This is a genomic window from Acidovorax sp. NN32 (assembly GCF_057597245.1).
Map to the genome: position 1 here is coordinate 3,438,690 of NZ_CP199679.1, position 57,671 is coordinate 3,496,360.

The window sequence follows — 57,671 nt, forward strand, 5'->3', positions numbered from 1 at the left end:
TGAGCGAGAACGACCTGCGCAGCATCAACAACATTCCTCCCCGCATGCTGATCAAGGCAGGCTCGGCGTTGATGGTCCCGCGTTCATCCGCCATCCGGCAGGACGTCTCTTCGCACCTGGCAGACAACGGCCAGGTCGCTTTCTCGCCAGAGATCGTGACCCGCCGCACCACGGTGCGAGCCCGCAAGGGTGAAACCGTGGCCAGCATTGCCCGGCGCTACAAGCTCAGCGCTGCCAGCGTGGCCGACTGGAACGACGTGCGCGCCAGTGCGGCCTTCAAGCTGGGCGAGCAGGTGGTCGTGTACCTGCCCGTGCGACAGGCCACGCAGGCGCGTGGCACGGTGGCCCGCTCCGGTTCTGGCAAGCGCACGGCTGCTGCACCTGTACGCCGAGGGGGAACCCCGTCCAAGGTCAAGCGCCGCTAAAACGCCATTGGAACGCCGCGGGCAACGCGCAAGAAGGCGTCACCAGGCGCCTCAGAACTTCAGCGAGTGCATGCCCAGCAGCCCCAGAATGCCCATGATGATGAGGTACAGCGCCACGATGGTGCTGAGCAGACGGGGCATGACGAGGATGAGAATGCCCGCGATCAAAGAGACAAGCGGGCCGATGCTGAGGGTAAAAGACATGGAGCAATCCTGGTGAGGTAGATGACTGGTAGGCCGAGGCTACGGCAAACCGAACGCCGACGAATGTAAGCCATCTTCCCGACCCGGATGCCGACGCATTGCGACAGTGCGCGGCATCCACTGATCAATCTGGGTCCTGCACTGCCACTGCTCCCCTGCGGTCACCCCCAAAGTGGCCCAGCGAGTATCCGGTGCGCGAGCTCAGACGTTGAATTTCTGCCGCGCCTTGCGCACGAAATCGTTGGTGTAGGTGCGTGCCAGCTCCACCTTGAAATCCGCCAACTCGGGGTGCACGCGCGAGAGCACGCGCAAGGCCGTGGCTGCGCCATCATCGGGCATCATCCCATGGGTCGAATAGGTCTCGCGCACCCGGCTGAAGGCCGCCAGGTAAAGCCCCCGGTCTCCCATCAGGTAGCCCGGAGGCACCGCCTTGACAAGGTCTGCCGGGGCAGCGGTCTGCAGCCATTTGAGGGCATGCACGATGCCGTTGGCCAGTGCCTGGGCCTGGGCGGCATGTTTTTGCAGGAAGGGCTGCGGCGCATAAAGACAGCTGGCTGGCAGGGCGCCGCCAAACATCTCCTGCGCGGCCTTGAGTGAGCGCATGTCGCCCGCAATGCGTGTGTCTGCCTTTTGCTCCAGCAGCGTCATGATCGGGTCGGCATGGCACAGCGCATGCACCTGTCCAGAACGCAGCGCATTCATCGCGGCCATACCAGATCCCACGCCCACAAACGCCACATCACGCGGCCCCATGCCCGCTCGGGCCAGCACCACGCTGGCCGCCAGGTGCGTAGACGACCCCACCGATGACACGCCAATGCGCCGTCCCTGCAGATCCGCCAGATCCTTGTACGCAGGCAGCGAGCGTTGCGAAACCCCCAGCGCCAGTTGAGGCGCACGCCCCATCACCACCAGCGAGCGGTAGGACTGGCCACGCACCTGCTGCCGGATGGTGTGCTCGAAGGCTCCGGCACAGACATCGGCCCCACCCTCCTGCACCGCCTGCAGGGCCAGGGCGCCAGCCGAAAAATCGCGCACCGTCACGTCCAGACCTTCCGCCTTGAAGTAGCCCAGCTGGTCGGCCAGCGCCAGCGGCAGGTGGTAGAGCACGCCCTGTCCGCCCACGGCAATGGTGACGTTGCCCAACGCTGCTGCCCCCTCTGCCTGCGCCCGCACAATGGCAGGCGCAAACACCCCCGCCGCCGACAGGGCGGAGACGGCGCCAAAGGCGCGGCGGGTGAGCAAGGGGCGGGTCATGACAATCCGTGAGAATCAGTGGAAACAGCAATGCTGCATTGCAACAATCGTGCCCCAGAGCCCACAAACCCGCATCAGGGGGAATCCCTGCGGGTTTCTACGTACCAGGGTTAAAAGAAACTGGAGCCCGACCGGCAGCCCCCGAAAGAGTGGCGCCAGCCCTTCTTCAAAGGCCGGGCTGGCAAAGATCAGCGGTAGCCGACGAACAGGATGCCGATATTGACCAAAAACGCTGCGGCCCAGACCACACTGCGCACGGTGGGCATGTCGGACACGTACATCATGATGTAGAAGATGCGCAGCATGACGTACAGCAGCGCCAACATGTCCAGCAACGTCTGCCCCGCCCCGAGCAGGTGCGCGATGATCACGGCACCGATGAAGAACGGCAAGCCTTCGAAACTGTTGGCCTGCGCCGCATTGGCGCGGGCCCGCCAGTCGGTCTGCCGAGCCATCCAGGCGCGGGGGTCACGGTTGTCAAAGCCACCGTCCTTGCGCGACTTGCCGAAGCTGCCACTCTTGGCCAGCCAGGCGCACCCCATGGGAAGCAGGGCTGCGATCAGCACGCACCAGTAGGCCACTGTGAACCGTGCGACATGCATGGTGGTATTCATTTTTAAGCCTTTTTGGGCTCTAGCGCTTGATACACAAGCGCTAGCAGCTATTAAATTGTGAGTATCCTAGCCGCCGCAGGCACAAGTTTCGCGAACAAACACCTAGCGACGATCCACCAGCGCATGCGCAATCGTGCCCAGGTCCACGTACTCCAGCTCGCTGCCCACGGGCACGCCGCGCGCCAGCCGCGTCACGTGCAGCCCCCGGCTCCTGAGCGCCTCGGTGATCACATGGGCCGTGGCCTCGCCTTCGGCATTGAAGTTGGTCGCCAAAATGACCTCTTGCACCGTGCCATCGGTGGCCCGGTCCATGAGCTTTTGCAGGCCTATTTCCTTGGGGCCAATGCCATCGAGGGGGCTCAGCCGCCCCATCAGCACAAAGTAAAGCCCCTTGAACGCCGCCGTGCGCTCCAGCGCCGACTGATCGGCCGGTGTCTCGACCACGCAAAGCCGCGTCGCATCGCGCTCAGGGTCCAGGCAGGTACTGCACACCTCGGCCTCGGTGAACGTGTGGCAGCGCGCGCAATGGTGCACGGTGCCCACCGCATCGCCGAGCGCCCGCGACAAGGCCAGCGCCCCCTCCCGATCATGCTGCAGCAAATGAAACGCCATGCGCTGCGCAGACTTCACCCCCACCCCCGGCAAGCGGCGCAGCGCCTGGATCAGAACGTCGAGGGAGTTGGTGGTGGACATGGACAGACTAGAGGCGATGCGCGTGACGTTGTAGGGAGCGGCGGAGCCAGGCTTCGACAAGCTCAGCCCAAACGGATGTAGGGAAGAAAACAGGTGCTCGCCCTCTGCCTTCACACCCCACCCTCAAGGGCGTAGCGAGCGGGATGAGCTGCTAGGCGGACGGAGCACAGGAACCGGAACGTACTTCCTGTACGTGAGGATTCCGAGCACCGCCCAACGACGCAGATCGCCCGCTCGGTAGCCAACCCTCAGAAAGGGAATTTCATGCCGCCGGGGAGGCCTGGCATGCCTTGGGTGAGCTTGCCCATCTTCTCCGAAGAAGTCTCTTCCGCCTTGCGCACCGCAGCATTGAACGCCGCCGCAACGAGGTCTTCCAGCATGTCCTTGTCTTCGGCCAGCAGGCTCGGGTCGATGGTGATGCGCTTGACGTCGTGCTTGCACGTCATCACCACTTTCACCAGGCCCGCGCCCGATTCACCCTCCACCTCGATGAAGGCCAGCTCGTCCTGCGCCTTCTTGAGGTTGTCCTGCATCGCCTGGGCTTGCTTCATGAGGCCTGCAAGTTGTCCTTTGTTGAACATAGTGTGATTTCCTTTGCTTTCTTTCTGGTTGATCGATTCCCACGAAGGGACAGAGATTCGGTATCCGAGATGCACGGTATTGTGCTGTGCAATGTCAGCGGCCGTCGAAACTGGCACACGCCAATCCGGTGCACTCGTGGAGCTGGCTTTGCCAGGCCCCCGAGTGCGTCCCCCTCCCGCGAAGCGAGAGAGGGGGAAGGCGCCGCAGGCGACTCAGGGGGCGCTTCATCTCACGCAGGCTTGATGCTGCCCGGCACGATTCTCGCGCCATAGTCGCGCACCAGCGACTGCACATAGGGGTCGTCGTTCACAATCTCCTCAGCACGGCGCTGGCGCTCGGCAGCGGCAGCGGCATTGCGGCGGGCGGGGCTGTCGATGACATGGCCCACCTCCACACTGATCTGGGTGGCGTGGCCCGCAGCCTCCAGCGCGGCGCGCAGGCGCTCGCGTGCAGTAGGCTGGTTCAGCGATTCACGCTCCACACGCAGCAGCCAGTGGCCTCCGTCGCGCGCCACCAGTTGTGACTGCAGGGCCAGTTCGCGCACCAGGGCGGTAATCGATTCTGCCGCCACCATCTGCTGCACGGTGGCATGCCAGACATCGCCCTCCTCGGTGGGCGTGTAGCGCGCAGAGACGGGCGTTGGCGCAGAAAGCGGCAACGGTTGCACACGCTCCCCTGGTTCGGGCGATTCACGCACCGGGATTGCTACATATTCAGGAGCGCCTTGCGCATGCTGAGGTTGCGCTGGGTGCTTATTTTGTCCAAATCTCTCGGGCGTACGCACCGGCAGTGCCGTGGCGGCGGAGTTTGCAGGTGATGCAGCACCCGGCTCTTCCGAGCCTGGCCAGGGTGGTGGCTCCGCAGAGTCCACGGATTCGCCGGGTTCTGCAGAAATCTCCGGTGGCAATGCTGGCGAAGCACCTGCTGCAGGCGCTGCGGGAGGCACCGCTGGTGGCACCTGAGAAGCAGGCGCGGGCGTCGGCGCCGTTCGCGCCACGGGGGTTGGCACCGCCACGGCTGCCGCTGCGGGAGCGGCAGAAACCGCAGCTGGTGGGCTGGAAGACGCCGCTTCAGCCCGCGTCAGAGTTTTTTTTTCAGCCGATTCGCCAGCGCCGCCAACACCGCTTACAGGCTTGAACGCCAGCAAGCGCAGCAGCACCATGGTCAGTGCAGCGTACTCATCGGGCGCCAGACCCAGTTCACCGCGCCCGTGCAGGCACAGGCTGTAGAGCAGCTGGGTTTCGTCAGCAGGCATCAGCGCGGCAAGACGGGCCGTTTCTGCGGCCTCGGGGTCGTCGGCATCCACGGTGCCTGCCATCTGGGGCACGGCCTGGAACACCGCCATGCGCTGCAGCACGGCGCTCATTTCTTCGAGCGTAGAGGCGGCCGACAGGCCATTGAGACGCAGCGTGTCCGAGGTTTCCACCACGGTCTTGCCGTCGCCCTCGGCCAACGCGCCGATGAGGCGGAACACGTAGGAGCGGTCCACCGCGCCCAGCATCTGGCGCACGGCGGCTTCCTGCAACTGGCCGCTGCCAAAAGCGATGGCCTGGTCGGTGAGCGACAGTGCATCGCGCATGGAGCCCCGCGCGGCGCGCGACAGCAGCCGAAGAGCCTGGGGCTCGGACGATACGTTTTCCGACGCCAGCACCTGCGTGAGGTGGCTCAGGACCGTCTCGGGCGCCATGGGCCGCAGGTTGAACTGCAGACAGCGGCTCAGCACCGTCACCGGCACCTTCTGCGGGTCGGTCGTGGCCAGCACGAACTTGAGGTATTCAGGAGGCTCTTCCAGCGTCTTGAGCATGGCATTGAACGCCGTGTTCGTGAGCATGTGCACTTCGTCGATCATGAAGACCTTGAAGCGGCCCTGCACCGGCTTGTAGACCGCCTGCTCCAGAAGGCTCTGCACCTCATCCACACCCCGATTCGATGCAGCATCCAGCTCGGTGTAATCCGGGAAGCGGCCACTGTCGATATCCGTACAGGCCGAGCACACGCCACACGGTGTGGCGGTGATGCCGCCCTGACCGTCGGGCCCCTGGCAGTTGAGCGATTTGGCCAGAATGCGCGACACCGTCGTCTTGCCCACACCCCGCGTGCCTGTGAACAGGTAGGCATGGTGCAGGCGCTGTGTGTTGAGCGCATTGGTGAGGGCCTGCACCACATGCTCCTGCCCCACCATTTCGGTGAAATTGCGGGGGCGGTACTTGCGGGCGAGCACGAGGTAGGACATCCGGCAGATTCTACGGGCTGTGCCGAGTGTCCTTCCAGCGCCCACGGCAACGGGGCTGTTCAGAAAAGTGCATCCGCATCCGTCGTACAATCGACGGTGACGGGCCTCCTCGCATGGTGAAGCGGCCAACCGGGTCAGGTGGGGAACCAAGCAGCCCTAACTGTGGAGTCAGTGCCGGGGGTAAGGCTCGTCAACTTCTTTTTTTGCGCTGTCGCGCAGCCCCCTCTCAGCGGCGACATCCTTTGCGATGTGCTCTTGGCTGGCGAGGCCGGGGCCGGTCGCCCCAGGCGCAAACCCCCTTTCGTTCAGCGTTCTCAAGCTCCGGCAGCTTGGCGCAGCCAGTGCAGCGCGCCCAACCCCGCCACGCGGCCACTGGCCAAGCTGGCCGTGAGCAGATAGCCCCCGGTGGGCGCCTCCCAATCGAGCATTTCGCCCGCGCAGAACACGCCCGGTAAGGCATGGGCCATGAGGTGCGTGTCCAGCGCCTCAAAAGCCACACCACCGGCGGTGCTGATGGCTTCGTCGATGGGCCGTGTGGCCACGACCGTGATGGGCAGTGCCTTGATGGCGTGTGCCAGAGCCACCGGGTCGTTCATGCCGTCCTTGCCCAGGTGTTCATACAGGATGCCCGCCTTGATGCCATCGAGCCCCAGACGGCTCTTGAGGTGGCTGGACAATGAACGTGATCCGCGTGGATGGCGCACTTCCACCAGCACACGTTCCGGCGTGTGGTCGGGCAGCAAATCCAGATGAAAAGTGGCATGGCCGTGGGCCTCGATCTCGTCGCGCAGCAGGTGCGACGCGGCGTAGACCAGGCTGCCCTCGACGCCTGTCGCTGTGGCCACGAATTCACCCCTGCGGCTGAACGTGCGGCCCTGGCTGTCGGTGAAAGCCAGCGCCACCGTCTTGAAGGGCTGGCCTGCAAAACGCTCGACAAAATGGGGCGTCCAGCCCACAGCGGGAACGGGGGTGCGGCCGATCAGCTCCTGCAAGAACGCGCGGCGCGTCTCACCCGCCGGCGCATCGGCGCGCAGCACGTCAAAACCACAGTTGGAGGGCCGCAGCGGCGCCACGGCCACACCGCGCTGCGCCAGCAGCGGCACCCAGGCACCATCCGACCCCAGGCGTGCCCAGCTGCCACCGCCCAGCGCCAACACCACCGACCTGGCGACCACTGGCACCTCGCCCGCAGGGGCTGCAAAACGCAGGGCACCATCGTCCGACCAGCCCAGCCAGCGGTGTCGCATGTGGAACACCACGCCCTGCCCGCGCAGGCGCTGCAACCAGGCGCGCAGCAAGGGCGCGGCCTTCATGTCAGCGGGGAACACGCGGCCGGAGGTGCCCACGAAGGTCTCTACACCCAGGCCTTGCGCCCAGGCCCGGACCTCGGGCCCACCAAATTCCTGCAGCAAAGGTTCGAGCTGAGGCTGGCGCTCTGCATAGCGGTTGACAAACGGAGCATGGGGCTCGGAATGTGTGAGGTTGAGCCCGCCCTTGCCCGCCAGCAGAAACTTGCGCCCCACCGAAGGCATGGCGTCGAACAGATGAACGGCCACCCCCGCCTGGGCCAGCACCTCGGCCGCCATCAGGCCCGCCGGGCCACCGCCGACGATGGCCACATCGCACGGCAAAGTCCCCGCAGGCAGGGCTGGTGCGACGGGTGAATCGGAAGGAGAAAGGGTGTGAGACACGGGAGAACCTTGCTAAAAGTGGGGGCGTTGCGCGGGTTGGAAGCCCTGGGTGCGGGTCAAAACAAAGAGCCTTGCGCAGAATCTGAAGGCCCCGGCGCGGGGCGCGGACGCTCGGGCTTTGCCGGAGCATCCGGCGCAGCGGGGGCGAGAGTATGCCCGACGGCGGCAAGGGTGGGCCCGCCCCCTGCCCGCACCAAACGCCCATCGCCTGTGAGAAAGGCCGCGTGCACGGCCTCGCCCGGCATCAGGGCCTGTACGGCTTCTTGGTAGCGCTGCAGTTGCGCCACCAGCGCTTGCTGGCGCTGAGGCTGGGCGGCGCTTTTGTAATCGAGCACCCACCAGCCTGCCACGGCATCATCTGCAGACAGGGCACGTCGCAGCACCAGCCGATCAATGCGCAGGCTTTGGCCCTGGTAATGCAGCGGGGCTTCGTTGATGGCGGTCTGCACCTGCTCCGGGTCCCACGCCCAGGCGCCCTCCCCGGCCAGGATGCCCTGTGCCATGCGGGCCGCCAACTCGGCCGCTGCAGGGGCAATGTCGTGGTCGCTGGCCAGCCTTGCAATGCGCGCAGCAGGCCAGCCGTGGGTGCGCAGGTCGGCCAGCGGGGCACCGGCCACACCGGCCTGCTCCAACAGTTGGTGCATGGCGTCGCCCTGGCGTGACAGGGGGGTGGACTCGGCGTCGCCAGGCATGGCCACGGGCGTAGCACTGGTGGGGTCGGCAGCTGCAGCACCAGGTTTGGTGCGGGCGCTTTGCAGGGCTTCGGGCAGGGGGTGCAGCGCGGCGATGGTGAAGGTGTCGGGGGTCGCACCGGCTCCAGCGGAAAGCGCAGGGGCCGTGCCCGTGTCCACCTCGGTCACCAGTGGTGCCAGTCGGTTCCACCAACTGCCCGGCGCCGAATTGCTGGGCAACACGGACGACAGCGCCAGGCAATGTTTGGCGCGCGTCATCGCCACGTAGAGCATGTTCAACTCCTCGCGGCTGCGGGCCTGCTGCTCGGCGGCCAGCGCGGCCTCTGCACTGGGCGGCGGGTTCGATTCGCTGGCCAGAAAGACGAAGGCCGATGGCACTGCCTGCTCGCCCGGCCAGTCCACCAGCACGCCCATGGTCTCGGCTTTTTGCGGGCGGGTGTCGGTGTCCAGCAGCAGCACGCAGTCGGCCTCCAGCCCCTTGGCGCCGTGCACCGTCAGCAGGCGAACGGCCTGCGCATCGGCCCGGCCGGGGGCGCGCACGCCGCCCTTCTTCATGGCCCGCACAAACGCATAGGGCGTGAGGTAGCGGCCGCCATCGTGCTGCAGCGATGCCGCCAGCAGCGCGCGCAGGTTGGCCTGCACTGCCTGGCGCTGGGTGACCGGGGCAGCAGCGGCGAAGCGGGCCAGCACGTCGCCGTGCTCGTAGATGGCATGCAGCGCATCGTGCGGCGGCAGGCCACTCACCCAGTCTTGGTATTGAATCAAAACAGGCCTCAGCGCTTTCAAATCAATCGCAAGCAGCTCACTTTTTAATAGCAAATCAAACCAACTGCAGCCCGCATGTTCCGGCTGGCGGCGCAGCACGGCCAAGGCCACCAGGGCGTCGTCGCCCAGGCTGAAAAGGGGCGACTTGAGCGCGCGGGCCAGCGACAGGTCGTGGGTGGGCGAGACCAGTACATCCAGCAGCGCCACCATGTCCTGCACCTCGGGTGCGTCGAACAGGTCGGCCTTTTCGGGCTGCACACAGGGCAGGTGCAGGGCACGCAGGGCGTCTTGCATGCTGGCCAGGCGATCGCGCTTGCGGGCCAGCACCAGCACCTCTTTGGGTAGAGTGCCGGCGGCAATCTGCGCAGCCACCCAGGCGGCGGCCTGCGTGCACTCGCGCATGCGCTGGGTTTCTTCGGCCTCGTGGCGGGGTTCGGTCAGGCTATCGCGCCAGGCCAGGGGGTTGCGGCCTGCGCCTTGGCTGTCTTCGTCCGCGTCGGTGATGGCAGGCAGGCGCAGCAACTGGCCGGGGTGTTTCGATTCGGTGGTGTGGTCGCGGAAGCCAGTGGTCTCGTTCTGCGCCTGGGCCTGGCCCATGACGGCGTTGACCGCGGCAATCACGCCCTGTGCGTTGCGGCGCGTGTGGTCGCAGCTGAGCAGGTCGCCGCGCAGCCCATCGCGCACAAACGCCTGCGCAGCGATGAACACCTGTGGTTCGGCGCGGCGAAAGCGGTAGATGCTCTGCTTGGGGTCGCCCACGATGAACACGCTGGGCGCGGCCGAACCACCGCCCGAGCCCGCATAGCCGGACAGCCACGCGTGCAGCGCCTGCCACTGCAGCGGGTTGGTGTCCTGAAACTCATCGACCAACAGGTGGCGGATGCGCGCGTCCAGCCGCTCCTGCACCCAGCCAGAGAGCACCGGGTCGGCCAGCATGACCAGGGCCGTGCGCTCCACATCGTTCATGTCCACCCAGCCGTGCTGCTGCTTGACGGCCACAAACTGCGCAATCAGGCAGCGCGCCAGCCGGGCCATGCGCTGCTGGTGCTGCCAGGCCTCGTGCTGGCGGCGAGCGGTGAGCAGGCGCTGCAACTCGGGCTCGGCCTCCTGCGCGGCGGGGAACTTCTCCAGGTTCTTGGAGAGGCGGTCTTCCTTGGCCACAAACATCGCTTTGCGCAGCATGTCCAGGCGCTGGTTCAGGTCGGTGCAGCCCAGCGCGTCGATGATGACGTCCGCCGCCTTCTGCGGGGTCTTGTTGGCCTCTGCGCCCAGGGCGCTGGCGCGGCTGCGCCAGCGTTGCAGGGCGGCATCGGTCTGCAGGGCCTCCGAGGGCTCGGCCAACGCGGCCAGCTCGGGGTATGCCTGCTGGAAGGGCGGCACGGATGCATCCACCACGCCTGCCGCGTCGGCCAGATCAAACTCCACCCGCTTGGCCAGCGCGGCCGCTAGGGCCTTGTGGGTTTGCGAGCGGCCGTGGCGAGCCACCACGGCTTCGTAGTCAGCGCGCAGGCTGGCGCTTTCGGCCACGGTCTGCAAGAACGGGGGCCAGACCTCGCGCACGGCCTCGGCATCGTCTTCGAGCAGCTCAAAGTGCGCGGGCAGGCCTTGTTGTTGCAGCAGCGCCAGCGGCGCCGTGCCCAGCAGCGCGGCAAACCAGCTGTGGAAGGTGCGGATCTGCACCGGGCGGCCAGCCCCCAGCAGCTGGCGGTATAAATTTTGTAGCGCCTCGCGCTTGTCCAGTGCGCCCTGGGGGCTGATTCCGCGTGCAACCAGCTCTGCCGTAAGCTCTTCCAGCGGCTTGTGGCTGAACTGCTCCAACCATTCTTGCAGGCGCTGGCGCATTTCGCCCGCCGCCTTTTTAGTGAAGGTGATGGCCAGGATCTCGTGCGGCGCGCAGCCGTCGAGCAGCGCTCGCAGCATGCGCGAGACCAGCATCCAGGTCTTGCCCGCGCCGGCGCAGGCCTCCACCGCCACGCTGCGCGCAGGGTCGCAGGCAATGGCGTAGAAGGCTTCGCGCGAGACGGGACGGCCGTTGTGTTCGTAGGCGGCCTGGGTGGGTTGTGGAATGCTGACGGTCATGGCGTCTCTTGCGCGGGCAACGCCTGTTCAGCGTCCGCCCAGTAGTCTTTGCGGCACAGGCCGCGCACGGCGCAGTAGTCACACACCGATCCCTCGCCCAGCGCGGGCAGCGGCGCACCGGCGGCGATGCGGGCCATGTCGTGCTGGATGCCTTCGATCAGCACATCGCGCAGGTGCACCACTTCGTCCTGTTCGTGTATCTGTGTCTCGCCGCGCTCGCCCACGTTGACGTAGGCAGCGCGCAGGGTGTCGTGGCTCAGCAGGGCGGCGTAGAAGGCCAGTTGCGTGTCCTCCGCTCCGCTCTTGATGCGCTGGCGGGTCACGCTGTCGCTTTCGGTTTTGTAGTCAATGACCAGTACCGTGGGCTCGCCGGTGGACGAGACACCATCGATGCGGTCGAGGGTGCCAACCAGCTCCAGGTCGCCCAGCGGCTGGCGGGCCTTGACCTCGGCCTGGCGGAAGGTGGCGCCCTGCTGCTCGTGCCCTGCCAGCCATTGCAGGTAGCCGTCGCGCAGTTGCGCCCAGCCTGCGGCAAAGGGCAGAAAGTCTCCGTCTTGCAACCGCTGCTCGCGGGTGACGGCCTCGGCGGCGGCGTCCATGCGGGTGCGGCGCTCCTCCGCGTGGTCGGTCGGGTCGGCCAGCAAGGCTTCATGAAAGTGCTGCAGCACGGCGTGCAGCCAGGTGCCAAAGTCGCGCTTGTCCACCTCGGCGTCCAGTTCGTCGGCCTCGCGCAGGCCCAGCTGGCGCTGTGCAAAGAAGCGGTACGGACAATGGCGCAGATCGGAATACGCGGTAGAGGACAGGTGCGCCACCGGCAACGCCTGGCCCACGGGCTGGGGACGCAGTGTGGGGGTGGCGGCCACTGCACGGGCCGCACGGTCGTCCGTGCCGGGTGTAGCGGCGCCATCCAGTTGCAGGGCCAGCACCAGGGCGCTGGCCAACAGGGGCTCGCCGCCCTCGTCGCCGGTGCGCCACAGCACATCCACCACGGGCGTGCGCAGGGCGTGGGCCCAGGCGGCACGCTGGGCGGCTTCTAGCGACTGGCGTGTGGGCAGGCCCCAGGCCTCGCGCTGGGCCTGCGACCAGTCGCCTGCGGGCTCAGGCGCAGCTTGCAGGCGCTTTTCGTCGCAGCCTGGCAGCACGGCGGCGGCAAAGGGGCGGGCCAGCAGCTGGGGCAAGGGCACCACCACCACAGGCGCATCGGCGGCCTGGGCGGCCACATAGCGTCCGGCTTCGAGCACGTCCTTGGCCCATCGGGTGAATTCGGCCAGCGTCATGCGACGGCCCGCGCTGTCACCCCAGGCGTCCAGCTCGGCCTGCTGGCCGTCTTGCAGGCGAAGGGCAACCAGCACACGCATGCCGGCCGGGTCGGCCGAGAGTCCTTGCCACTGGCCCGCCTGCTCCAGCACGGCGCGCAGGGCGGGCAGCCACTGCGCCAGCGGGCGAGCGGTGCGCAGGGTGTCGCGCCAGACCTCCACGGTGGCCACGGTGCGGGCCAGGTGGGGCTGCGCACTCAGATCCCGCGCGGTGGCGGCGCTCCAGTGCTGCACCACGCCCTTGCGCAGCCATTGCTCCAGGCGGTTGACCTCGCCCGGCATCAGCGCGGGGGTGTGTTTGACCCAGTCCAGCACCGCGTTGGATGAAGCGTTCCACGCCGCAGCCTGCAGCGCGGCCATGACCCGCGAAGCGGCGCGTGTGGTCGAGAGAATCCAGCCACTTTCATCGCGCACCAGCACGCCGCTGCTGTCCAGGTGGGCGAGCACGCGGCGGATCAGTGCGCGGTCGGTGGCGGCCAGCGCCACGGGCACCCGGCCATCTCGCACGTGGGCCAGCACGCAGGCTGCGGCGCGGTGGGCTTCGTCTTCTGCATCGGTGGCGGCATGCAGAGAGCGTTTTGGCGGCGCGGGAGCTTCATCGACCAATGCTGGCAGCGCAACACAAGCCCCCTGCTCGCCCCAATGGGCCAGCAGGGCCTGGGGGAGCGCGTCGGACTGAAAGCCTTCGAGCACCACCAGCGCATCCACCGCCGCACGCACACCGGGCTCAAACAGTACATCGGTGGCGTGGCGTGAGGCCAGCACCCATTCCAGCGCCAGGCGCGCCACCAGGGCCTCGTAATGCAGGCTGCTGCCCTCGTCGGCGGTGGCCAGCAGTTTGCGGGCCTCGTCGCCCCAGGCCGCGCGCTGCGCGGGGGGCACAGCGGCCACGGCGGTGGCCAGTTGGGCGGCGGCTTCTTGCAGGGGCGTGGCCAGCATCTCGCGCTGGGCGCCCTGCCCCACACGGTCGAGCAAGGCGCGGGCCGTGAGGGTGTCGCGCGCCACGTCGCCCGCAAAGTCGTCGGCCGAAGGCTCAAACACCTGCAACTGGCGAGCCCAGTTGCGGGTGGTTTCAAAGCGCGGCGCAAAGCCTTGCGGAAACTGCAGCGCCCAGTGGCGCTGGGCCCAGGGCATGAGCTGGGCATAGGGCACCAACACCACTGTGCGCGCCAAATGGGCGCCATGGGCCTGGGCATGTGCGGCAACCTGGGCCAGAGCACGTTGCCACAAGGCGGTGCTGGCGACAGCAAACCCACTGGTTTGATCGCTTTTCGCTATGACTGTCATAGCGTCGCAAGGCCCGGCCACACCGGTGAACGTGGGATTGGTTTCTGTCACAATGCCCAGACTTTAAACGTACACCGGTCACAACCCGCTCAAAATCAAGGAATCCGCCATGGCCAGCGAACTCATCAAACATGTCTCTGACGCCAGCTTTGAAGCCGACGTGCTGCAACCCGGCTCCGCCGTGCTGGTGGACTACTGGGCCGAATGGTGCGGCCCCTGCAAAATGATTGCCCCCATCCTGGACGAAGTGGCAGGCACCTACCAGGGCAAGCTGCAGATCGCCAAGATGAATGTGGACGAAAACCGCGAGATCCCCGCCAAGTTCGGCATTCGCGGCATTCCCACACTGATGCTGTTCAAGGACGGCCAGCTGGCCGCCACCAAGGTCGGCGCCATGAGCAAGGCACAACTGACCGCCTTCATCGATCAGCAACTGGCCTGATCCGCACCCACAACCCCGCGCCTGCCCATGCACGCGGGGTTGTTTGTTTTCACGACACCACTTGCAGCGCCAGACACAGACCGAATTCGGATCCCGTGAATCTCCCGCTTTTTTTCCTGTCATAATTCCTTCAGATCACCGGCCTGCACGCATTGGCAGCCGGACCGAGATCCTCGGCGAGCCAGACCTGCAAACAGCAGCCCATCTGGCACCAGCCCTCCTCCCCCAAGATTCATACCAGCTCCGCCAAGGAGTCATTCCATGCACTTAAACGAACTCAAGGCACTGCACGTGTCTGAAGTCCTGAAGCAAGCCGAAGAACTCGAAATCGAAAATACCGGCCGCATGCGCAAGCAGGAGCTGATGTTTGCGATCATCAAGAAGCGGGCCAAGACCGGGGAACAAATCATTGCCGACGGCGTGCTGGAAATTTTGCCCGACGGTTTCGGCTTCCTGCGCAGCCCGGACACGAGCTTTACCGCTAGCACGGACGATATCTACATCAGCCCGAGCCAGGTGCGCCGTTTCAATCTGCACACCGGCGACATGATCGAAGGTGAAGTCCGCACACCCAAAGACGGTGAGCGCTACTTCGCCCTGAACAAGCTCGACTCCGTCAACGGCGGCCCGCCGGAGCAGAACAAGCACAAGGTGATGTTCGAGAACCTGACGCCCCTGTTCCCCAAGGAACAGATGAAGCTGGAGCGCGACTTCAAGGGCGAAGAAAACATCACAGGCCGCATCATCGACATCATTGCGCCCATCGGCCGTGGCCAGCGCGCGCTGATCGTCGCCCCGCCCAAGAGCGGCAAGACGGTGATGATGCAGCACATCGCCCACGCCATCACGGCCAACAACCCCGACGTGCACCTGATGGTGCTGCTGGTGGACGAGCGCCCTGAAGAAGTGACCGAAATGCAGCGCACGGTGAAGGGCGAGATCATCGCCTCCACCTTCGACGAGCCCGCCGCCCGCCACGTGCACGTGGCCGAGATGGTGATCGAGCGCGCCAAGCGCCTGGTCGAGCTGAAGAAGGACGTGGTCATCCTGCTGGACTCCATCACCCGCCTGGCGCGCGCCTACAACAACGTCGTGCCCTCCAGCGGCAAGGTGCTTTCGGGCGGTGTGGACGCCGCCGCACTGCAGCGCCCCAAGCGCTTCTTCGGCGCCGCGCGCAAGGTCGAAGAAGGTGGCTCGCTCACCATCATCGCCACCGCGTTGGTCGACACCGGCAGCCGCATGGACGAAGTGATCTTTGAAGAGTTCAAGGGCACGGGCAACTGCGAAATCCACCTGAACCGCCGCCTGTACGAAAAGCGCGTGTTCCCAGCCATCGAGCTCAACAAGAGCGGCACGCGCCGCGAAGAGCTGCTGCTGGCGCCCGAGATCCTTCAAAAGACCCGCATCCTGCGCCAGTTCATGTACAACATGGACGAGATCGAGTCGATGGAGCTGATGATCAAGAACATGAAGGCCACCAAGACCAATGTGGACTTCTTTGACATGATGCGAAGAGGAGGGTGACAACCCTCTGAGGCGCTTTCGCGCCTTCCCCCTTCTCTCGAATTGCTACGCAATTCGGGAAGGGGGACACCGCCAGCGCGGCGGGGCGGCCCTTGCGCGGCGGTTCTGGCCAAGGCCTTGCCAGTTTCAGCCGTTACGGGCCGTCGCGAAAATGCCATCAGACCGCCTGTGCAATAATAGAGGGCTTTTTCTGCGGAAAGTACGTTGGATGTTCCACGGCGCAAAGGTTGCTCCGGGTTCAGCGCGGCTCCCGCACTTGACAAGGATTGATCATGAAAGAAGGCATTCACCCCAACTACCGCGAAGTCCTGTTCTCGGACCTGTCCAACGGCTTCAAGTTCGTGACCCGTTCCTGCGTGAACACGAAGGAAATGGAAACCTTCGAAGGCAAGGAATACCCGCTGTTCAAGCTGGATACGTCTTCTGAATCGCACCCCTTCTACACCGGTACGCAAAAGTCGGTGGACAACATGGGTGGCCGCGTGGAGCGCTTCCGCAACCGTTTCGGCAAGACCGCAGCGAAGTAATTCGCCCTTGCGTTCCCGCCAAAAAGGCAGCCCGGGCAACCGGGCTGCCTTTTTCCGTTGGTTTTGCCCTTATTCTCGGTGGCTTCGCTTTGCCGCCCTCTGACGCGTGAATCCACCGACCCCCGCCATCGTTACCCAGAACGCTGTCAGCCCCCTGCCACGCTGGGCACTGGTACTGCTGTGTATTGCCTATGTCGTGCCCGGCTTCGTCGGGCGCGACCCGTGGAAAAGTGCGGATGTCACGGCGTTTGGCTACATGCTGGAGCTGGCCCACGGGCACACGCCCTGGCTGAGCCCCCTGCTGGGCGGCATGCCCCCGGAAACCGAGGGACTGCTGCCGTACTGGCTGGGCGCTTGGGTAATTCAGCTAGCGCCCCAGTGGGTTTCTGCCGAGATGGCGGTGCGCCTACCCTTCGCACTCCTGCTGGTCATCACCCTCATTGCCACGTGGTACGCCGTCTACTACCTCGCCCGCAGCCCCGGCGCCCAGCCTGTGGCCTTTGCCTTTGGGGGCGAAGCCAATCCACCCGACTACGCCCGCGCCATTGCCGATGGCGGGTTGCTGGCTCTGATTGCCTGCCTGGGCCTCGCGCAGCTCTCGCATGAGGTCACCAGCTATCTGGTGCAGCTCAGTTGCACGGCGCTGATCTTTTTTGCGGTTGCAGCCATGCCCCACCGCACCGTAGCCCCTGCCGTGGCGCTGGCCACAGGCATGGTGGGGCTCACGCTGGCAGGCGCGCCGGCGCTTGCAGCATTGCTGGGACTGGGCAGCATGGTGGTGGTGGTGTATGCGCCAGGCAGCCAGACAGACCATCGCCTGCGCTGGGCCCTGGCCCTCGGGGCAATCACGTTGGCAGCGGCGCTGATCGCCTGGGGGCTCGATCTCTGGCGCTGGCGAATTGTGGATTCCGGCTCAGGCGGCAAAGAGTGGCAGAGCCTGGCGCGGCTGCTGCTGTGGTTTGGATGGCCCGCCTGGCCCCTGGCCCTGTGGACGCTATGGCGCTGGCGCAAGCAGATCATCAGCCGCCAGGGGCACAGGCACCTGCTGCTCCCGCTGTGGTTCTCGGCAGTCTCCATTGCCGCCACCATCACCACCCAACCTGCAGACAGGGCCCTCCTGCTCGGTCTGCCGGCCCTGGCGGCACTGGCAGCGTTTGCACTGCCCACGCTGCGGCGCAGTGTGGGGGCGCTGATCGACTGGTTCACGCTGCTGTTCTTCACCGTTTCTGCGCTGGCGATCTGGGTGATCTGGATTGCCATGCAAACGGGCGTTCCCGCCAAGCCTGCAGCCAATGTGGCCAAGCTGGCCCCTGGTTTTGTGCCGCAGTTTTCCGCACTGGCGCTGGTCGTGGCCCTGGCGGCCACCGTGGGCTGGTGCAGCCTAGTGTGGTGGCGCGCCGCGCGCAACCGGGCGCCCATCTGGAAGAGCCTGGTGCTGCCAGCCAGCGGCGCTGCGCTGGGCTGGCTGCTGCTGATGACTTTGTGGTTACCGCTACTGGACTACGCCCGCAGCTATCGCCCCCAGGTTCGCAGTGTGATGGCCGCACTGGGCCCATCCCCGGGCTGCGTGCAGACGGTAGGGTTGAACCGTGCCCAGGTGGCGGCTCTGCAGTACCACGGTGGCCTCTCGCTTCAGAGGGCGGGCCTGCAGGACGAGTGCGACTGGCTGGTGGCTGACATCGCCTCCTGGCCTCCGTCCGAGCGCATGGTGAATGTGGCGCGCTGGGAAGCCCGGGCCACCATTCCACGCCCCACTGACAAGAACGATCACCTCCTGGTGTTTCACCGTGCGGGGCCTGCACGCTGATGCCCGAATGATGCCGGAGTAATGTCGGAGCTTTCGACCATCTCGCGCCACGCCATCACGGTGCTGGCCGGGCAACTGGCGGTGATGGCGTTTGGCGTGACAGACACCATCGTCGCCGGGCGCCATGGAGAAGCCTCGCTGGCGGCACTCTCGGTGGGCAGCGCCATCTTCATCAGCGTGTATGTGGCGCTGATTGGCGTGCTGCAGGCGCTGCTTCCGGTGTGGGCCGAGTTGCGCGGCGCCCGGCAGACCGACAGCCTGGGCCGGTCTCTGCGGCAGTCGCTGTACCTGTGCGGCGCGGCCTCGCTGGTGGGCATGGCCATCCTGCTGTCCCCCGCACCTCTGCTGCGCTGGACCGAGGTGCCGCCAGCCCTGCGCACCGAGGTGGAAAGTTACCTGGCCGTGCTGGCCCTGGCACTGCCGCCTGCCCTGCTTTTTCGCATCTACAGCACCTTGAACCAGGCACTGGGCCGCCCCAAGCTGGTGACCTGGCTGCAAGTGGGCTCGCTGTTCATCAAGCTGCCACTGTCGATCTGGTTCACCTTTGGCGGCGCAGGGCTGCCTGCGCAAGGCGTGGTGGGATGCGCGTGGGCCACCCTGGTGGTCAACGGCAGCATGCTTGCGCTGGCCATCTGGCTGCTGCGCACGCAGGACATCTATGAACCCCTGCGCATCTGGCGCCGTATGGAGCCCCCGCACTGGCCCACCATTGCGGGCTTTGCCCGCCTGGGCATCCCGGCCGGTCTGGCTGTGATGGTGGAGGTGACGTCGTTCACGCTGATGGCGTTGTTCATTGCACGCCAGGGCACCACCGCATCGGCGGCGCACCAGATCGCGGCCAATGTGGCGGCTGTGCTCTACATGGTGCCGCTGTCGCTGGCCATCGCCACCAGCGCCCGCGTCAGCTACTGGCTGGGCGCTGGCGATCCAGCACGGGCGCGCAAGGTGGTTTTTATAGGTTTTAGACTTTCAGCGCTTATTGGTATTGCGCTAGCAGCTATATTATTAATAGCAAAAAATCACATTGGCGGTTTGTACTCCACCAACACCGGCGTGCTGGCCCTGACGGGCGGGGTCATCGTGTGGGTCGCTGCGTACCACGCAGCCGATGCACTGCAGACGCTGTGCGTGTTTGTGTTGCGCTGCTACCGCATCACCGTGGCGCCGCTGGTGGTGTATTGCGTGTTGCTGTGGGGTGCGGGCTTGGGGGGCGGCTACCTGCTGGCCTACCGGGGCCTGGGGCCTTGGGCAGCGGAGCCATCGCCCACACCCTTCTGGGCCGCAAGCGCGGTGGCGCTGTGGCTCACTGCCGCGCTGTTCCTGGCCATGCTGTGGCGTGCGGTCAGACCGGCAGCGAAAACCCGCGCAACCGGTTCGCAGGGAAGGTGACCGAGAACACCGAGCCCTTGCCCAGCGTGCTGGCAATGTCCAGCGTGGCGCCGTGCCGCTGCAGCACGTGCTTGACGATGGCCAGCCCCAGGCCGGTGCCACCGGTCTCGCGGGAGCGGCTGCGGTCCACGCGGTAAAAGCGCTCTGTCAAACGCGGAATGTGTTCGGGTGCGATTCCCGGGCCTGTGTCCTGCACCGAGAAAACTGCGCAGCCATCTTCCATGCGGTGCCACGCCACCGTGATCACCCCACCCGCAGGCGTGTAGCGCACCGCATTGCTGATGAGGTTCGACAACGCGCTTTGCAACTCGGTGGGCACGCCTGCAATGTCGCCCTCGGCATGCAACGCGTCCTTCGACGGAAACACCATGACATGCTGGCGCGGCTGGTTTTGCGAGAGCACGGCCGACAGCGCACGCCCCTCCTCCTCGCACCGCTGCATCAGCGCCTGCACGGGCGTCCACTCCGCCATGCCCGGTGGCGGACTGCCCTCCAGGCGCGACAGGGTCAAAAGGTCTTGCACCACACTTTGCATGCGCAGCGCCTGCTGGGCCATCATGCCCAGGTAGCGCGAGCGCTCGTCGGCACTCAGGGGCAAGGTCTGCAGCGTTTCGACAAAACCGGTCAGCACCGTCAGGGGCGTGCGGATCTCATGGGACACGTTCGCCACGAAGTCGCGCCGCATGGCCTCGGCCTGCTCCAGCGCCGTGACATCGCGCGACAGCAGCAGGGTGCGCCCGTCGCCATAGGGGTGCAGATGCACCGAGATGCGCACCGGCCGCGATGGCGTGCTGAAGCGCCCCTCCAGCACCACATCGTGGCTGAAATCCTGGGCGGCATAGTAGGCCGTGAACTCGGGATCGCGCACCAGGTTGCCGATCGACTGCATCACATCGCGCTGGGCGTCAAAGCCGAACTGGCTGGCGGCCATCTGGTTGCACCACTCGATGCGGCCTTGCGCATCCAGCAGCACCACCCCATTGGGCGTGGCCTGCAGCGCGGCCAGGATCTCCTGCAGCCGGTCCTGGCTGTCGCGGATCTGGGTCTCCTGCCTGCGCAAAAGGCGCCGCGCACGGTCTGCCGCCTCACCCCAGATACCGCGCATGGCCGGGACTTCGGACAGGTCACCCGTGCGCAGCCAGCGCAGCACACGCGCGCCACGCAGCAGATCCCAGACAAACCAGGCCCACGCCGCCAGGGCGGCGCCCAGGGCTGCGCCCCAGGGACCACCCTGCCACCATCCCAGCCCGCCACCCGCTATCTGCCAGAGCAGGAAATACGAAATACGCCACAGCATGCGGTCAGCAACGCCTTCTCAGAAAAACAGGGGCGCATCCTGTGCGCCCCATCGACAACATCAGGCCCGCGCCCTCAGCACCTGTTCACACTCTCGCTGGAGATCATGACCAGACTCTCAGCCTCTCAGGCCTGCAACTGCACCTGGGGCTGGGCGGTGAGCCGGTAGCCCGCGCCACGCACGGTTTCCACCATCACGGAGGCGGCGCCCAGGGCTTCGCGCAGCCGCTTGACGTGCACATCCACTGTGCGCTCCTCGATGAAAACATGGTCACCCCACACCTTGTCGAGCAATTGCGAGCGGCTGTGTACACGTTCGGCGTGTTTCATGAGAAAGTGCAGCAGCTTGAACTCGGTGGGGCCCACCTTGAGCGGCTGCCCCTGGAAGGTCACGCGGTAGGTCCCGGCGTCGAGCACCAGCTCGCCAATGGTCACGCTGTCGCTGACCTGCTCGGGAGCACGACGGCGCAGCACGGCACGGATCCGCGCCAGCAGCTCCTGCGTGGAGAACGGCTTGGTGATGTAGTCGTCGGCACCCGCATCGAGCCCAGCGATCTTGTCGGGTTCATCGCCCCGGGCCGTCAACATCAGGATCGGGATCGGCTTGGTGCGGCTGTCCGCACGCCACTTGCGTGCCAGCGACAAGCCGCTTTGCCCCGGCAGCATCCAGTCGAGCAGGATGACATCCGGCAGCACGGCATCCAGCTCGCGCTGGGCCGAGTCACCATCTTCCGCCCAAAAGGGCTGGAATCCGTTGTGGCGTAGATTGACTGCAATCAACTCGGCAATCGCAGGTTCGTCCTCAACGATGAGGACGCGTGGGAGCTTTCTCATAGTTTTGCCAAAGCTCTTTTTTTACAGAACGGCTGACTCGATCTCATCGAGGGCAGTGTGGCGCACATCCTTGCCCTTGACCAGATAGATGATCAACTCAGCCACATTCTTGGAATGGTCGCCGATGCGCTCAATCGCCTTGGCCAGGAACAGCAGGTCCAGGCTGGGGGAGATGGTGCGCGGGTCTTCCATCATGTAGGTGATGAGCTTGCGCACGAATCCATCGAATTCCTTGTCGATCAGGTCGTCTTCCTTGAGGATGGCCACCGCCGCCTTGACGTCGAGGCGCGCAAAAGCATCCAGCGTCTTGCGCAGCAGGCCCGACGCCAGCTCGGCTGCCGTGCGCAGGTCGCTCGACGGCAGCGAGCGCGGTGCACCACTCTCGATGATGGAGCGCACCATACGGGCCATCTTGTTGGCCTCATCACCCATGCGTTCGAGGTTGGCTGTTGCCTTGGAGAAGGCCAGCAGCAGGCGCAGGTCGCGCGCCGTCGGCTGACGGCGGGCGATGATGGACGACAGCTCCTGGTCGATCTCGACCTCCATCGCATTGATACGGGTTTCCATCGAGGCCACAGTCTCCACGGCCTCCAGGCTGAACTGCGACAGGGCGTACACCGCCTGGCGAATCTGCGATTCCACCAGGCCACCCATCTCCATCACACGGGCGGAGACGCTGTTGAGTTCGCTGTCGAACTGGGACGAAAGGTGTTTATCGGGCATCTGCTGTCTCCTTAGCCGAAACGGCCGGTGATGTAGTCTTCGGTTTCCTTGCGCTCGGGCTTGAAGAAGATCTGCTCGGTAGCACCGAACTCGATCATTTCGCCGAGGTACATGTAGGCCGTGTAGTCGCTGCAGCGGGCTGCCTGCTGCATGTTGTGCGTCACGATGGCAATCGTGTAGTCGTGCTTGAGTTCGTCGATCAGCTCTTCGATCTTGGCAGTGGACAGCGGGTCCAGCGCCGAGGTGGGTTCGTCAAGCAGCAGCACAGAAGGCTTGACCGCGACGCTGCGTGCAATGCACAGGCGCTGCTGCTGTCCGCCGGAGAGCGACAAACCGCTTTGGTGCAGCTTGTCCTTCACCTCGGTCCACAAGGCGGCCTTGGAGAGCGCCCATTCCACGCGGTCGTCCATCTCGCTTTTGCTCAGGCTTTCGTAGAGCTTCACACCGAAGGCGATGTTGTCGTAGATGGACATGGGAAACGGCGTGGGTTTCTGGAACACCATGCCGATGCGGGCGCGCAGCAGGTTGATGTCCTGCTTGGGGTCCAGGATGTCCTGGCCGTAGAAGTTGATGGTGCCTTCGGCACGCTGGCCCGGGTACAGGCTGTACATGCGATTCAAAGTGCGCAGCAGGGTGGACTTGCCACAGCCCGAGGGGCCAATGAAAGCAGTCACCTTGTGCTCGGCAATGTTGAGGCTGACGTTGCGCAGCCCCTGAAACTTGCCATAGAAGAAGCTGAGGTTGCGAAGTTCCAGCGCATTCTTGCTGGGGGTGACGGTAGCGGTGGCGTTCATTGTCAAATCCTGAAAATGGAGGCTGTCTGGGTGGTGTCTGCGTAATGGGCCGACAGGTCAGGCACGGCTCTTCTCGCGCAGGAAAACCCGCGCCACGATGTTGAGGATCAGCACCGACAACGTGATGAGCAAAGCCCCACCCCAGGCCAGGCGCACCCAGTTTTCGTAAGGGCTCAGGGCAAACTGGAAGATCACCACCGGCAGGTTGGCCATGGGGGCATTCATGTTGGTGCTGAAGAACTGGTTGTTGAGCGCCGTGAACAACAGCGGCGCAGTCTCGCCACTGATGCGGGCCACAGCCAGCAGCAAGCCCGTCATCACGCCACTGCGCGCAGCACGCAGGGTGACCATGGTGGACACTTTCCAGCGTGGTGCACCCAGTGCAAAAGCAGCCTCGCGCAGACTGCCGGGAACCAGGCGCAGCATGTTCTCGGTGGTACGGACCACCACCGGCACGGCGATCAGCGACAAGGCCAGGCTACCGGCCCAACCAGAGAAGTTGCCGACCGTCGCCACGGCAATGGCATAGACGAACAGGCCCAGAACGATGGAGGGCGCGGACAACATGATGTCGGTCACAAAGCGGGTGAGTTCGGCCGTCTTGCTCTGGTCGCCGTATTCCGCCAAGTACACGCCAGCCAGTACACCAATTGGTGTGGATACCAGCACGGTAAAACCTACCATCATGAGGCTACCGACGATGGCATTGGCCAGCCCGCCGCCTTCCGATCCGGGCGCCGGCGTGGACTGGGTGAACATGTTCCAGTCCAGCGCAGCAAAGCCGTTGGACAGCAGAACGCTCAGGATCCAGAGCAGCACGAACAGACCCAGCACCATCGCCCCCAGGGAAAGGGTTAGCCCGATGGCGTTGGAGCGCTGGCGCTTTTTGTAGAGTTGTTGGTTGAATTCCATGGAGCTTGTCTCAAAAGAGGTTCATGGTCAGGGCGTGAGGACTCAAAGGCCCTTGGCCTTTTCAGCACGCAGCATCAGGATCTTGGCGGCCGAAAGCACCACGAAGGTGATCACGAACAGCAGGAAACCCAGCGCGAACAACGTGGAAAGATGGAAGTCAGCCGCCTCGCCGAACTCGTTGGCCAGCGTAGAGGCAATCGAGGTTCCCGGCGAAAAGAGGGATGTCGGCATGCGGTTGGCGTTGCCGATCACAAAGGTCACGGCCATGGTCTCCCCCAGAGCGCGGCCCAGGCCCAGCATGATTCCGCCTATAACGCCCTTTTGGGTGTAAGGCAGCACCACGCGGCGCACCACTTCCCAGGTCGTGCAGCCCAGGCCATAGGCAGACTCGCGCAGGATGGGCGGAACAATCTCGAACACGTCGCGCATCACGGCCGCCACAAACGGCAGCACCATGAACGCGAGCACGATACCGGCCGCCAGGATGCCAAAGCCGTTGGTGCTGCCGCCAAACAGAAAGCCCACCAGCGGCATGGAGCCCAGCAGCTTTTGCATCGGCATCTGGAAGTAATCGGCAAACAGCGGGGCAAATACGAACAGACCGAACATGCCGTAGATGATCGAGGGAACGGCCGCCAACAGCTCCACTGCGGTGCCCAGGGGGCGCCGCAGCCAGACCGGGCAGGTTTCCGTCAGAAAAAGGGCAATGCCAAAAGCCAGAGGCACCGCAATCAGCAGCGCAATGCCAGCACTGGCCAGGGTGCCGACGATGGCAATCGCAGCACCGAACTCTTCATTGATGATGTCCCATTCCACGCGCCAGATGAACTGGACACCGAACTTATGGAACGTCGGCCAAGCGTAGATGAACAGAGAGACGATGATCCCCAGCAGCGCCGCCAGCACCAGCAGCGAAAGACTTTGGGTCAACCGATGAAAAAAGATGTCCTGAAGACGCTGCCGCCTGGCAATCGATACCATCGACTCCGTAGGGGCGTCCGTCTTTTTGGCGGACCCGGGTTGCGAACTCATGGTGGTTCCCACGCTCATGTTGACTCCCATCTGGCTTCTGGAGATCCCCACAAACCAGCACCCATCGGCCAGCCAAGGCGGCCGATGGGGGGTATTCTGGGGCAGACTGACTTACTTCTTGATCTGCGACCAGACTTTGGAACGGATCTCGGCGGTCAGGCTATCAGGCAGCGGCACATAGTCCAGCTCCGTGGCCATGCCCTTGCCATTCTTGAACGCCCAGTCAAAGAACTTCAGAACTTCGGCCGACTGCGCCTTGTCCGCAGGGTCCTTGTACATCAGGATGAACGAGGCTGTGCTGACAGGCCAGCTTTCTGCACCCTTGGCATTGACCATCGAGATGCCCATGCCAGGCACGCTGAACCAATCTGCGCTGGCAGCAGCGGCTGCAAAGGTCTTGTCATCTGGGCTTACGTACTTGCCGTCAGCGTTTTGCAGCTGCAGGAAGTTCATGTTGTTCTTTTTGACGTAAGCGTATTCCACATAACCTACAGCGCCCTTCACGCGGGTCACATTGGCGGCCACGCCTTCATTGCCCTTGCCACCCACCGACGACGCAGCAGGCCACTTCACGGCAGCGCCCTTGCCCACGGAGTCTGCCCATTCCTTGCTGACAGCAGACAGGTAGTCGGTCCAGTTGAACGTGGTGCCCGAACCATCAGCGCGGTGAACCACGGTGATGTTTTGGTCCGGCAAGGTCTTGCCCGGGTTCAGTGCGGCCAGCTTGGCGTCATTCCACTTGGCGATCTTGCCCAGGAAGATTTCTGCCAGCACAGGGCCCGTCACCCGCAACTCGCCGGGCTTGAAGCCTTCCAGATTGACCACGGGCACCGTACCACCAATGATTGCGGGGAACTGCACCATGCCATCTTTGTCAAGGTCAGCACCCGGCAAGGGGGCATCGGTAGCACCAAAGGCCACGGTCTTGGCGCGAATCTGGCGGATGCCCCCGGAAGAGCCGATGGACTGATAGTTCAGCCCCGTGCCCGTTTCCTTTTTGTAGGCTTCAGCCCATTTGGCGTACATGGGGAACGGGAAGGTTGCACCAGCGCCGGTGATGTCCGCCGCAAAAGCACTACCTACAGCCATGGAGGCCAGTGCTACAGCGACGGTTTTGAGAAATGTGCGTTTCATTATTCAGTACCTTTTGGCTAGGGTTGACAGGAACAGGCTGAACTCTAGGGCCCACAGATGACAATTCAGTGACACAAACCTTCCTCATCCCAGCAACTGCCACATATACGTCCCGCCCCCTCCAGCACCAGTAACGCTGTCATTGATTTGTCATACAAGCCGCAGACACTGGCGAAGATCACATTCTTGCGATCAGCCCACCCGCCATCCCGGTGGCAATGCGCGTTGCGCGGGTGCACCAGACGCTCGCGGTACCATGCCGAACGAAGCTCCAATCAGAAAAACATGCAGAACGGCACACGCCTCGCCGCAGTCGACCTCGGCTCCAACAGTTTTCGCCTCGAAATCGGGCGTTATGAGTTCGGTCATATCCAGAGGGTGGAATACCTCAAGGAGACCGTGCGCCAGGGCAATGGCCTGGACGAAGACCGCAATCTGACCCGCGACGCCATGGAGCGCGGCTGGGCCTGCCTGGCGCGATTTGGAGAGCGCTTGGCGGGTTTTCCGCGCTCGCAGGTTCGCGCCGTGGCCACCCAGACCCTGCGCGAAGCACGCAACCGGGAAGAGTTTCTGTCACGCGGGAGCGAAGTGCTTGGCTATCCCATCGACGTCGTCTCCGGCCCCGAAGAAGCGAGACTGATCTACCAGGGCGTCGCCCGCCTGCTCCCGCAGTCCGACGAGCGCCGCCTGGTGGTGGACATCGGGGGGCGCTCCACCGAACTCATTTTGGGCCAGCAATTCACGCCCCATGCCGTGGCCTCGTACCGCGTGGGCAGCGTAGCGTGGTCGCAGCGCTACTTTGCCAATGGCGAGTTCACCACGCAGGCGTTCCTGGCTGCCGAAATTGCAGCCAAGGCCGTGCTGGACGAAGCGCTGGAAACCTTCCAGCCAGATGCCTGGGAGGTGGCCTACGGATCATCCGGCACAGCCGGCGCCGTTGGCGACGTGCTTGCAGCTGCGGGCGGCCCCCAAGGCGTCATCACCCGCGAAGGCCTCAACTGGCTGCACGAACGCCTGCTGCGCGCCCAATCTGCGGATCGCATCCGCCTGGAAGGCCTCAAGGAAGAGCGGCGCGCCGTCATTGGCGGAGGGATCAGCGTACTGCGCGCCGTGTTTGATCTGCTGGACATCGAGCAGATGCAGGTGGCCCAGGGCGCCTTGCGCCAAGGCGCACTCTACGATCTGCTGGACCGCGAACAACCCGGAACCGACCTGCGCACCGCCACCGTGAACGGCCTGATGCAGCGGTTTGGCGTGGACATGGAGCACGCGGAACGGGTTGCGCGCACGGCCTGTACGCTGTTTGACCAGGCTACGCCTTTTGGAAGTGAGCGAGCATCGCGCAAGCTCGACTGGGCGGCCCGGCTTCACGAAATTGGTTGCCTGATATCCCATAGCGATTCCCACCGCCATGGCGCCTACATCCTCGACAACACCGATGCAGCCGGATTTGCAGTCCCTGAACTGCACCGCTTGGGCATCTTGGTTCAAGGTCAGCGCGGCAAGGTCCGCAAGCTGGAAGCGGACCTGCAAGACCCCGTCTTCGTGCTTCAACTGCTGAGCATGCGGCTGGCTGTGGCACTGTGCCACGCCCGCCGCGACCCCGACACCCAGGGCTTGTCACTGCAGACTCAAGGCCACCGTTTCATTCTGAAAGCCCGCGCTGGCTGGGCTACAGCGTTTCCACAATCTGCACACCTGCTGCGCGAAGAAATCCAGGCATGGCAGAAGACCCCTTGGGAACTGGTGGTTGACCTACCCTGAGCATTGGCAATAAACTATATAAACTGTTTATACCGTTTATTGAAAGCGTTTGTTTGCCATGACCACTTCAAGCCCCGCCCTGCCCGCAGCCCCCTCGCCCAGCCCCGCCCCCACCACAGTGGCAAAGTCGGTCAAGCCGGCTGCGGCGGCCACCAAGGCTCCCGCCAAAACGGCTGCGGTCGCCAAGCAGCCACAAAAAGCAGTCACAAAGCCTGCCTTGGCTTCCAAGAAAAAGGCGTCCACCGCCACGCAAGTGCCACCGAAATTGACCAAGACCCCCCCCGCTCCAGCCGCCGCCCGGGATACCAAGGCCAAGAAGCCCAAGCTGGTGCGCGACAGTTTCACTATTCCCAAAGATGAATACGCAGTCATAGAAACCCTGAAGCAGCGCTCGGCTGCTCTCGCCCAGCCCGTGAAGAAAAGCGAGCTGTTGCGCGCGGGCTTGAAGGTCCTGGCCGCCATGTCTGACGCCGCCCTGCGCAGCGCGGTACAGGCAGTACCTTCCATCAAGACAGGTCGCCCCAAGGCGGAAGCCGCGCCTGCGGTTCCGGCGCCCGCCACCAAAACGTCGACCAAAGCCTCGCGCAAGTAGCCCCAGCTGTACCGAGGCATCCCCTCGGCACAACAGGTCTCAAAGAAACTCGGGGGACTGGACGGTGATCAACAAGGTCTGGCTCTGGTCCAGCCGCTGCCGCTGCCTCAACCACCAGACAGCTCCCTTGCGCACAGCGCATTCCGAAGCCTGCAGCCCCATCAGCTGCGCAATGGTCTGGCCCAGCATGGGTTGATGGCCCACAACCAGCACCGTCCCCTTGGCGCGCGGCCACTGCACAAGGTCCAGCAGATCTTGCGGCGTTCCACCAGGTAACAGCTCGGCGCGCATCTTGAACTTGCGCCCCAGGGCGTTGGCCGTTTGCTCGGTGCGCCGGGCCGGACTGGCAAGCACGCGCAAGCCCTCGGGCAATTGCCGGTCCAGCCAGGCCGCCATGCGCGCTGCCTGCTTTTCCCCGCGCGACGTCAAGGCCCTCGCCAGATCATCACCCGCCTCTGCGAGCTCCTCTGCCTCCGCATGGCGCCACAGGATGAGGTCCATCATGCCGCCCCCTGGTCCATGCGCGTCCCCGACGGGGCTGGACCGTAGCGAACCATTAAAGCGTTCTGGGCACCCAACCCATCCTGCGGACGGGGGGCTCGGCTGTAGGAGCCGTCAGCGTTCAGCGTCCATGCATCCCGGTCGTCATGCAAATAGGCGACCAGGCACTCGTCAACAATCTGCTGCCGCAGGCGCGGGTCTGTCACAGGCCAGGCCAACTCCACACGCCGCATCATGTTGCGGTTCATCCAGTCGGCGCTGGAAAGGTACAGATCTTCCTCCCCCCCGCTGCGGAAGTAGAAGACACGTGTGTGCTCCAGGAAGCGGCCGATCACCGACCGTACACGGATGTTGTCGGTCACCCCAGGCACCTGGGCTGCCAGCATGCAAGCTCCCCGCACGATGAGATCAATGCGCGCACCGCGCTGGCCGGCCACGATCAGAGCACGCATCAGGGCCTCGTCGGTCAGGGCATTCATCTTGGCCACGATCCGCGCATCCTCTCCCCGGCTGGCCGCCAGACCCACTTGTTCGATTTTCTCCAGCATTCGCCGGTGCAGATGGAACGGCGCCAGCATCAGCTTGCGCAGCTTGGGCGGGCGGTTCTGGCTCGCAAGGTGATTGAACACCCCGTCCATGTCGGCCGTGGTTTCTTCATCGGCCGTAAGGTAGCTCAGATCGGTATACAGCCGTGCAGTACGTACGTTGTAGTTACCCGTCGATAGGTGCCCGTAGCGCCGCAGTTTTCGCCCTTCCCTGCGCGTAACCAGCAGCATCTTGGCGTGCGTCTTGAGACCCACTACCCCGTAGACCACCTGGGCGCCAATCGACTCCAGGGCCTCGGCCCAGTTGATATTGGCCTCTTCATCAAAGCGCGCCTTGAGTTCCACCACCGCCATGACCTCTTTGCCGCGGCGTACGGCCTCGGTGAGCAGGTCCATGAGTTCGGAGTCCGCGCCGGTGCGGTAGATCGTCTGTTTGATGACAAGCACATCAGGGTCATTGACGGCTTCACGCAAAAAGGCAAGGAGCCCGTCAAAACTCTCGAACGGCTGGTGGATCAGCACGTCGTGCTTGCGCAGTTGTTCCAGGATGGACACGCCGGATTGCAGCTGCCGGGGCCACGCGGAATTCCAGGGTGGAAAGAGCAGTTCCGGCGCATCCACCAGATCCACCAGCTGCGTCAAACGCACCAGGTTCACCGGGCCATGCACCCGGTACAAGGCAGCGGCCGGCAAAGCAAACTGCGCCAACAGAAAATCCGACAAAAACTGCGAACACCCGGAGGACACCTCCAGCCGTACCGCCTGCCCATAGTGCCGGTGTTGCAAGCCCTGGCGAAGGGCAGTCCGCAGATTGCGCACATCCTCTTCGTCCAGTGCCAAATCGGAATGGCGTGTCACGCGGAACTGCGAGAATTCCGTGACCTCCCGCCCCGGGAAAAGATCCTCCAGATGCGCGCGAACAATGCTGGAGAGGCTCACGAAAAGAGCCTCCCCAGGCGCCACGCGAGCGGGCATGCGGATCAGCCTTGGCAGCGCACGCGGCACCTTGACGATGGCAATCTCGTTCTCCCTGCCGAAAGCGTCGTGGCCCTTCAGGCGAACAATGAAGTTCAGCGATTTGTTGGCCACCTGTGGAAACGGATGGGCCGGATCCAGCCCCACTGGAATCAGCAGTGGCCGGACCTCGTTCACAAAATAGTCGTGGACCCAGCGCTTTTGGGCGGGTGATCGCTCGCCATACCCCACGATGCGAATCCCGTGCGCGGCAAACGCAGGCACCAGGGACTCGTTGTACAGCGCGTATTGCCGCTCCACCAGGCTGTGTATTTTGGCGGCCATGGCTTCGAACGATGCCGTCGAATAGAGCCCTTTGGTCTCACCTTTTTGCGCGGCGGTAATGTGCGGCGCAGCACGGACCTCAAAAAATTCGTCGAGATTGGACGACACGATGCACAGATATCGCAATCGTTCCAGTAGCGGCACATCCGGCCTCACAGCCCAGTCGAAAACACGCTCGTTGAAAGCCAGGATGCTGTGGTCCCTGTCCAGAAACATGTGAGGGGGCGCGCTGGCGGACTGTGAGGATCCTCCGCTTGTGCCACTGTCCGGCGACAGGGAGGCGTTGGCATGCACGAGAGCATCATCGGAAGGCAAAGGCAACATGGGTACGCAAACGCGGCTAGTGCAGGATGGCAGCAGTATTTAACGCCCAGATGACAAAGATGTGACAGATTTTGTGACAGTCACACGAGGCGAGCCCTGCGCTTGGGCGGGAACCAGATACTGCTCGAACAGCCGGGCGGCATGCGCCCAGGTGAAATCGAGTGCCCGTGCGCGCGCTTCGGACCGGGGTATCGCCAGTGCCTGCTGACTTGCCACGAGCAAATCGTTGTGCAGCACGCCCCCTCTGGACGGCTGACCTGAATGCGCCCCCAGCACCTCCATCGGGCCGTCCTCAGGGTAGGCGGCCACCGGCGTCCCGCAGGCCATTGCCTCCAGCATGACCAAGCCGAAGGTTTCTGACCGGCTGGGAAACACAAACACATCCGCAGCCGCATACACCTGTGCCAGCGCGGCACGGTCCAGGATGCCCAGCCAACGGACCTGCGGATACTTGGCCTTGAGGCGAGCTTCCAGTGGACCGACCCCGCACACCACCTTGGAGCCTGGTATGTCCAGCTGGAGGAAAGCTTCGATGTTTTTCTCGTACGAAATCCGCCCGACATACAAGGAGACGGGGTGCGCCAAAGCACCCGTGAGCGGGCTCTGGATGGTTGCACCGTGGAACGGAAAAGCCCGTGTGTCCACCCCATGGGTCCATGGGCGCAGATTGCGAAAGCCCCGTCGCTCCAGCATCTGCAAAACGCCTTGCGTAGGCACCATCACCCCCGAAGATGGCCGGTGAAAGTGCCTGAACAGCGCATACCCCCATCGCAGTGGCACGCGCAGCGCTGCATGCAGTATTTCCGGAAATCGCGTGTGGAAAGCGGTAGTGAATGCCAACCCCTTGCACAGGCAATAGCGGCGCCCTGCCCAGCCCAACGGCCCTTCCGTGGCAAGGTGAATGGCATCGGGTTTCATCGCGTCCAGCATCGTCGTCACCCGCTTCGCCGGGCGCACTGCCAAGTCGATGCCAGGATAGCCGGGGCACGGACGGGTTGCGAACTGGCCGGGGTGCAGCACCTGCACCTCGTGCCCGGCCGCTTCAAGCTCCTGCACCAGTTCCAGCAAGGTGGTAACCACCCCATTGACCTGAGGCAGCCAGGCGTCTGTCAACAAGGCAATTTTCATACAACGGCAGCCGACTCGGCCCGGGAAATATTGGCGACAGGAGAAGCCGGCCACTGCAACAGTTCCAGCCTGCCGTCCATGTGCTCGACCAAGGCGGTGTGGCTTTCCACCCAGTCGCCGTCATTGCAGTAAAGCGTCCCACCGATCTCGCGCATCTCGGCACGGTGGATATGGCCGCACACGACGCCGTCATGCCCCCTGCGGCGTGCTTCAGCCGCAACAGCCACTTCAAAGTCGGTGACGTAGTTCAAGGCTTTTTTGACCTTGCCTTTCAGGTAGGCCGACAAAGACCAGTAGGGCAGCCCCATGCGGGCGCGCAGGGTGTTGAGGTACCGGTTGAGTTTGAGCGTGAATTCATAAAGGTTGTCGCCCAGATACGCCAGCCACTTGGCGCACTGGATGACTCCATCAAAATGGTCGCCGTGCGTGACCCAGAGGCTGCGGCCATCCGCCGTGGTGTGCACCGCATCGGCCCGCACCTCGATGCCTCCAAACGAGTGGCCTACGAACGCGCGGGCAAATTCGTCATGGTTGCCCGGCACAAACACCACCCGGCACCCCTTGCGCGCACGGCGCAGCAGCTTTTGCACCACATCGTTGTGGGCCTGTGGCCAGAACCACTTGCGGCGCAATTGCCAGCCATCGACGATGTCGCCCACAAGGTAGAGGTGATCGCTGGGGTGGTGCTTGAGAAAGTCCAGCAACGCAACCGCCTGGCAACCCGGCGTGCCCAGATGCAGATCAGAAATAAAGACCGCGCGGTACCGACGATGACCGGCGGCTGAGGCATGTGCGTCTTCGGCCGCGTCCTCGTGGCCCATGGGTGGCTCCATCCAAGGCCCCAGGGCATCGAATGCGGCGCGCATCAGGCCCCCAGAAAATGCTTGCGATAGCGAGGATGCAGGTCTGCCAGGCGCATCAGCATCGGCAGGTCTGCCGTGTTGAAGTCTGGATCCCAAGCCGGCGCGCCCAGCACGCGGGCCCCGAGCCGCAGGTAGCCTTTGATCAGCGCCGGTGGCTCCACCGTGATGGATCCGTCGAGTTGCTCCACGGGCAAGGGCAAACGGGGAAGCACGTGGTATTCGATGGGGGCAAGGTGTGTCTTTCGCACCTGCTGCCAGATGCTGGCGGCCGCATCGCCGCTGACAACACCGTTGTGAAGCATGGGGATGCTTGCGCAACCGATCATCGTGTCCAACTGGTTGCGCACCATAAAGTCCGCCAGCGCGCTCCACAAAGCCATGATCACACCGCCGTGGCGGTGGTCGGGGTGCACACAGCTGCGCCCCAATTCCACCATGCGGGGGCGCAGCGAGCGCAGCCGCGTCAGGTCAAACTCGGTATCGCTGTAAGTACCGCCGACGCGCCGGGCCTGGGCCGGAGTGAGCACCCTGTAAGTCCCAATGACTTGCTGGCTCTGGACATCGCGCACCAACAAGTGCTCGCAGTAATCGTCAAAAAGGTCCACGTCATGGCCCGCAATGGGGGTCGTCAATCGAGCGCCCATTTCCGCCGCAAACACGTCGAACCGCAGCCGCTGCGCCTGGCGCACTTCATCTTCATGGCGCGCCCAGGCCACCTGAATAGCGCCGCGTTCCGGCATCGGATGCGCAGCACCCGTCAAAGCGCCCACCCCTTGAAGCACTCTCGGGGAAGCAACTTCGGCAGACAGCGGTGGTGTCAAGGTGGGCAGTTCATTCATGGTGCAACATCTCCTTGCATGAGGATGGGTTGGGCTGAAGGCACCAACCATGGCCGGGAATCTTTTTTCCCTGCGAGCAAGTGTGGAATTGGGACGTGACGTCGCCATGTCGGAGGCGTGTCAATGCCGTGACAGCCGTTCACGCAGAAGCACCAACGCTCGCCATCGTGCGGACTGCATAATTGATTCAGGAACCCGCACCGTGCATGCCCCCTCCCCCGCTCGCCCCCGGAGCCCTGTTACGGGCCCACTGGTCGTGTTTGTTCTGGCGGCGCTGTGCGCAGGGGTGATGGTGTGGGCGCTGGAGCGCCAGGAGCATGCACAACAGCGCACCCAGGTGGCGGACATGGCGGGCGACCATGTGCAGGCCCTGCAACGCGCCATCGAGCTGGCCCTGTCGGCCAACAACGCCCTGGTGGCCCTCGTGCGCCAGGGAAAAGGCCAAGTAACGCAGTTTGAAGAGATCGGCACCCAGATGCTGCCGTTCTATCCGGGCATCGCCGCCATGGGGCTGTCACCCAACGGGGTGGTCAGGCACGTAGTTCCGCGCCAGGGCAACGAAAACTCCATCGGCTTCGATCAGCTCAACGACCCACGCCAAGGCCCCGAATCCGCCAGGGCACGGGAATCCGGCCGACTGACCCTGGCCGGCCCCATGGAACTGGTGCAAGGTGGCTTGGGAGTGGTGGGGCGCCAGCCTGTTTATCTGGAAGACACACAGGGCCACCGTGCCTTTTGGGGCTTTACCTACGTCACCATCCGATTGCCCGAGGTGCTGGCAGCCGCCCGACTGCCGCAATTGACCCAGCGGGGATACCACTACAGGTTGTGGCGCATCCGGCCCGACACGGGGGAAGAACAGACGATCGCAGCCTCGACCCCACCCGCAGGCCCCGACGCCGTGGGCCGTTCCTTGACGCTGCCCAACGGACAATGGACGTTGAGCCTGGTCCCCATCAAAGGCTGGGGAGACCCGGGCGTGCTGGCCATGCGATGCGCGGTGGCCTTGCTGTTTGCGCTGCTGATGACCTACCTCGCCCGGCTGCTTTTCGAGCTGAAGGCGCATGAGCGCGGTCTGGCCTACCAAGTGGCGCAGCGCACCTCGGAGATCCAGGCCACCCAGCAGCAGTTGCGTGCCACCGTCGATGCCATCCCGGACCCGCTTTTCGAGCTTGACCTGGACGGCCTGTACTGCAGCGTGCACAGCCAGCGCGCTGAGTTGCTCATGGCACCCGCAGACATGCTGGTCGGGCACAACGTGACCGAGGTACTGCCTGCGGTGGCCGCACTGTCGGTGATGGACGTGCTGAACGAAGCCCACGCCCAGGGCTGGTCCACCGGTCGGCAGATCGTGCTTGATCTGCCCAGTCTGGGCGCCACCTGGTTTGAGTTGTCTGCGGCGCGCAAGGCCACCTCCCCCAGCGCAAAGCCCAGGTTCATTGTGCTGTCGCGCGACATCACCGAACGCAAGCGGTCCCAGGAGCAGCTGCAGCTCACCGCCCAGGTGTTTGACCAGAGCAGTGAAGCCATCGTGATTGCCGACGCGGCGCATACCATCGTGCGCATCAACCGGGCATTCACACGGATCACCGGGTACACGGAAGCCGAAGCGGTAGGACAGTCCGTGCGTCTGCTCACGGTCGCCGGAGCCGACGATGACTTCCACGCCGATACCGTCTACGCACAGTTGCCGCAGGGCGGAAGCTGGGAGGGCGAGGCCTGGGGGCGCCGCAAGGATGCATCCACCTACCCGCAGTGGCTGTCGGTGAGCAGCGTGCGAGACGGCAATGGCGTTGTCACGCATTCCATCACGCTGTTCCGCGACATCACCCAGCAGCGAGAGGCCCAGGACCGCATTCAACGGCTGGCCCACTTCGACCCGCTCACCAACCTTCCCAACCGCGCGCTCCTGGCGGAACGCGCCCACCGCCACATTGCCGACGAGCAGGCGCGCGGCGGTACGCTGGCCATGCTGTTTCTGGACCTGGACCACTTCAAGAATGTCAATGATTCGCTGGGCCACAGAATCGGCGACATCCTGCTCGTGGCCGTGGCACAAAGGCTTCAGTCTCTCCTGAGGCCCCAGGACACGGTTTCGCGCCTGGGTGGGGACGAATTCCTGCTGCTGCTCCCCGCCACTTCCGCCGCTGCCGCCGCCGACATGGCCACGCAGCTGCTGGCCGCCGTGGCCCAGCCCTTCCAGATTGACCCCTACGAACTCACCACCACCTTGTCGATCGGCATTGCGATGTACCCGGCCGACGGGGAATCGTTCGACACGCTGTACCAGCGGGCAGACGCCGCCATGTACCGTGCCAAGCAGAACGGACGCAACCGGTACGGATTCTTCACCGCCGATCTTGAAGCCCGCACCGCCCGTGCCCTCCAGATCGAAAATGCGCTGCGCCGTGCGCTGGAGCGCAACCAGTTTGAGCTGCACTACCAGCCGCAGGTCTCGCTCACCACGCGCCAGGTGGTGGGTGCCGAAGCCCTGCTGCGCTGGCGCCATCCCGAACTGGGCCTGGTGTCGCCAGCCGAGTTCATCCCCGTGGCCGAGAGCAGCGGCATGATCGTGGCAATTGGCGAATGGGTCATCCACACAGCGGTGAGGGACACCAAACGCTGGCTGGATCTGCACCTGCCCCTGCGGGCCGTTTCCGTGAACGTTTCCGCCGTGCAATTCAGGCACCCCCAGTTGCCCGAGATGGTGACCCGCTGCCTGGAACAGGCTGGCCTGCCAGCCCGCAGGCTGGAGCTGGAGCTGACAGAGGGTGCCGCCGTGGACGATCCCGCCGCCGCACTGGCGATGATGGACCAGCTGCACGACCGGGGCGTGCGCCTGTCGATGGATGACTTTGGCACCGGGTACTCATCGCTGAGCTACCTCAAGCGTTTTCAGATCTACAAACTCAAGATCGACCAATCGTTTGTACGCGACCTCGAAGAGGATGCCAACGACCGCGCCATCGTGAGCGCCATCATTCGCATGGCGCAGGCGCTGGGTATGCAAACCACGGCCGAGGGGGTGGAGACCGACGGGCAGCTTGAATTTCTGCGTGCGCAGGGCTGCGACGAAGCGCAGGGCTTTTACTTCAGTCGCCCCCTGCCCGCGGATGCCTTCGAGGCCTACTTGCGCCAGCAGCAGCAGCAGGAGCAGCAGTCGTCGTCAGGCTAGGCACTTGCGCGCCGTTGGTTGCGGGCGGCATTGCGGCGGTTACCGAAGGTGCCCACATGGGCTTGTAAGGGAGCGCTGCTACACTTTGGTACAAATTACCCAGGCCGCCAGGCCCTACAGCCCGTACCGGTCTCCATGTTTGCGCCGTACAGCACTTCAGAATCGCAGCGTCCTGGAGTTGCCACCGACACTCCCTTGCAACGCGCGCTGCGCGAACAGCAAACCCTGCTCGACAGTGCGGGCGTAGGCATTGTGTTCCTGCGCCAGCGCAGTGTGGTGCGCTGCAACCAGCGGTATGCCGAAATTTTTGGCCATGCCAGCCCCGAGAGCCTGGTCGGGCTGAACACCGAAACCTTCTACCCTTCGCGCGAGGCGTTTCGCGATCTGGGCCGCACCGCCTACCCGGTACTAGCCCAGGGCCAGGCGTTCCGCGTCGAGCGCCAGCTGCGCCGGCGCGACGGCAGCCTGTTCTGGGGCAGCCTGACCGGGCGGCTTATCAACCCGCACGACACAGCCGAAGGTTCCATCTGGATCCTGGACGACATCGACGAGCAAAAGCGTGCGCAGGCAGCACTGGGCGCAGCGGTGCGTGAAAAGCAGCTGCTCTTTGACAGCGCAATGGTGGGGATCGTGTTCCTGCGCGACCGGCGCCTGACCCGCTGCAACCACCACTTTGAGCAAATGCTGGGCTACGAGCCCGGTGAACTGGTGGGCAGCCCCTCGCGCCGGTGGTACGCCAGCGACGCTGCGTGGGAAGAGGTCGGCCGCCGATGCTATCCGCAGCTGGCCGCGGGCCACTCCTACGAGGGCGAGCTGGAGCTGTGCCGCAAGGATGGGACCCCCGTGATCTGCGAGGTGCGCAGCAAGTCCATCGACCCAGCCGATCCATCGCAGGGCTCCATCTGGATCACGATGGACATCACGGAGCGCAAGCAGGCGCAGGCCGTGCTTGCCAGTGCCCACGAAGACCTGGAAAGGCAGGTGCAGGACCGCACCCGCGAACTGCGCGAGACCGTGGACAACCTGCACCGTGAGATCAACGACCGCAAGGCCGATCAGGAACGCATCTACTGGCTGGCCCACTACGACGCCCTGACAGGCCTGCCCAACCGCACGCTGCTGGCAGAACGGGCGCAGGAGGCCATCCGCGTCGCCCAGGAGGGCAACACGCCGCTGGCCCTGATCTTCCTGGACCTTGACCACTTCAAGCATGTGAACGACTCGCTGGGCCACCGCGTGGGCGATACCCTGCTCGTGGAGATCGCCAAGCGGCTGCGGGCCGTGGTGCGCGACAAGGACACCGTGTCGCGCCTGGGCGGCGACGAGTTCATTTTGCTGCTGCCGGGCGCCAATGCCCATGGCGCCGCCCGCGTGGCCGGCAAGCTGCAGGAGGCATCGCGCCAGCACTACCAGATTGACCACCACGAGCTGACCATGGCGCCGTCCATGGGCATCGCGCTGTTCCCGCAGGATGGCACGGACTTCGACACGCTGACACAGTCGGCCGATGTGGCCATGTACCGCGCCAAGCTCGACGGGCGCAACACCTTCAAGTTCTTTACCCCCGAGATGCAGGCGCAGTCGGTGCGCGCCTTGCAGCTTGAAAACGCCCTGCGGCGTGCGCTGGAGCGCAACCAGTTCCACCTGCACTACCAGCCGCAGATGAGCCTGACCAACGGCTCCGTGCGCAGCGTGGAGGCATTGCTGCGCTGGCAACACCCGCAGTTGGGCGCAGTATCGCCGGCAGAGTTCATTCCCATTGCCGAAGACAGCGGGCAGATCCTGCAGATTGGGGAATGGGTGCTGCGCACGGCGCTGTCACAGCTCAAAACCTGGCGCACGAACGGATTCCCACACCTGACGATGGCCGTAAACCTGTCAGCCATCCAGTTTCGCCAGCCGCAGCTGCCGGAGCTGGTGAGCCGCATGCTGGCCGAGTTCAGTCTGCCGCCCGACTCCCTGGAGCTGGAGCTGACCGAGGGCGTCGCCGTGGACGACCCCCATGCTGCCGTGGCCACCATGGACCAGTTGCACGCACGCGGCGTGCGCATGTCGATGGACGACTTTGGCACCGGCTACTCATCGCTGAGCCAGCTCAAGCGCTTTCAGATCTTCAAACTCAAGATCGACCAGTCGTTCGTGCGCGACCTGGGTGATGACAGCAACGACCGCGCCATCGTCAGCGCCATCATCCGCATGGCCCAGGCGCTGGGCATGCGCACCACGGCAGAAGGCGTGGAGACCGAAGGTCAACTGGCCTACCTGCGCGAACAAGGGTGCGACGAGGCGCAGGGCTACCACTTCAGCATGCCGCTGTCCGCGCCCGAGCTGGAAGCCTTCATGCGGCGGCAGTTGCATTGACCGACACTGCCCCATGCTGGCCAAAGGGCTCGTGCGGCGGCCAATGAATGCATCGGTGGACGCAGCAGGGACAGCAGCCCATCGGCTCGAAAAATAGCATAAAAACAGGGCCTAGCGCTTGATGGCAAATCGCAAGCAGCTATAAATTCAGTAGCAAATACACCCAGTCTGCAGGACCGAGGCTCCTGGGGCAGTGCGGGCTTTCAGCAGTCAGCATCCCATGCATCGTCGCCCAGGTCAGTCCCTGCAAGCGCAGTTCAGCGGATCGGAAACGCGTACATCAGGCCCTGCTTGCTCCACAGGTTGTTGAGGCCGCGCGACAGCCCCAGTGCCGACTTCTGACCGACGTTGCGCTCGAAAATCTCGCCGTAGTTGCCGGTGGTCTTGAGGGCGCGCAGCAACCAGTCCCGGTCCAGCCCCAGGAGCTTTCCGGTGTCTTCCGAAGTACCCACCATGCGCTGCACCACCGGGTGGGCGCTGCTGGCTTTCAGCGAATCCGCATTGGCTTGCGTCACACCATACTCTTCGGCTTCGATCAGGCCGTAGATCACCCACTTGACCACGGCAAACCACTCGTCGTCGCCCCGCCGCACCAAGGGCCCCAGGGGTTCCTTGGAGATGAGTTCCGGCAAGATGGTGTGTATTGCCGCGCCTTGCGAAACACCGCTGCGCAAGGCTGCCAAGCCCGATGCATCGGTGGTGAATGCGGTGCACCGGCCCGCCAGATAGGCAGCCGTTGCAGCATCTACCTTCTCAAACATCACGGGTTTGATGTCGAGGCCGTTGGCACGGGAATAGTCGGCCAGGTTTTTTTCGGTGGTGGTGCCCGACTGCACACATACGGTCTGTCCCTTGAGCTGGCGGATGCTCCTGATCTTGCTCTTGGCAGGCACCATGAAACCCTGGCCGTCGTAGTAGGTAACGACCGTCTGGTGCAGACCCATCGATGCATCGCGCGCCAGCGAAAAGGTGGTGTTGCGCGAAAGCACGTCCACCTCGCCGGATTGCAAGGCCGTGAAACGCTGCGGCACGTCCAACGGCACGTACTTGACTTTCTTGCCGTCGCCCAGCACGGCGGCTGCAAGCGCCCTGCAGACATCCACGTCAAGTCCGGACCACTTGCCGCTGGAGTCTGCCATCGCAAACCCGGCCAGCCCGGTATTGACACCACACACCACCTGCCCGCGCGCCCTGATACCGTCGAGAGTCTTGCCCGCATGGGCCACGGGAGCGGCCAGCAACGCGGCCACAACGATGGCGCCCATTGCGGCGATCTGGCCAAACACTGTCTTCATGCGGTCAGGTCTCCGGGAGGGGGATTCAAGGTGCCGCCAATGGCGCAGGCCCTGCCCCATCCAGCATCTTCTGCAGAAAATGTGCCTGCCCCATGCTGGGGTCCAGGGTGTAGGCAGCAAAGCCTTCCCGTTCGTAAGCGCGCATTGCACTGTGGTTGCCCGAAAGCACTTCAAGCGTGAGCTTGCAGGCACCGCGCTCGCGGGCCAGCGCTTCCACCCGGTGCAGCATGCGCTGGGCGATGCGGTGGCCGCGCCAGCCGGGTGCCACCACCACGTCATGCACGTTGACCAGAGGCCGGCAGGCAAAGGTCGAAAAGCCCTCCAGGCAATTGATCAGCCCCACGGGCACCTCGCCGTGCGGCGCCGAAGCGTCCGCCGCCCAGGCCATCACGCTGAAAGCCTGCGGCCGCTGGCGCAGCGCCTCGGGCAAGCCCCGCTGGACCTCGGCGCTCAGTGGAACGCCACCACCCGCCACGTCCCTTGCATAGCCGTCGAGCAGTTCGACCAACGCCCGCGCTTCGCGGGCATTGCCGTAGTCCACGGAACGGACGGTGATGGTGGAAGGCATGTCAGTGTTCGAAGGCATCTATGGGGTTCCTGGTCGGCGGCAAAAGCCGCAGCGTAGCGGATCGTGCGGCGCGCCAACGGTGGAAGGAGCTCTCGGCGGGATCACCATCAGCCAGCACGGGCCGCGTCGGCCAACCTTTGCGCGCAGGAACTGGCCATTTGCGCATCACGGGCCTCCACCATCACCCGCAGCAGCGGCTCGGTACCACTCGCGCGAATCAGCACGCGGCCTGACGCGCCCAGTTCCTGCTCGACGGCCTGGGTCGTGTCAGCCAGCAAGCGGTTGGCCTTCCAGTCCTGGCCAGGGGCCAGCCGCACATTCAGCAGCACCTGCGGATAGAGCGTGATGTCGGCCAACAGTTGCGCCAGGGTACGGCCACTGCGCACACAGGCCTGCAGCACCTGCAAAGCACTCACCAAGCCGTCGCCGGTGGTATGGCGGTCCAGCGCCAGCAGATGGCCCGAGCCCTCGCCGCCCAGCACCCACTGGTGCCGCGCCAGCTCTTCAAGCACATAGCGGTCGCCCACCTTGGCCCGGACAAACTTCACGCCCTTTGCCTTCAGCGCCACCTCCACTGCCATGTTGGTCATCAGGGTGCCCACGACACCCGGCACATGCTCATCGCGGCCCATGCGGTCCGAAGCCATCAGGTACAAAAGCTCGTCGCCGTTGTACAGGCGCCCCGTGGCATCCACGATCTGCAGGCGGTCCGCGTCGCCATCGAGCGCAATGCCATAGTCGGCGTGGTTGGCGCGCACGGCCCGCACGAGCGCATCAGGATGGGTGGCTCCCACCTCGTGGTTGATGTTGAGGCCGTCGGGCGAGCAGCCAATCGACAGCACTTCGGCACCCAGCTCGTGGAAGACCTTGGGTGCCACCTGGTAGGCCGCGCCATGCGCGGCATCGACGACGATCTTGAGGCCCTTGAGGGTCAGGTCCTGCGGAAACGTGCTCTTGCAGAACTCAATGTAGCGGCCCGCCGCATCATCGAGCCGCCGCGCCTTGCCCAGGCTGGCCGAATCGGCCCACACCGGGGGTTCGCCCAGGGCCGCTTCCACGGCCTGCTCCCACGTGTCGGGCAACTTGGTGCCCTGTGCACTGAAAAACTTGATGCCGTTGTCGGGATAGGCGTTGTGGCTGGCGCTGATGACCACCCCCAGGCTGGCGCGTTGTGCGCGGGTCAGGTAGGCCACACCCGGGGTGGGCAAAGGGCCCAGCAGCACCACATCCACACCCGCGGAGTTGAAGCCTGACTCCAGCGCACTTTCCAGCATGTAGCCCGAAATGCGCGTGTCCTTGCCGATCAGCACCGTGGGGCGCTCCTCGGTCCTGCGCAACACTCGCCCGACGGCATGGGCCAGGCGCAGAACAAAATCCGGGGTGATGGGTGGCTGCCCGACGGTGCCACGAATGCCATCGGTTCCAAAGTATTGGCGCGTCATGTTCTAGCGTCTCCTCGTGTGAATCTCATTGTTTGTTATCCATCGCCAAAGGGTCTGGCATGCGCCCATCCATACAACGCCCCAGCCTCCGGAAGACCCCGTCAGACCGCTTGCATTGCACGCCACACCGCGAGCGCCGCCACGGTTTCGCGGACATCGTGCACGCGCACCACAGAAGCTCCACGCTCCACGGCCAACACCGCCGCCGCCACGCTGGGCACCATGCGCTGCTCTACCGCCAGGCCCGTCACCGCGCCCAGCGAGGACTTGCGGGACCAGCCTGCCAGAAGAGGATAGCCTGCAGCCCGCAGCACCGACTGGTGCGCCAGCAGCGCAAAATTCTGTTCCACCGTTTTGCCAAAACCAATACCCGGGTCCAGCACAATCCTGTTCTTTTCGACCCCTAGCGCTTGCAGGTCAAGCGCAGAGCGCTGCAAAAAGTATAGTACCTGCTGTACCACATCGCCCTCCATCGGGGCCACCTGCATGGTTTGGGGGTCGCGGTGCATGTGCATCAGGCACACCCCACATTGCGGGTGCGATGCCACCACCTCTGCGGCACCCGGCTGGCGCAATGCCCAGATGTCATTGATGATGTCCGCGCCCAGGTCCAGCACCGCGCGCATGACCTCGGGCTTGTAGGTATCGATGGAGATAGGCACCCCCAGGGACACCGCGCCCTGCACCAGAGGCACCACACGCGCCAGCTCTTCGTCCAGCGGCACCGCCGGACTGCCGGGGCGCGTGGACTCCCCGCCAATGTCCAGAATGTGTGCCCCGTCGCGGAGCAACTGCTCGCAATGCCGCAGGGCCGCAGCGGTGGAGCCATGCCGCCCGCCGTCGGAGAACGAGTCCGGCGTGGCATTGACGATGCCCATCACGCGGGGCTCGGCCAGGTCAATAGAGAAACGGGAGGTCTGCCAGATCATGGGGGGATCGAGAAAAGGTCACAGGCGCCTTCCTGGTCAAGGTCGGGAGGCAGCACAACACCAGCCATGAAAAACGGGGCACAAGGCCCCGTGAGAACGGATGGACCGGCCAGCAATCAGGCGGCCGATGGTGCGGTGTCCGTCGTCACCGCAGGCGTGCCGCCGCTGGAGTTGTCGCCGCCCGAGGGAGGTGTACGGGGCGTCCAGTCCTTGGGAGGACGGGGCTCCTTGCCAGCCATGATGTCGTCCAACTGCTCGGTGTCGATGGTCTCCCATTCGAGCAGGGCCTTCGCCATGGCGTGCATCTTGTCGCTATTCTCTTCGATCAGGCGGCGGGCCAGGTTGTACTGCTCATCGATGATGCGTCGCACTTCCATGTCCACCTTTTCCATGGTCTGCTCGCTCATGGTCGTGGTCTTGGTCACCGAACGGCCCAGGAACACTTCGCCTTCGTTCTCGGCGTAGACCATAGGCCCCAGGGCATCGGTCATGCCGTAGCGGGTGACCATGTCGCGGGCAATGTGCGTAGCACGCTCGAAGTCATTGCTGGCCCCAGTGGTCATCTGGTTCATGAACACTTCTTCAGCGATGCGGCCACCAAACAGCATGCTGATCTGGTTGAGCATGTATTCGCGATCGTAGCTGTAGCGGTCCTGGGCAGGCAGGCTCATCGTCACGCCCAGAGCACGGCCACGGGGAATGATGGTGACCTTGTGCACGGGGTCGCACTTGGGCAGCAGCTTGCCAATGAGGGCGTGGCCAGACTCGTGGTAGGCCGTGTTGCGACGCTCTTCCTCGGGCATGACCATGCTTTTGCGCTCGGGGCCCATGAGGATCTTGTCCTTGGCCTTCTCGAAGTCCTGCATCTCGACGGTACGGGCATTGCGGCGCGCAGCCATCAGGGCAGCTTCATTGCACAGGTTGGCCAGATCGGCACCGCTCATGCCAGGGGTGCCACGGGCAATGATGCCAGGGGCCACGTCCTGACCAATCGGGATCTTGCGCATGTGCACGTTCAGGATCTGCTCGCGGCCACGGATATCGGGCAGCGTCACATAGACCTGACGGTCGAAACGGCCAGGGCGCAGCAGGGCGGCGTCCAGGATGTCGGGGCGGTTGGTGGCAGCCACCACGATCACGCCCAGGTTGGTTTCGAAGCCATCCATCTCAACCAGCATCTGGTTGAGGGTCTGTTCGCGTTCGTCGTTACCGCCGCCCAGGCCAGCACCACGCTGGCGGCCGACCGCGTCGATTTCATCGATGAAGATGATGCACGGAGCATTCTTCTTGGCGTTGTCGAACATGTCGCGCACACGGGCCGCACCCACGCCGACAAACATTTCCACAAAATCGGAGCCAGAGATGCTGAAGAACGGCACCTTGGCTTCACCCGCGATGGACTTGGCAAGCAGGGTCTTGCCGGTGCCAGGGGGGCCCACCAGCAGCAGGCCGCGTGGGATGCGGCCACCCAGCTTTTGGAATTTCTGCGGATCTTTCAGGAAGTCCACGACTTCCTTGACTTCTTCCTTGGCCTCGTCGCAACCCGCCACGTCCGCGAACGTGACCTGGTTGTTGTTTTCGTCGAGCATGCGGGCCTTGCTCTTGCCGAAGCTGAAGGCACCGCCCTTGCCGCCGCCCTGCATCTGACGCATGAAGTACACCCACACGCCGATCAGCAGCAGCATGGGGCCCCAGCTGACCAGGAGGGTCATGAGCAGGGAGCCTTCTTCACGGGGCTTGACGTCGAACTTGACGTTGTTGTTGATGAGATCGCCCACAAGGCCACGGTCCAGATAGGTGGCGGTCGTGCGGATCTTGCGGTCGTCATTGGTGACGGCCACGATCTCGGTGCCGCCCTGGCCTTCCTGGATGGTCGCGCTCTTGATGCGGTTGCTGCGGACTTCCTCCAGGAACTCCGAGTAGCCGACGTGGCCTGCGCTGGCTCCGGCACGGGTGTCAAACTGTTTGAACACCGTGAACAGCACCATGGCAATAACCAGCCACACGGCAATTTTTGAAAACCACTGATTGTTCAAGCGGGGCTCCAGTTGCGGGAAACAGAAAACGGACACACTGCCGTCATGGCACGCATGTGCGGCCCATTTTAGGTGTTTCAAGCCACCCGGCCATCCCTATTCCCCCTAGCGGCCATGGAAACAGCACGGGCTTTAGGGTCGAAATTCACGGATTCTTGACCTGAGGCAAGCCCGTTCAGACGGTCTTCTTGAGGCCCATGCCCACCAGAAAGGTCTCGGACGATTTGTCGCGGGAGGCCTTGGGCTTCAACGGCTTGACCACTTTGAAGGTCTGTTTGAACAGCGTGACCAGATCGCTGTAGCCGCTGCCATGGAACAGCTTGACTACCAGGGCCCCATCCGGTTTCAAATGGTTGCAAGCAAACTCCACAGCCAGTTCGACCAGATGGGCAATGCGCGCAGCGTCGGCCGATTCGATACCGGACAGATTGGGAGCCATGTCCGAAACGACAACATCCACCACCCGACCATCCAGGGCCTGCTCCAGGCGCTCCAGCACCTCCGCCTCACGAAAATCACCGTTGATATAGGTAACGCCCTCGATGGGCTCCATGGGCAGAAGGTCTAGCGCAATGATGGTGCCGTTGAGTTGGCCCGCTGCAGCCCCCCCGGGCGACATGCGCCTGCGCAGGTACTGGCTCCAGGCGCCCGGCGTGGAACCCAGATCCACCACGGTGTAACCGGGTTTGATGAGACCCAGCTGTTCGTCGATTTCCTTGAGCTTATAGGCGGCGCGTGCCCGGTATCCCTCTTTCTGGGCCAATTTGACATAGGTGTCGTTGACATGGTCGTTCAACCACGCCTTGTTGACCTTCTTGCTTTGGGTTTTGACTTTCATACCGCTCCATTGTCTCTCGACAATCAGCACCGCCGATAATACGGCCCATGCCCCAAATTCAACTGACTCCCGCCGAGCGCCGGGAACAACGCGCCAATGCCCACCACCTGGACCCCGTCGTCCTGGTCGGCGGCGATGGACTCACCCCTGCGGTCAAGAAGGAAATCGACGCCGCCCTGAACGCCCATGGCCTGATCAAGGTGCGCGTTTTCAACGATGACCGCGTGGCGCGCGAGCTGATGTACCAGGAGCTGACCGCCGAACTCAACGCAGCCCCCATCCAGCACATCGGCAAGCTGCTGGTACTGTGGCGCCCCCAACCCGTCAAGGAACGTACGGTCGATGAGGACCGCATGCCCGGCCCACGCGACGTCAAGGTGCTCAAATACAGCAAGCGCGGCGGCCAGCGCCCCGAGATCAAGCAACTGCGCGTGCTGGGCAACCAGCGCCTCACTTCGGGCGGCCAGATCAAGCGCGCCAAGCCCAAGCAAAAATCCATCAAGAAGCGCCAGGCAGACTGATGAGCCACGATGCAGGTTCGGCAGTACCTGCAAACTTTGCAGCACCTGCCGGCATGGCGCCCGTCCGCCACATCCTCTGCATGAAGTGGGGCACGAAATACGGCCCCGAATACGTCAACCGGCTGTATGCCATGGTGCGCAGGCACCTGAGCGGGGATTTTCGCTTTGTCTGCCTGACCGATGACAGCACGGGCATCCGCAGCGAAGTGCAGTGCCTGCCCATCCCCGCACTCGATCTGCCACCCGGCATCCCCGAGCGGGGCTGGACCAAGCTGGTCACTTTCAGCAAGGACCTGCACGGACTTCGAGGCACGGCCTTGTTCCTGGATGTGGACGTGGTCATCACCGGCAGCCTGGACGATTTTTTCACCCAGCCGGGTGAATTCCTGATCATCCACGACTACAAGCGCCCCTGGCGCATCACGGGCAACTCCTCGGTCTATCGCTTTGAGCTGGGAGCTCACCCCGACGTGCTGGAGCACTTTCGCGCGCATTTCTCAGAAATTCGTGAGCAGTTTCGCAACGAGCAGGCCTACTTGTCGGACTTCCTGCACCGGCAGGGCAAGTTGCAATACTGGCCTGCGGCGTGGTGCCCGAGTTTCAAATACCACGGCATACCGCCCTGGCCGACCAACTACTGGCGGCCGCCGTTTGTGCCAGCGGGCGCACGCATCGTGATCTTTCATGGGGAATGCAATCCCCCCGATGCTTTGGCCGGGCGGCGCAACCGGCGGTTTCGCTTCATTCGTCCGGCCACCTGGGTGGCGGAGCACTGGCGCGAATAGGCGGTTTGGAGGCAGCGCTGGTTGCGACCAGCGCTCGCTTCAGTCGTCTGCAGTGCCGTCAGGCCCGACCGGCAACAACGGCGGCTTCTGAACCTGGCGCAGTGTTTGCCACAAGACGGCCAGTGCGCAGCACCACTGCAGCACATACATCACCGTCCCCACGCTGTGCCACAGGCGCAAATCCTGCCGCGCCACGATGCGCGGCGCCACGCCAAACTGCGTGAGCAACGCCAGCAGCATGCCACCGAGTATAAAAACCATAGCAGCTTGCGCCCATGGATACTGCGCTATCGCCTGTTTTGGCCTTGAAATCAGCAGCAGAACCAGACAGCAGGCGACCGCCACCCAGGTCTGCGCCGCAAACAGCTTGGCCGCCATGTTGCCCGCCACCATGGGCGACGGAAGGTGGGCAAACAGCATGGGAACGACCAGAAACCCGATGGTAGTCAGGCTGCCCCACCAGAGCGCAGCGACCAGGGCAGGAAGGCGGTGGAACATGCCGTTCCCGCTCACTGGTAGCTGACCGCCACCACTTCGTAGCGGCGAATCCCTCCGGGAGCCTGCACTTCGGCGGTATCGCCCTCTTCCTTGCCGATCAAGGCACGGGCGATAGGGCTCGATATATTGATGAGCCCTTGCTTCAGATCCGCCTCGTCCTCGCCCACGATCTGGTATTTCACGAGGTCGCCAGACTCTTCATCTTCAAGTTCGACCGTGGCGCCAAAGACGACCTTGCCGCCGCCATCCACGGCGCTGGGGTCGATCACCTGCGCCACCGACAGCTTGCCCTCGATCTCCTGGATGCGGCCTTCGATGAAGCCCTGGCGGTCCTTGGCGGCGTCATAGTCAGCGTTTTCGCTGAGGTCGCCCTGCGCGCGCGCTTCGGCAATTGCCGTGATCACAGCGGGGCGCTCTACGGTCTTGAGGCGGTGCAGTTCTTCCTTGAGCTTTTCAGCACCGCGCTTGGTAATCGGAATGGTGGCCATCGTGTTGCGTCTCCATAAATCAAAACGGTGAAAGCGCCAGAAGCACTTCCACCGGTCAATCGCCAGGCATGCCCGCGCTGCGCTGGGCGATGCGAATGGCAAGTCTACAAAAGGAAACCGCCGCACGTTGCCGCGCGGCGGTGTCTGTTCAGGCGGCAATTATGCCGCTTTTGCCGATGCTCAGGCAGCCAGTTGGGCGTGCAGCTCCTGCACCGAGTACACGTCGAGTTTGTCCAGGTACTTCATGCCCTCCACCGCCGCCTCGGCGCCAAAGATGGTCGTGAACGTGGTCACGCGGGCCAGCAGCGACGAGGTGCGGATCGCACGCGAATCGGCAATCGCATTGCGGCGCTCTTCCACGGTGTTGATGACCATGACGATCTCGTTGTTCTTGATCATGTCCACGATGTGCGGGCGGCCTTCGGTCACCTTGTTGACCACGCCCACAGGCACGCCAGCTTCGGCAATAGCAGCTGCAGTGCCCTTGGTCGCCACCAGCTCAAAGCCCAGCGCCACCAGTTGGCGGGCGATGTCCACGGCACGCGGCTTGTCGGCATTCTTCACCGTGAGGAACACCTTGCCCGATGTGGGCAGCTTGGTGCCCGCGCCCAGCTGGCTCTTCACAAAGGCTTCGCCAAAGGTCTTGCCCACGCCCATGACTTCGCCGGTGGACTTCATCTCTGGGCCGAGGATGGTGTCCACGCCAGGGAACTTCACGAACGGGAACACGGCCTCCTTCACGCTGAAGTACGGCGGTGTCACTTCCTTGGTGATGCCCTGCGAGGCCAGCGTTTGACCCGCCATGCAACGCGCCGCGACCTTGGCCAGCTGGATGCCCGTGGCCTTGGAAACGAACGGCACCGTGCGCGAGGCGCGGGGGTTCACTTCCAGCACGTAGATCACGTCCTTGCCTTCCATCTCCTGGATGGCGAACTGCACGTTCATCAGTCCCACCACGTTCAGGCCCTGGGCCATGGCGGCGGTCTGGCGCTTGATCTCGTCGATGGTGGGCTGCGACAAGTAGTACGGGGGCAGTGAGCAGGCGGAGTCGCCGCTGTGCACGCCCGCCTGCTCGATGTGTTCCATGACCCCGCCGATGAAGGTGACGCCTGCCGAATCGCGCACGCAGTCCACGTCGCACTCGATGGCGTTGGAGAGGAAGCGGTCGAGCAGCACGGGCGAGTCGTTGCTTACCTTCACGGCCTCGCGCATGTAGCGCTCCAGGTCGCGCTGCTCGTGCACGATTTCCATCGCGCGGCCGCCCAGCACGTAGCTGGGGCGCACCACCAGGGGGTAGCCCAGGGCGGCGGCCTTTTCCAGGGCTTCGGGTTCGGTGCGTGCCGTGGCATTGGGCGGCTGGCGCAGGCCGAGCTCACCCAGCAGCTTCTGGAAGCGCTCGCGGTCTTCAGCCGCGTCGATCATGTCGGGGCTGGTGCCGATGATCGGGACGCCAGCAGCTTCCAGACCCAGGGCAAGCTTCAGGGGCGTCTGGCCGCCGTACTGCACGATCACGCCGACTGGCTTTTCCTTGTCCACAATCTCCAGCACGTCTTCGAGCGTCACGGGCTCGAAGTACAGGCGGTCGGAGGTGTCATAGTCGGTGGAGACGGTCTCGGGATTGCAGTTGACCATGATGGTCTCGTAGCCGTCCTCGCGCATGGCAAGGGCCGCATGCACGCAGCAGTAGTCGAACTCGATGCCCTGGCCGATGCGGTTGGGGCCACCGCCCAGCACCATGATCTTCTTGTTGTTCGTAGGCTCCGACTCGCATTCGGCGACACCACCGTGGGTGGCGACTTCGTAAGTGGAGTACAGGTACGCGGTGTTGGTTGCGAACTCGGCCGCACAGGTGTCCACACGCTTATACACGGGGCGCACTTTGAGCGCACGGCGTGCTTCGCGCACCGCCTTCTCGGTGGTCTTGAGCAGCTTGGCCAGCCGGCGGTCGGAGAAGCCTTTTTGCTTGAGCGTGAGCAGCGTGCCGGCATCCAGCGCCGCCAGGGCACCGTCACCCTTTTCGGCCACCAGCTTGTCGATGTCCAGCTCGATCTTCACGATTTGCTCAATCTGCACCAGGAACCATTTGTCGATCTTGGTCAGCTCAAACACTTCATCGACCGAAAGACCCATGGCAAACGCATCGCCCACGTACCAGATGCGCTCGGGACCGGGCTCGCCCAGTTCCTTTTCGAGCGTCTCGCGGTCCTGGGTTTTCTCGTTCATGCCGTCCACGCCAACTTCCAGGCCGCGCAGGGCTTTCTGGAAGGACTCCTGGAAGGTGCGGCCCATGGCCATGACCTCGCCCACCGACTTCATCTGCGTGGTCAGGCGGCTGTCGGCCGTGGGGAATTTTTCGAACGCAAAACGTGGGATCTTGGTGACCACGTAGTCGATCGAAGGCTCGAACGATGCAGGCGTCGCACCGCCCGTGATTTCGTTCTTGAGCTCGTCCAGCGTGTAGCCCACGGCCAGCTTGGCGGCAACCTTGGCGATGGGGAAGCCCGTGGCCTTGGAGGCCAGCGCCGACGAACGCGACACGCGCGGGTTCATCTCGATGACGATCATGCGGCCGTCCTTCGGGTTGACCGAGAACTGCACATTGGAGCCACCCGTGTCCACACCAATTTCACGCAGCACTGCCAGCGAGGCGTTGCGCATGATCTGGTATTCCTTGTCGGTCAGCGTCTGCGCGGGGGCCACGGTGATCGAGTCGCCCGTGTGCACACCCATCGGGTCCAGGTTTTCGATGGAGCAGATGATGATGCAGTTGTCCGCCTTGTCGCGGACCACTTCCATCTCGTACTCCTTCCAGCCAAGCAGCGACTCTTCAATCAGCAGCTCGTTGGTAGGCGACGCTTCGAGGCCGCGCTTGCAGATGGTCTCAAACTCTTCAGGGTTGTAGGCAATGCCGCCGCCGGTCCCGCCCAGCGTGAAGCTGGGGCGGATCACGGTGGGGAAACCCACGGTCTTTTGCACGGCCCAGGCTTCGTCCATGCTGTGGGCGATGCCGGAGCGCGCCGAGCCCAGACCGATCTTGGTCATGGCGTCCTTGAACTTCAAGCGGTCTTCGGCCTTGTCGATGGCTTCGGGTGTGGCGCCGATGAGCTCCACCTTGTATTTGTCGAGCACGCCGTTGTGCCACAGGTCCAGCGCGCAGTTGAGCGCAGTCTGGCCACCCATGGTGGGCAGGATGGCGTCGGGACGCTCCTTGGCGATGATCTTCTCGACCGTCTGCCAAGTGATGGGCTCGATGTAGGTGACGTCGGCCGTGGCCGGGTCGGTCATGATCGTCGCAGGGTTGCTGTTGATCAGGATGACCTTGTAGCCCTCTTCGCGCAGGGCCTTGCAGGCCTGTACGCCGGAGTAGTCGAACTCGCAGGCCTGGCCGATGATGATGGGGCCAGCGCCGATGATGAGGATGCTTTTGATGTCTGTGCGTTTTGGCATGGTGCGTCGATCAGTCGATCGTGGGTTCGGCTGCCTGGGGGCTGGGGGTTGGGGCAGAGGCTGCTGTTGCATCTGCGGGCAAACGCCGCTGGGTCAACTTGGCAAGCAGCGCCTCGGCGCGTGCGGGAGGAAGGTTCTTCTGCATCAGCTGCAGCAGGCCGTCGCCCTGGATCAGTGGGCGCAAGACTTCTTCTTCCGCGTCATAAAACGTCACTTCCCACTCCTGCAGCAGCTCTGCAAAGGCGGCATCGTCCAGCGTCTTGCCCTTGGCCACGAGCGTGACGAGCGGCATGGCCTTGTTCTCGACGAACGCTTTCTTGTAGGGCTTTTGCGCCCAACGTTCCGTGAACCACTCACGGTGGGGCGAAGGCAGGGTCAGGACACGCTTGTGGATCGCCTTTTCCAGCGATGCAAGGGGGAAGCTGAACAGTTTCATGGTGCTGTTTCCTTCCGCGCTTAACCGGCTTTTGCCGCGCGCATGGCGTCGGTGAAGCGGTCAAAGAGGTATGCGATGTCGTGCGGACCTGGGGATGCCTCAGGATGCCCCTGGAAACAGAAAGCGGGCTTGTCCTTGTGGACCAGCCCTTGCAGCGTGCCGTCAAACAGGCTGACGTGCGTGGCGCGCAGATGGGCGGGCAGCGATTCCATGTCCACCGCAAAACCGTGGTTCTGGCTCGTGATGCTCACGCGGCCCGTGTCCAGGTCCTTCACCGGGTGGTTGGCACCATGGTGGCTGTGGGTCATCTTGAAGGTCTTGGCACCAGCAGCCAGGGCCATGATCTGGTGCCCCAGGCAGATGCCGAACGTGGGCATGCCACTGTCCACAATCGTGCGGGTCGCGGCGATGGCGTAGTCGCAAGGCTCTGGGTCGCCAGGGCCGTTGGACAGAAAAACACCATCGGGCTTGAGAGCCAGCACATCAGCGGCCGGCGTCTTCGCGGGCACCACGGTGACCTTGCAGCCACGTTCCGCCAGCATGCGCAGGATGTTCTTCTTGACGCCGAAGTCGTACGCCACCACATGAAACTGTGGGGCCGACAGTTCGCCGTAGCCAGTACCCAGTTTCCACTCTGTCTGCGTCCACTCATAACGCGCTGCCGTGGTCACCACATGGGCCAGGTCCAGCCCGGCCATGTTGGGGGCCGCCTTGGCCTTGGAGATGGCTTCGTCGATGAGCGCCTGCGTGACAGGCTGCCCTGCAGCAAGGCCGATGATGGTGCCGTTTTGCGCACCCTTGCTGCGCAGCAGGCGCGTGAGCTTTCGGGTGTCGATGTTGGCGATGGCAACGGTCTTCTCACGCACGAGGTACTGCGAGAGCGTTTCCGTGGAGCGGAAGTTGCTTGCCAGCAGCGGCAGGTCTTTGATGATCATGCCTGCGGCGTGGACCTTGTCGGCTTCGATGTCCTCAACATTGACGCCGTAGTTGCCGATGTGCGGATACGTGAGGGTCACGATCTGCTGGCAGTAGCTCGGGTCGGTGAGGATTTCTTGGTAGCCGGTGATGGCGGTGTTGAACACCACTTCGCCGACGGTGGTGCCGGTGGCACCAATCGAATTGCCGATAAAGACCGTGCCGTCTGCGAGCGCCAGAATGGCGGGCGGGAAGTTTCCCTGTAGAGACAAAAGCACTGGGTTCTCCGGATGGTTACGGTCGCCCGGCGCCTGCAGTCCACTCGTGCACGCAAAGGTACGCAAGTGCTGGTGGCTGCTCTCAGATGGGTTGTTGCTTTGGGTGCGGTCGGGCGACGCTGTTGCGAGAAAAGCTCCCGATTATATCCTTCATGGCGTGCTCACCAACAAATGCGCGTCTTGCACAACCTTGTTACGTAAGCAAGTGTTCCAGGCATTTCAGAGGACAACAGGCGCCCTAGACTTCGCCCCGTTTCCCCACCGCCCCCACTCCAAAGGCTGATCCCGATGCGCATTTTTCTCCGACCCCTTGCCCTTTCCCTGGCGGGCCTGTGTGCCGCCATGGCCGCTCAGGCCCTGGAGCTGGCGAAATACCCCCAGGTCTTCGTGGCACCCCAGGGCGTTGAAGTCGTGCTGGCTCCCACCGCAGACGGCAAGCAGGCCCTGGTGCGAGTGAGTGGCATCAACGACCCCATCGATCAGGTCGTCTTCCTGAGCCAGTTGGAGCAACGGGGCTCGGCGCGCGAGGTATACGCCACCACGCTCGATGGCCGCAGCTACGGTCTGCTGCAAAAGCAGAACCAGGCCTATCGCAATGGCGACCACTATGTGGTGTACCTGCCAGGCAAGCGCGATGGCGTGCCACTGGCCTTCAGCGAAGAAAAGAGCAAGGCCTTCAAGCTGGCAGACCTGCTGGCCAGCTACAAAGGCCAACAAAAGCAGGGCCTGCAGGACAAGCTGGCCCGCTTTGACCGCAACAAGCGCCTGGCCAGCGTGCAGGCCGAACTGGCCAAGGCCGACCAGGACGCCACCGCTGCATGCGGTACGCCAGTGAAGACCAACGTTGACTGGGCCACGATTGACGACGAGAAACTCCAGTCGCTGAGCATCGGCAGCTTCTGCGGCGTGGTGGCATCAGAGCTGGAAGCCATGTGCCGCAACACCCCCGCCTTCAAAAGCACGGCATCCGGCCTGGGCTTGGTGCAATGCAAGTTCGCGCCGCAGCTGAAAATCCGGGTGGAGAACCAGCAGGTGCTGTTCAGCACGGAGAAGGACGCCCCCAACCAGGAAGAATTCGTGCGCCAGTTCCTGCGCAATCTCTAAAAAAGTGAGGCGCTCCGCCCCCCTGAGATCTGCTGGAAACGATCAAGAAGCGGTGGCTTCAGCGCCCGGCGCCGCTCGCATGCAGGCAGATCGCTGCAGCGGCCGCCACATTGAGCGACTCTTCGCCGCCCGGTTGTGCAATGCGGATGCGCAGAGCGGCACGCTCTTCCAGTGCAGGGGAAACGCCCTGCCCTTCGTGGCCCAACACCCATGCACACGGCCAGGGCAAGGCGGCACGGTGCAACCAGTCTCCGGCGTGCGAGCTGGTCACAAGCATGGGCACCTGCAGCGATTGAAGCTCGCCGTGCTCTACGCCCTCGATCAGGTCCAGCGCGAAATGCGCACCCATGCCCGCCCGCAGCACCTTGGGGGACCACAATGCGGCGCTGCCCTTGATGGCAACCACCTGCCGGAACCCGAACGCGGACGCACTGCGCAGGATGGAGCCCACATTCCCAGCGTCCTGCACACGGTCCAGCACCACGGTCGCCGCACCCGGATGCACCGCAGCGGGCGCGGGCAAATCCATGATGAAACCCATCCGAGCGGGTGACTCCAGCCCACTGATGTCGGCAAACAGTGCGTCAGCAATTACTATGATTTTCATAGCAGTTTGCACCCACTCTACCTGCGCCAGCGGCCAAAAAGACTCTGAAAACACCGCAATGGATGCGCGCTGGCCCCGCTCCAGGGCCGCTCGGCAGAGGTGATCGCCTTCCAGCCAGACCCGGCCTTGCTTGCGGTAGGCCGTGGTGTCCTGCGCAAGACGGCGCAGGTCCTTGACGAAAGCGTTGTCCCGCGAATGAATGGTGGTGATGGAAGGAGAGGTCATGGATGGACCGTTTCAGCCGCGCAGATTCTGCGCCACGGGCGCAAAGGAACGCCGGTGGTGCACGCAGGCGCCATGCTCGCGCAGGGCCTCCATGTGCACCGCCGTGCCATACCCTTTGTGGCCCGCAAAACCGTACTGGGGGAATGCTTCGTGCACCTGCGCGCACCAGCGGTCGCGGTGCACTTTGGCCAGGATGGAAGCGGCCGAGATGGCCGGCACCAGAGCATCGCCCTTGACGATGGCTTCTGCCGGGATGTCGATCCGCGGCAAGCGATTGCCATCGACAAGCACCATAACGGGCTTCAGACGCAGTCCCATCACCGCACGGCGCATGGCCAGCATCGTGGCCTGCAGGATGTTGAGCTGGTCAATTTCTTCCACGCTGGCCTCGGCAATGCTGCAGCACAGCGCCTTGGCGCGGATTTCGTCGTAGAGTTTTTCGCGCCGGGCGGCCGTGAGCTTTTTGGAGTCTGCAAGGCCCGCGATGGGGTGCAGGTCATCCAGAATGACTGCGGCAGCCACCACAGGCCCCGCCAGCGGGCCACGTCCTGCTTCATCCACACCTGCCACCAGGCCCGGCGGATGCCACGGCAGGCACGCCTGTTCAGGCAGCGGGACGGAGGATTTTCTGGATCGCATCGGCAGCGAGTTGGGGAGTGTTGCGGAGCAGGCTCTCGTGCAGCACCGTAAAACGCTGCTCCAGGGCCATGATTTTTTCGGGATGGTGCTGGCGAGCCTCCAGCCACTGCAGGGTGGCGGCACACAGGGCCTGGGGGGTTGCAGCATCCTGGATCAGCTCAGGCACCACAAACTCGCCACACAAAATGTTGGGCAACCCCACCCAGGGCTGCAATTGCTTGCGGCGCATGAGCCACCAGCTCAGGGGGTGCATATGGTAGCCAATGACCATGGGGCGCTTGAAGAGTGCGGCCTCCAGTGTGGCGGTGCCGCTGGCGATCAACGTAGCATCACAGGCTGCAAGCACGGCGTGGGATTGCCCGGAAACGATCTGCACCGCACCGCCCAAGCCGGATGCCTGCGCCGCCTGCACAATGCGTTCGCGCAAGGTCGGCACAGCAGGTACTATCAATTTAATAGCTGGTCGCGCTTTCCTGACAAGCGCTGCAGCCTCAAAAAAGGGTTGAGTGATGTAGGCGATCTCTGAAGAGCGGCTGCCCGGCAGAATGGCAAGCACCTCGTCCGCATCCTGCAGCCCGAGCTGCGCACGGGCCGCAGCGCGATCCGGCACCATGGGTATCACACCCGCCAGCGGGTGGCCCACATAGGTGGCTGCAATGCCATGGCGCGCCAGCAGTTCCGGCTCGAACGGAAAGATGCACAGCACGTGATCCGCGCTGCGGCGAATCTTCTCCACACGTTCTGCACGCCAGGCCCAGATGGAGGGACACACGAAATGCACCGTCTTGATGCCCGCAGCGCGCAGGTCGGCCTCCAGCCCCAGGTTGAAATCAGGGGCATCCACGCCGATGAAGACGTCGGGGCGGTCCTGGAACAGCCGTTCACGCAGTTGCTTGCGAATACCCAGCAACTCGCGCAGGCGGCGCAGCACCTCCATGCTGTAGCCATGCACGGCCAGCTTCTCGCTGGGCCACCAG

General features: G+C 63.9%; 48 protein-coding genes and 1 other RNA gene (2 of these 49 cut by a window edge). 14 read left to right on the top strand and 35 right to left on the bottom strand.

Annotated features, from left to right (window positions below; all coding sequences use genetic code 11):
* Window positions 1-425 carry the 3' portion of a transglycosylase SLT domain-containing protein gene (locus ACT89O_RS15920; RefSeq protein WP_487260555.1) on the top strand. It extends 1,096 nt beyond the left edge of the window, so 425 of the gene's 1,521 nt are visible here — the last part of the coding sequence; its start codon lies off the left edge, out of view; its stop codon occupies window positions 423-425.
* Window positions 426-476: 51 nt separating this feature from the next.
* Here the strand turns inward: ACT89O_RS15920 and ACT89O_RS15925 are convergent, their stop codons facing one another.
* From ACT89O_RS15925 to dnaX, 6 genes are all read right to left on the bottom strand, one after another.
* Complete coding sequence (locus tag ACT89O_RS15925; protein WP_082437438.1) at window positions 477-629, bottom strand: DUF3096 domain-containing protein; 153 nt, start codon at window positions 627-629, stop codon at window positions 477-479.
* Between the two features lie 201 nt (window positions 630-830).
* Complete coding sequence (locus tag ACT89O_RS15930; protein WP_121505991.1) at window positions 831-1,886, bottom strand: ABC transporter substrate-binding protein; 1,056 nt, start codon at window positions 1,884-1,886, stop codon at window positions 831-833.
* Window positions 1,887-2,074: 188 nt separating this feature from the next.
* Window positions 2,075-2,500 carry an MAPEG family protein gene (locus ACT89O_RS15935; protein ID WP_121420522.1) on the bottom strand — a complete coding sequence of 142 codons (426 nt, stop codon included), beginning with the start codon at window positions 2,498-2,500 and terminating at the stop codon, window positions 2,075-2,077.
* 102 nt (window positions 2,501-2,602) lie between these two features.
* On the bottom strand, window positions 2,603-3,193 hold the full coding sequence (gene recR / locus ACT89O_RS15940; RefSeq protein ID WP_487260556.1) for a recombination mediator RecR: 591 nt from the start codon (window positions 3,191-3,193) through the stop codon (window positions 2,603-2,605).
* 248 nt (window positions 3,194-3,441) lie between these two features.
* Window positions 3,442-3,774 carry a YbaB/EbfC family nucleoid-associated protein gene (locus ACT89O_RS15945; protein WP_055398201.1) on the bottom strand — a complete coding sequence of 111 codons (333 nt, stop codon included), beginning with the start codon at window positions 3,772-3,774 and terminating at the stop codon, window positions 3,442-3,444.
* A gap of 230 nt (window positions 3,775-4,004) precedes the next feature.
* A complete protein-coding gene (gene dnaX / locus ACT89O_RS15950) occupies window positions 4,005-6,008 on the bottom strand; it encodes a DNA polymerase III subunit gamma/tau (protein ID WP_487260557.1) in 2,004 nt (667 codons plus the stop codon).
* A gap of 98 nt (window positions 6,009-6,106) precedes the next feature.
* Between dnaX and ffs the strand changes: the two genes are divergently transcribed.
* An RNA gene (gene ffs, locus ACT89O_RS15955) (signal recognition particle sRNA small type) lies at window positions 6,107-6,203 on the top strand.
* A 119-nt stretch (window positions 6,204-6,322) separates the two neighbouring features.
* Here ffs and ACT89O_RS15960 read toward each other — a convergent pair.
* The 3 genes from ACT89O_RS15960 to ACT89O_RS15970 all read right to left on the bottom strand — a co-directional run bounded on the left by ACT89O_RS15960 (window position 6,323) and on the right by ACT89O_RS15970 (window position 13,838).
* Window positions 6,323-7,654, bottom strand: a complete 1,332-nt coding sequence (locus ACT89O_RS15960; RefSeq protein WP_487262868.1) for a TIGR03862 family flavoprotein — start codon at window positions 7,652-7,654, stop codon at window positions 6,323-6,325.
* 101 nt (window positions 7,655-7,755) lie between these two features.
* The gene (locus tag ACT89O_RS15965; RefSeq protein WP_487260558.1) at window positions 7,756-11,235 is read right to left on the bottom strand and encodes a UvrD-helicase domain-containing protein; all 3,480 of its coding nucleotides are present in this window, start codon (window positions 11,233-11,235) and stop codon (window positions 7,756-7,758) included.
* A complete protein-coding gene (locus ACT89O_RS15970) occupies window positions 11,232-13,838 on the bottom strand; it encodes a PD-(D/E)XK nuclease family protein (protein ID WP_487260559.1) in 2,607 nt (868 codons plus the stop codon). The genes ACT89O_RS15965 and ACT89O_RS15970 overlap by 4 nt, the downstream gene beginning before the upstream one ends.
* Before the next feature lie 109 nt (window positions 13,839-13,947).
* On the opposite strand from ACT89O_RS15970, the gene trxA reads away from it, so the two are divergent.
* The 5 genes from trxA (at window position 13,948) to ACT89O_RS15995 (ending at window position 19,527) form a co-directional block, all read left to right on the top strand.
* Window positions 13,948-14,280, top strand: coding sequence for a thioredoxin TrxA (gene trxA, locus ACT89O_RS15975; protein WP_008906761.1), 333 nt, complete (start codon window positions 13,948-13,950; stop codon window positions 14,278-14,280).
* A gap of 261 nt (window positions 14,281-14,541) precedes the next feature.
* Window positions 14,542-15,804, top strand: a complete 1,263-nt coding sequence (gene rho / locus ACT89O_RS15980) for a transcription termination factor Rho (RefSeq protein ID WP_055398205.1) — start codon at window positions 14,542-14,544, stop codon at window positions 15,802-15,804.
* 272 nt (window positions 15,805-16,076) lie between these two features.
* Window positions 16,077-16,331, top strand: a complete 255-nt coding sequence (locus tag ACT89O_RS15985) for a type B 50S ribosomal protein L31 (protein ID WP_008906759.1) — start codon at window positions 16,077-16,079, stop codon at window positions 16,329-16,331.
* 106 nt (window positions 16,332-16,437) lie between these two features.
* On the top strand, window positions 16,438-18,138 hold the full coding sequence (locus ACT89O_RS15990) for a hypothetical protein (RefSeq protein ID WP_487260560.1): 1,701 nt from the start codon (window positions 16,438-16,440) through the stop codon (window positions 18,136-18,138).
* 21 nt (window positions 18,139-18,159) lie between these two features.
* The gene (locus ACT89O_RS15995; RefSeq protein WP_487260561.1) at window positions 18,160-19,527 is read left to right on the top strand and encodes an MATE family efflux transporter; all 1,368 of its coding nucleotides are present in this window, start codon (window positions 18,160-18,162) and stop codon (window positions 19,525-19,527) included.
* Here the strand turns inward: ACT89O_RS15995 and phoR are convergent.
* The 7 genes from phoR to pstS form a co-directional block, all read right to left on the bottom strand.
* Window positions 19,481-20,824, bottom strand: coding sequence for a phosphate regulon sensor histidine kinase PhoR (phoR, locus tag ACT89O_RS16000; RefSeq protein WP_055398208.1), 1,344 nt, complete (start codon window positions 20,822-20,824; stop codon window positions 19,481-19,483). The genes ACT89O_RS15995 and phoR overlap by 47 nt on opposite strands.
* A gap of 125 nt (window positions 20,825-20,949) precedes the next feature.
* The gene (gene phoB, locus ACT89O_RS16005) at window positions 20,950-21,657 is read right to left on the bottom strand and encodes a phosphate regulon transcriptional regulator PhoB (RefSeq protein ID WP_029412769.1); all 708 of its coding nucleotides are present in this window, start codon (window positions 21,655-21,657) and stop codon (window positions 20,950-20,952) included.
* Window positions 21,658-21,678: 21 nt separating this feature from the next.
* Window positions 21,679-22,380 (bottom strand): phosphate signaling complex protein PhoU, encoded by a 702-nt coding sequence (phoU, locus tag ACT89O_RS16010; protein ID WP_055398209.1) that lies wholly within the window; start codon window positions 22,378-22,380, stop codon window positions 21,679-21,681.
* Between the two features lie 11 nt (window positions 22,381-22,391).
* On the bottom strand, window positions 22,392-23,174 hold the full coding sequence (pstB, locus tag ACT89O_RS16015; protein ID WP_055398210.1) for a phosphate ABC transporter ATP-binding protein PstB: 783 nt from the start codon (window positions 23,172-23,174) through the stop codon (window positions 22,392-22,394).
* Window positions 23,175-23,231: 57 nt separating this feature from the next.
* Window positions 23,232-24,086, bottom strand: coding sequence for a phosphate ABC transporter permease PstA (gene pstA, locus ACT89O_RS16020; protein WP_055398211.1), 855 nt, complete (start codon window positions 24,084-24,086; stop codon window positions 23,232-23,234).
* A 42-nt stretch (window positions 24,087-24,128) separates the two neighbouring features.
* A complete protein-coding gene (pstC, locus tag ACT89O_RS16025; protein WP_487260562.1) occupies window positions 24,129-25,148 on the bottom strand; it encodes a phosphate ABC transporter permease subunit PstC in 1,020 nt (339 codons plus the stop codon).
* A gap of 81 nt (window positions 25,149-25,229) precedes the next feature.
* Window positions 25,230-26,252, bottom strand: a complete 1,023-nt coding sequence (pstS, locus tag ACT89O_RS16030; protein WP_055398213.1) for a phosphate ABC transporter substrate-binding protein PstS — start codon at window positions 26,250-26,252, stop codon at window positions 25,230-25,232.
* 285 nt (window positions 26,253-26,537) lie between these two features.
* Between pstS and ACT89O_RS16035 the strand changes: the two genes are divergently transcribed.
* Complete coding sequence (locus ACT89O_RS16035; protein ID WP_487260563.1) at window positions 26,538-28,016, top strand: Ppx/GppA phosphatase family protein; 1,479 nt, start codon at window positions 26,538-26,540, stop codon at window positions 28,014-28,016.
* Between the two features lie 58 nt (window positions 28,017-28,074).
* Window positions 28,075-28,608, top strand: coding sequence for a hypothetical protein (locus tag ACT89O_RS16040; RefSeq protein ID WP_431149631.1), 534 nt, complete (start codon window positions 28,075-28,077; stop codon window positions 28,606-28,608).
* Between the two features lie 39 nt (window positions 28,609-28,647).
* Here the strand turns inward: ACT89O_RS16040 and ACT89O_RS16045 are convergent, their stop codons facing one another.
* From ACT89O_RS16045 to ACT89O_RS16065, 5 genes are all read right to left on the bottom strand, one after another.
* Entirely contained in the window at window positions 28,648-29,112 is a 465-nt protein-coding gene (locus ACT89O_RS16045; RefSeq protein ID WP_055398215.1) for a SixA phosphatase family protein, read from the bottom strand.
* Window positions 29,109-31,229, bottom strand: a complete 2,121-nt coding sequence (gene ppk1 / locus ACT89O_RS16050) for a polyphosphate kinase 1 (protein ID WP_487262869.1) — start codon at window positions 31,227-31,229, stop codon at window positions 29,109-29,111. Before ppk1 ends, ACT89O_RS16045 begins: the two co-directional genes overlap by 4 nt.
* A gap of 87 nt (window positions 31,230-31,316) precedes the next feature.
* Window positions 31,317-32,405, bottom strand: coding sequence for a glycosyltransferase family 4 protein (locus tag ACT89O_RS16055; protein ID WP_228898416.1), 1,089 nt, complete (start codon window positions 32,403-32,405; stop codon window positions 31,317-31,319).
* Window positions 32,402-33,226, bottom strand: a complete 825-nt coding sequence (locus ACT89O_RS16060) for a UDP-2,3-diacylglucosamine diphosphatase (RefSeq protein WP_487260564.1) — start codon at window positions 33,224-33,226, stop codon at window positions 32,402-32,404. The genes ACT89O_RS16055 and ACT89O_RS16060 overlap by 4 nt, the downstream gene beginning before the upstream one ends.
* Before the next feature lie 44 nt (window positions 33,227-33,270).
* Window positions 33,271-34,107: a GNAT family N-acetyltransferase gene (locus ACT89O_RS16065; RefSeq protein WP_055398218.1), complete on the bottom strand. Its 837-nt coding sequence runs from the start codon at window positions 34,105-34,107 to the stop codon at window positions 33,271-33,273.
* A 289-nt stretch (window positions 34,108-34,396) separates the two neighbouring features.
* Between ACT89O_RS16065 and ACT89O_RS16070 the strand changes: the two genes are divergently transcribed.
* Entirely contained in the window at window positions 34,397-37,282 is a 2,886-nt protein-coding gene (locus tag ACT89O_RS16070) for a bifunctional diguanylate cyclase/phosphodiesterase (protein WP_487262870.1), read from the top strand.
* A 135-nt stretch (window positions 37,283-37,417) separates the two neighbouring features.
* Window positions 37,418-39,643 carry a putative bifunctional diguanylate cyclase/phosphodiesterase gene (locus tag ACT89O_RS16075; protein ID WP_487260565.1) on the top strand — a complete coding sequence of 742 codons (2,226 nt, stop codon included), beginning with the start codon at window positions 37,418-37,420 and terminating at the stop codon, window positions 39,641-39,643.
* A gap of 257 nt (window positions 39,644-39,900) precedes the next feature.
* Here the strand turns inward: ACT89O_RS16075 and ACT89O_RS16080 are convergent, their stop codons facing one another.
* The 6 genes from ACT89O_RS16080 to ACT89O_RS16105 all read right to left on the bottom strand — a co-directional run bounded on the left by ACT89O_RS16080 (window position 39,901) and on the right by ACT89O_RS16105 (window position 46,751).
* Window positions 39,901-40,938, bottom strand: coding sequence for an amino acid ABC transporter substrate-binding protein (locus ACT89O_RS16080; RefSeq protein ID WP_487260566.1), 1,038 nt, complete (start codon window positions 40,936-40,938; stop codon window positions 39,901-39,903).
* A gap of 25 nt (window positions 40,939-40,963) precedes the next feature.
* The gene (locus ACT89O_RS16085) at window positions 40,964-41,524 is read right to left on the bottom strand and encodes a GNAT family N-acetyltransferase (protein ID WP_487260567.1); all 561 of its coding nucleotides are present in this window, start codon (window positions 41,522-41,524) and stop codon (window positions 40,964-40,966) included.
* 89 nt (window positions 41,525-41,613) lie between these two features.
* Window positions 41,614-42,948: a phosphoglucosamine mutase gene (gene glmM, locus ACT89O_RS16090; protein WP_055398223.1), complete on the bottom strand. Its 1,335-nt coding sequence runs from the start codon at window positions 42,946-42,948 to the stop codon at window positions 41,614-41,616.
* A 101-nt stretch (window positions 42,949-43,049) separates the two neighbouring features.
* On the bottom strand, window positions 43,050-43,877 hold the full coding sequence (gene folP, locus ACT89O_RS16095) for a dihydropteroate synthase (protein ID WP_121420539.1): 828 nt from the start codon (window positions 43,875-43,877) through the stop codon (window positions 43,050-43,052).
* Between the two features lie 116 nt (window positions 43,878-43,993).
* Window positions 43,994-45,913: an ATP-dependent zinc metalloprotease FtsH gene (gene ftsH / locus ACT89O_RS16100; RefSeq protein WP_055398225.1), complete on the bottom strand. Its 1,920-nt coding sequence runs from the start codon at window positions 45,911-45,913 to the stop codon at window positions 43,994-43,996.
* Between the two features lie 175 nt (window positions 45,914-46,088).
* A complete protein-coding gene (locus tag ACT89O_RS16105; protein ID WP_487260568.1) occupies window positions 46,089-46,751 on the bottom strand; it encodes an RlmE family RNA methyltransferase in 663 nt (220 codons plus the stop codon).
* A 47-nt stretch (window positions 46,752-46,798) separates the two neighbouring features.
* Here ACT89O_RS16105 and ACT89O_RS16110 point away from each other — a divergent pair, with 47 nt between their 5' ends.
* On the top strand, window positions 46,799-47,272 hold the full coding sequence (locus ACT89O_RS16110) for a YhbY family RNA-binding protein (RefSeq protein ID WP_055398227.1): 474 nt from the start codon (window positions 46,799-46,801) through the stop codon (window positions 47,270-47,272).
* A complete protein-coding gene (locus tag ACT89O_RS16115) occupies window positions 47,272-48,057 on the top strand; it encodes a hypothetical protein (RefSeq protein ID WP_055398228.1) in 786 nt (261 codons plus the stop codon). The genes ACT89O_RS16110 and ACT89O_RS16115 overlap by 1 nt, the downstream gene beginning before the upstream one ends.
* 39 nt (window positions 48,058-48,096) lie before the next feature.
* On the opposite strand, the gene ACT89O_RS16120 is transcribed toward ACT89O_RS16115, so the two are convergent.
* The 5 genes from ACT89O_RS16120 to carA all read right to left on the bottom strand — a co-directional run bounded on the left by ACT89O_RS16120 (window position 48,097) and on the right by carA (window position 54,119).
* Window positions 48,097-48,555 (bottom strand): DUF4149 domain-containing protein, encoded by a 459-nt coding sequence (locus ACT89O_RS16120; RefSeq protein ID WP_055398229.1) that lies wholly within the window; start codon window positions 48,553-48,555, stop codon window positions 48,097-48,099.
* Window positions 48,556-48,566: 11 nt separating this feature from the next.
* Window positions 48,567-49,043, bottom strand: a complete 477-nt coding sequence (gene greA, locus ACT89O_RS16125) for a transcription elongation factor GreA (protein ID WP_055398230.1) — start codon at window positions 49,041-49,043, stop codon at window positions 48,567-48,569.
* Between the two features lie 180 nt (window positions 49,044-49,223).
* Window positions 49,224-52,490 (bottom strand): carbamoyl-phosphate synthase large subunit, encoded by a 3,267-nt coding sequence (carB, locus tag ACT89O_RS16130; protein ID WP_487260569.1) that lies wholly within the window; start codon window positions 52,488-52,490, stop codon window positions 49,224-49,226.
* Window positions 52,491-52,500: 10 nt separating this feature from the next.
* Complete coding sequence (locus ACT89O_RS16135) at window positions 52,501-52,926, bottom strand: hypothetical protein (protein WP_055398232.1); 426 nt, start codon at window positions 52,924-52,926, stop codon at window positions 52,501-52,503.
* Between the two features lie 20 nt (window positions 52,927-52,946).
* A complete protein-coding gene (gene carA / locus ACT89O_RS16140) occupies window positions 52,947-54,119 on the bottom strand; it encodes a glutamine-hydrolyzing carbamoyl-phosphate synthase small subunit (RefSeq protein WP_487260570.1) in 1,173 nt (390 codons plus the stop codon).
* 288 nt (window positions 54,120-54,407) lie between these two features.
* On the opposite strand from carA, the gene ACT89O_RS16145 reads away from it, so the two are divergent.
* Window positions 54,408-55,223: a hypothetical protein gene (locus ACT89O_RS16145; RefSeq protein ID WP_487260571.1), complete on the top strand. Its 816-nt coding sequence runs from the start codon at window positions 54,408-54,410 to the stop codon at window positions 55,221-55,223.
* Window positions 55,224-55,281: 58 nt separating this feature from the next.
* Here the strand turns inward: ACT89O_RS16145 and ACT89O_RS16150 are convergent, their stop codons facing one another.
* The 3 genes in view from ACT89O_RS16150 to lpxB are tightly spaced (at most 12 nt apart) and all read right to left on the bottom strand, a layout consistent with a single transcriptional unit that may run on beyond the window.
* Window positions 55,282-56,055, bottom strand: a complete 774-nt coding sequence (locus ACT89O_RS16150) for a TrmH family RNA methyltransferase (protein WP_487260572.1) — start codon at window positions 56,053-56,055, stop codon at window positions 55,282-55,284.
* Between the two features lie 12 nt (window positions 56,056-56,067).
* A complete protein-coding gene (rnhB, locus tag ACT89O_RS16155; RefSeq protein WP_487260573.1) occupies window positions 56,068-56,694 on the bottom strand; it encodes a ribonuclease HII in 627 nt (208 codons plus the stop codon).
* Window positions 56,660-57,671, bottom strand: the 3' portion of a protein-coding gene (lpxB, locus tag ACT89O_RS16160; RefSeq protein ID WP_487260574.1) for a lipid-A-disaccharide synthase. 152 nt of this gene lie beyond the right edge of the window; only the last 1,012 of its 1,164 coding nucleotides appear in the window; the start codon falls outside the window, past its right edge; it ends in the stop codon at window positions 56,660-56,662. The genes rnhB and lpxB overlap by 35 nt, the downstream gene beginning before the upstream one ends.

Bases quoted from the DNA above. Each gene is read 5' to 3' on its own strand.
- glmM (WP_055398223.1), bottom strand. From the start codon at position 42,948: ATGACGCGCCAATACTTTGGAACCGATGGCATTCGTGGCACCGTCGGG.
- pstB (WP_055398210.1), bottom strand. From the start codon at position 23,174: ATGAACGCCACCGCTACCGTCACCCCCAGCAAGAATGCGCTGGAACTT.
- ACT89O_RS16060 (WP_487260564.1), bottom strand. From the start codon at position 33,226: ATGGGCCACGAGGACGCGGCCGAAGACGCACATGCCTCAGCCGCCGGT.
- ACT89O_RS16045 (WP_055398215.1), bottom strand. From the start codon at position 29,112: ATGATGGACCTCATCCTGTGGCGCCATGCGGAGGCAGAGGAGCTCGCA.
- ACT89O_RS15945 (WP_055398201.1), bottom strand. From the start codon at position 3,774: ATGTTCAACAAAGGACAACTTGCAGGCCTCATGAAGCAAGCCCAGGCG.
- rho (WP_055398205.1), top strand. From the start codon at position 14,542: ATGCACTTAAACGAACTCAAGGCACTGCACGTGTCTGAAGTCCTGAAG.
- ACT89O_RS15935 (WP_121420522.1), bottom strand. From the start codon at position 2,500: ATGAATACCACCATGCATGTCGCACGGTTCACAGTGGCCTACTGGTGC.
- ACT89O_RS15965 (WP_487260558.1), bottom strand. From the start codon at position 11,235: ATGACCGTCAGCATTCCACAACCCACCCAGGCCGCCTACGAACACAAC.
- pstA (WP_055398211.1), bottom strand. From the start codon at position 24,086: ATGGAATTCAACCAACAACTCTACAAAAAGCGCCAGCGCTCCAACGCC.
- pstS (WP_055398213.1), bottom strand. From the start codon at position 26,252: ATGAAACGCACATTTCTCAAAACCGTCGCTGTAGCACTGGCCTCCATG.
- ACT89O_RS16120 (WP_055398229.1), bottom strand. From the start codon at position 48,555: ATGTTCCACCGCCTTCCTGCCCTGGTCGCTGCGCTCTGGTGGGGCAGC.
- ACT89O_RS16080 (WP_487260566.1), bottom strand. From the start codon at position 40,938: ATGAAGACAGTGTTTGGCCAGATCGCCGCAATGGGCGCCATCGTTGTG.
- folP (WP_121420539.1), bottom strand. From the start codon at position 43,877: ATGATCTGGCAGACCTCCCGTTTCTCTATTGACCTGGCCGAGCCCCGC.
- rnhB (WP_487260573.1), bottom strand. From the start codon at position 56,694: ATGCGATCCAGAAAATCCTCCGTCCCGCTGCCTGAACAGGCGTGCCTG.
- ACT89O_RS16055 (WP_228898416.1), bottom strand. From the start codon at position 32,405: ATGAAAATTGCCTTGTTGACAGACGCCTGGCTGCCTCAGGTCAATGGG.
- ACT89O_RS15970 (WP_487260559.1), bottom strand. From the start codon at position 13,838: ATGACAGTCATAGCGAAAAGCGATCAAACCAGTGGGTTTGCTGTCGCC.
- ACT89O_RS16150 (WP_487260572.1), bottom strand. From the start codon at position 56,055: ATGACCTCTCCTTCCATCACCACCATTCATTCGCGGGACAACGCTTTC.
- recR (WP_487260556.1), bottom strand. From the start codon at position 3,193: ATGTCCACCACCAACTCCCTCGACGTTCTGATCCAGGCGCTGCGCCGC.
- ACT89O_RS16085 (WP_487260567.1), bottom strand. From the start codon at position 41,524: ATGCCTTCGAACACTGACATGCCTTCCACCATCACCGTCCGTTCCGTG.
- phoR (WP_055398208.1), bottom strand. From the start codon at position 20,824: ATGCTGTGGCGTATTTCGTATTTCCTGCTCTGGCAGATAGCGGGTGGC.
- trxA (WP_008906761.1), top strand. From the start codon at position 13,948: ATGGCCAGCGAACTCATCAAACATGTCTCTGACGCCAGCTTTGAAGCC.
- ACT89O_RS15925 (WP_082437438.1), bottom strand. From the start codon at position 629: ATGTCTTTTACCCTCAGCATCGGCCCGCTTGTCTCTTTGATCGCGGGC.
- ACT89O_RS16135 (WP_055398232.1), bottom strand. From the start codon at position 52,926: ATGAAACTGTTCAGCTTCCCCCTTGCATCGCTGGAAAAGGCGATCCAC.
- ACT89O_RS15930 (WP_121505991.1), bottom strand. From the start codon at position 1,886: ATGACCCGCCCCTTGCTCACCCGCCGCGCCTTTGGCGCCGTCTCCGCC.
- ACT89O_RS16040 (WP_431149631.1), top strand. From the start codon at position 28,075: ATGACCACTTCAAGCCCCGCCCTGCCCGCAGCCCCCTCGCCCAGCCCC.
- ACT89O_RS15995 (WP_487260561.1), top strand. From the start codon at position 18,160: ATGTCGGAGCTTTCGACCATCTCGCGCCACGCCATCACGGTGCTGGCC.
- pstC (WP_487260562.1), bottom strand. From the start codon at position 25,148: ATGGGAGTCAACATGAGCGTGGGAACCACCATGAGTTCGCAACCCGGG.
- ACT89O_RS16035 (WP_487260563.1), top strand. From the start codon at position 26,538: ATGCAGAACGGCACACGCCTCGCCGCAGTCGACCTCGGCTCCAACAGT.
- phoB (WP_029412769.1), bottom strand. From the start codon at position 21,657: ATGAGAAAGCTCCCACGCGTCCTCATCGTTGAGGACGAACCTGCGATT.
- ACT89O_RS16065 (WP_055398218.1), bottom strand. From the start codon at position 34,107: ATGAATGAACTGCCCACCTTGACACCACCGCTGTCTGCCGAAGTTGCT.
- ACT89O_RS16105 (WP_487260568.1), bottom strand. From the start codon at position 46,751: ATGAAAGTCAAAACCCAAAGCAAGAAGGTCAACAAGGCGTGGTTGAAC.
- carB (WP_487260569.1), bottom strand. From the start codon at position 52,490: ATGCCAAAACGCACAGACATCAAAAGCATCCTCATCATCGGCGCTGGC.
- ACT89O_RS16110 (WP_055398227.1), top strand. From the start codon at position 46,799: ATGCCCCAAATTCAACTGACTCCCGCCGAGCGCCGGGAACAACGCGCC.
- greA (WP_055398230.1), bottom strand. From the start codon at position 49,043: ATGGCCACCATTCCGATTACCAAGCGCGGTGCTGAAAAGCTCAAGGAA.
- ACT89O_RS16070 (WP_487262870.1), top strand. From the start codon at position 34,397: ATGGTGTGGGCGCTGGAGCGCCAGGAGCATGCACAACAGCGCACCCAG.
- phoU (WP_055398209.1), bottom strand. From the start codon at position 22,380: ATGCCCGATAAACACCTTTCGTCCCAGTTCGACAGCGAACTCAACAGC.
- dnaX (WP_487260557.1), bottom strand. From the start codon at position 6,008: ATGTCCTACCTCGTGCTCGCCCGCAAGTACCGCCCCCGCAATTTCACC.
- ACT89O_RS15985 (WP_008906759.1), top strand. From the start codon at position 16,077: ATGAAAGAAGGCATTCACCCCAACTACCGCGAAGTCCTGTTCTCGGAC.
- ACT89O_RS16075 (WP_487260565.1), top strand. From the start codon at position 37,418: ATGTTTGCGCCGTACAGCACTTCAGAATCGCAGCGTCCTGGAGTTGCC.
- ACT89O_RS16145 (WP_487260571.1), top strand. From the start codon at position 54,408: ATGCGCATTTTTCTCCGACCCCTTGCCCTTTCCCTGGCGGGCCTGTGT.
- ACT89O_RS16115 (WP_055398228.1), top strand. From the start codon at position 47,272: ATGAGCCACGATGCAGGTTCGGCAGTACCTGCAAACTTTGCAGCACCT.